Source organism: Streptomyces sp. NPDC093085 (assembly GCF_040683935.1).
In the GTDB taxonomy this organism is placed as follows: domain Bacteria; phylum Actinomycetota; class Actinomycetes; order Streptomycetales; family Streptomycetaceae; genus Streptomyces.
Genome location: NZ_JBFBFB010000014.1, coordinates 1 through 57,671 on the forward strand (window position 1 = coordinate 1; position 57,671 = coordinate 57,671).

Consider the following 57,671-nt stretch of genomic DNA (forward strand, 5'->3'; position numbering starts at 1 on the left):
GGCGGGGGGCTCTGGGGGGGGGGGCGCCCCACCCCGGTGGGGTTCCGGGCCCACCGCCCCGTTCAGGTTCCGGGCCCACCGCCCCTCTCGGGTTCCGGGCCCACCGCCCCGCTCAGGTCGCCTTCTTGGGCGGCAGCGGGAAGAAACCACTCGTACGGGCGGTGTATTCGGCGAAGCCTGGACGGTCCGCCATATGGCGTTCCAGCAGCCGCTTCCCGCTCCCGAAGATAAGCAGCAGACTCATCACCAGCGGGCTGACCACGGTCGCCGCGGCGACCACCGGGGCGTCGCAGACGATGAGGAAGAGCCCCCACCAGACGCAGAAGTCACCGAAGTAGTTGGGGTGGCGGGTCCAGCTCCACAGCCCCCGGTCCATGACCCGGCCGCGGTGGGCCGGATCCGCCCGGAACCGGGCGAGCTGGAAGTCCCCCACCGCCTCGAAGACCAGCCCGACCAGCCACACCGCGCACCCCGCGTACGCGACCGGCCCGAGCGGGCCCGGCAGATAGGACGCGGCCTGTACGGGGAGCGAGATCACCACCACCAGTACGCCCTGGAGCAGGTACACCATCCGCAGGGCGTACAGGTTCCGGTCACCGGGCGCCCTGGCCAGCATCGCCTCGTACCGCGCGTCCTCGCCGTGCCCCCACCCGCGCAGCGCGATATGGCCGGCCAGACGCACCCCCCACACCACGGTCAGCACGGTGATCAGCAGCCGCCGCGTGTCGTCCCCGTGCCCGGCCGACACGGCGTACGAGACGACCGCGACGGCGGCGAAGGCGAGCCCCCAGGCGATGTCGACCACCCGGTGCACGCCCTTGACGAGGGCGACCGCGAAGGTGACCAGCATGACGCCGAGCGCCGCCGCCGCCGCGGCCGGAATCCCCTGGCCGAACGCCGCCCACGGAAAACCGTTCGCCGTCATCACCGGGGGGTCTCCTTGGTCAGCGTCATCTGCCGCACGTCCAGGTAGCCGGAGCGGAACCCGGCCTCCGAATAGGCGAGGTAGAAGGTCCACAGGCGGCGGAAGACCGCGTCGAAGCCGAGCGCGTCGGCCTCCTCGGCCCGCTCGGTGAAACGCTCGCGCCAGAGCCGCAGCGTCTCCGCGTAGTGCGGCCCGAAACCGTCGCTCTCCACGACACGGAGGGCGGTGCGGGCGGCCGTGATCTCCTCGATCGCCTCGACCGAGGGGAGGAAGCCGCCGGGGAAGATGTACTTCTGGATCCAGGTGAAGGTGTGCCGGGTGGCGAGCATCCGGTCGTGCGGCATCGTGATGGCCTGGAGGGCGATCCGGCCGCCGGGGACGAGGAGCCGGTCCAGCGTCGTGAAGTACGCGGGCCAGAACTCCGCGCCGACCGCCTCGATCATCTCGACGCTGACGATCGCGTCGAAGACGCCCTCCACCCGCCGGTAGTCGAGGAGTTCGACGGAGACCCGGTCCTCGTACCCGGCGGCACGGATCCGCTCGACGGCCAGTTCGAGCTGTTCCCGCGAGAGGGTGACGGTCCGTACGGTGGCGCCCCGGGCGGCGGCGCGCAGGGCGAGTTCGCCCCACCCGGTGCCGATCTCCAGCAGCCGGGTGCCGGGACCCACCCCGGCCTGGTCCAGCAGCCGGTCGATCTTGCGGTGCTGGGCGGCGGCGAGCAGCGAGCGGTCGGCGGGGAAGCCGCGGAAGAGGGCCGAGGAGTACGAGAGCGTCTCGTCGAGGAAGAGCGCGAAGAGGTCGTTGGAGAGGTCGTAGTGGCGGCTGATGTTGTCCTGCGAGCCCTCGGGGGTGTTGCGCTGGGCCGCGGGCTGCCGGGGCGCCCAGAGCGGGCGGAGCCGCTGGAGCGGCCGGGGCACCAGGTCGGCGAGGCGTTCGGCCAGGACGGTCAGCACCCCGACCAGATCGCGGGCCTCCCACTCACCGGCCATGTAGGACTCGCCGAAGCCGATGAGGCCGCCGGCGCCGATCCGGCGGTGGAAGGCCGCGGTGTCGTGGATCTCCATCAGCGGGCCGCCGAGGCCGATGGTCTCGCCGCCCTCGAACCGCACCCGCAGCGGAAGCCGGCCGAAGGCGTGCCGGACCAGCCGGCGGGTGATGGCCGTACGGAGCCAGGAGGCGTCCGGCAGCCGGACGATATCGGGCCAGCGCTCCGGATCGGGGGCCCCGGACGCCGGGGAGACCGGGTAGCCGGAGGGCGTGGGGGACGCGGAGGGCGTGGGGGACTTGGGGGACACGGAGACACTCACTGAAGACCCTCCTGGGGCTCATGACGGGGACGGGGCTGGACGGGCAGTCCGCGCAGGTAGAGGCGGATCCCGTGGAGCCGGATGCCGGCCGATACGACGGCGGTGGACCAGGGGTGGCGCAGCGCGGTGCGCAGCACCGTCCCCGGGGTGGCGGGGCGGCGGCGGCCCCGGACCGTGGCGGTGAACGGGCTGCCCCCGGGGCGTTCGAGCCGGACCGTCAGGGAGAGCCGCTCGCCGGGCTCGGGCAGCCGCATGGTGTAGCCGCCGTCGACGGGGAAGAACGGCGAGACGTAGAAGTCCTTGGCGACGGTGGCCCGGCCGGTCTCGTCGGGGTGGAGCAGATAGCAGTGCCGCTCCCCGTAGGTGTTGTGGACCTCGGCGACCACGCAGAGCGGGGTGCCGTCCGGGCGGTGGCACCAGAAGAGGCTGAGCGGGTTGAAGACATGGCCGAGGACGCGCGCGTGGGCGAGCATGGTCACCCGGCCGTCGGCCAGGTCGATGCCCTCGGCGGCCAGGAAGGCGGTGAGCCCGGCGCGGATGGTGGGCCGGGTACCGCCGAAGTGGTCGCGGGCGTCGAAGCGGGCGAGGGGCCGCAGCGGCCGGGGCAGCCGCGGTGGCCGGTCCGGGTCGATCAGCCACAGGTAGGTGCGCAGGCCCACGGTGTGCCGGAGCGGCGCGGTCCGGACATGGCGGACGTCGCAGACGTAGAGGGCGGGCACGGCCGTGGCGTCCGGGGCGCCGTCGGCCGGGGCGCCGTCGGTCGTACCGGCTCCGGGTGCGGTCACCAGCGCACCCCCAGTGCCTGGGCCGCCGCCACCCCGGAGCGGCAGCCGTCCTCGTGGAACCCCCACCCGTGGTAGGCACCGGCGTACGCGGTGACGGGCCCGCTGAGCGCGGGGAGTTCCCGCTGCGCCGCGACCGACTCCGGGGTGTAGACGGGGTGTTCGTAGACCATCCGGGCGAGCACCCGCCCGGGGTCGACACGGTCGGCCCCGTTCAGCGTGACCACGTAGGACTCGGGGGCGTCGAGCCCCTGGAGGCGGTTCATGTCGTAACTGACCCGCACGGCGCCGGCGCCCGCGTCGCAGGCGGGCAGCGAGAAGTTCCAGGAGGCACGGGCCCCGGCGGCACGCGGCAGCACCCGGGCGTCGGTGTGCAGCCATGTCTCGTTGCGGGAGTACGGGATCGCGCCGAGCACCCGGCGCTCCGCTTCGGTGGGGTCGGCGAGCAGCCGCAGCGCCTGGTCCGGGTGGACGGCGAGGACCACCGCGTCGTACCGGCGTACGGTGCCGTCGGCGGCGGTGATCTCCACGCCGTCCGGGTCGCGGCGCACCGAGCGGACCGGGGTGCCGGTGTACACGGTGTCGAGCTGCTTGCCGATGAGGTCGACATAGGAGCGCGACCCGCCGGTGACCGTCCGCCAGACCGGCGAGCCCTTGATCGTGAGCATGCCGTGGTGCGCCATGAACCGGAACAGGTAGCGGGCCGGGTAGCGCAGCGCGGTCCGGGTGTCGCAGGACCAGACGCAGGCCACCAGCGGGCTCATGAAGTGGGAGCGGAAGTACGGCGAGAAGCGCCCCGCGTCGAGGAACTCGCCCAGGGTCCGTTCGTCCCGCCCGTCGCACCGCCCGTCCGGCGCCCCCTCCCCGTCGGCCAGCAGCCGGCGCGCCGCCCGGTGGAAGCGGGGGACGTCGGCGAGGAGCCGCAGATAGCGCGGGCTGAGCGCGTTGCCCGGCCGGGCGAAGAGCCCGGCGGCGCCGCGCGCCCCCGCGTACTCCAGTCCGCACCCGTCGCACCGCACGGACATGCTCATCTCGGATTCCCGTGTCTCCACGCCCAGTTCGGCGAAGAGCCTGAGCAGGTAGGGGTAGGTGCGCTCGTTGTGGACGATGAAGCCGGAGTCCACCTGGCGGATCCGCCCGTCGGCCGACATCAGCTCATGGGTGTGGGCATGACCGCCGAGCCGGTCGTCCGCCTCGTACAGCGACACGTCGTGCGCGCGCCGTAGTACATACGCGGCCGTCAGCCCCGCCACTCCGCCGCCCACCACGGCGGTCCGCGGACGTTCCCCGCTCATGCTGCTCCCTCACTTCTGTACCGTCCTCCGTCACCTGTGGTTCGGGGCGGAACCGCGGACGGATTGGTGGGCGCTCCACAAGACTTCTTTTCGCCCATTCGAGTGAGTGACCCATCCGCTCGGGCCACGGCTCCGAATGGCCGGTGTGAGCACAGACCGGAGAGTCCCGACACCACTGCCCCCTCGGCACGAGGGCCCGACGGCGCGCCTGGAGCGCCGTGGCCTCGCCGCGCTGAGCGGGCTGGTCGCGGGTTTCTCGGCGCTCGCCGTCGCCGAACTCGCGGCGGTCCCGGTACGGCCCGAGGCGAGCCCGGTGACGGCGGTGGGCAGCGCGTTCATCGACCGCACTCCCCCGTGGCTCAAGGAGTTCGCGGTACGGAACTTCGGCACCGACGACAAGCTGGTGCTGCGGCTCGGCATCCTGGCCGTCCTGGCGCTCTTCGCCCTGGCGGTCGGGGTGGCGGCCCTGCGTCACCGGCGCGCCGGGTCGGCCGCCGTGCTGGTCTTCGGTGCGGTCGGGGCGGTGGCGGCGGTGAGCCGTCCCGGCGCCGGTCCCCTCGACGCCCTCCCCTCCCTGGTGGGGGCCGTGGCCGCCGGAGCGGTGCTCCATGTGCTCTCCGGCCGGCTCGCGCTCCGTCCGCCCCCCGCGGCTGGGGGGACGGACGGGGCCGGGCACCCGGACGGGGCCGGGTTCGACCGGCGCGGCTTCGTGATCGCCGCGACGGCCGCCGTGGCGGCCTCGGCCGGAGCGGGTCTCCTCGGGCGCCGGCTCAACGCGTCAGGGGCGGCCGGCGCCGAAGCCTCCCGCCGCGCTCTCGTCCTGCCCTCCCCCGCCTCCCCGGCCCGGCCCGTACCCGCCGGGGCGGAGCTGGGGATCCGCGGGCTCAGCTCCTTCATCACCCCGGTCAAGGAGTTCTACCGGGTGGACACCGCGCTGACGGTGCCCCGTATCGACGCCTCCCGGTGGCGGCTGCGGATCCACGGTGAGGGCGTCACCCGCCCGCTCACCCTGGGCTTCGACGACCTGCTCCGGCGCGAGCTGATCGAACGGGACATCACCCTCACCTGTGTCTCCAACGAGGTGGGCGGCCCGTATGTCGGCAACGCGCGCTGGATCGGGGTACGCCTGGCGGAGCTGCTGCGGGAGGCCGGTGTCGAGCCGCCCTCGCGGGGCGGACCCGCCGACCAGCTCGTCGCCCGCTCGGTGGACGGCATGACCATCGGTTCCCCGGTCGAGACCGTCATGGACGGCCGGGACGCGCTGCTGGCCGTGGGGATGAACGGGGCTCCGCTCCCCTTCGACCACGGCTTCCCGGTGCGGATGGTGGTGCCGGGGCTCTACGGCTACGTATCGGCCTGCAAATGGATCCAGGAGCTGGAGCTGACCACCTTCGACACGTACGACGCCTACTGGGTGAAGCGGAGCTGGTCCCGGAAGGCGCCCATCAAGACCGAGTCCCGGATCGACACCCCCCGTCCGTTCGCCACTCCGAAGCCCGGCACGGTGCCGGTGGCCGGGGTCGCCTGGGCCCAGCACCGGGGCATCGCCCGGGTGGAGGTACGGGTGGACGGCGGCCCCTGGCAGACGGCGCGGCTGGCCGCCGAGGACACCCGTGACACCTGGCGCCAGTGGGTCTGGGAGTGGCCCGCCACCACCGGCAACCACACGCTGGAGGTCCGCGCCACCGACCGGGACGGCTACACCCAGACCGGCGACCGGGTCGGCACCGTCCCGGACGGGGCGACCGGCTGGCACTCGGTGGTGGTCTCGGTGACCTGACCGTCGCCACCGCGCCGCACCGCGCCGGACCCGGAACCTCCCGGACCCGCCGGGCACGAAAACGCCCCGCGCGTCCACCCATTCGACCTTTCCCTACCCCCCTGTGCCCGCATTCGGGCGGGCACACCTTTCCCAAGGAGATTCACCATGAACACCACCCGTTTCCACCGTGCCGCCGTCGCCCTCGCCGCTGCCGCCGTACTGCCGCTCGCGCTGACCGCCTGCTCCGGCGAGAGCAAGGACGCGAAGGACACCTCGTCCTCCGCCGCCGGGGCCCCGGAGACGACCGCGTCGACCGAGGCCCCCGCCGGTATGGGCGACCAGCCCTTCGGCCCGGCCTGTGCCTCGGTGCCGAAGACGGGTGCCGGGTCCTTCGACGGCATGTCGAAGGACCCGGTGGCGACCGCCGCCTCGAACAACCCGGACCTCTCCACCCTGGTCACCGCGGTGCAGAAGGCCGGTCTGGTCGACACGCTGAACAACGCGAAGGACATCACCGTCTTCGCCCCGACCAACGAGGCGTTCGCCAAGATCCCCCAGGCCGACCTGGACAAGGTCCTGGCCGACAAGGACACCCTGACCAAGATCCTCACGTACCACGTCGTGGGCGAGAAGCTGACCCCGAAGTCCCTGGAGAAGGGCACCTTCCCGACCCTGGAGAAGTCGGAGATCACCACGGCGGGCTCGGGCGAGGAGTACAAGGTCAACGACGCGGCGAAGGTCGTCTGCGGCAATGTCCCGACCGCCAACGCCACCGTCTACATCATCGACACGGTCCTGATGCCGAAGATGTGACGCCCCGGCAGGACGCGCCACTCTTTTTCGGGGCCCGGTTCGCCTCCGGGCGCTCCATGCCGGTGTGGTGAGGGCGGCCGTGCTCGGCCTCACCACACCGGCGCGCCCTTCTGCTCACTCGCCGGCCCCGACCGGGGGCACCCCGAAAGGGCCGGCGAGCCACCCCGAAGTCGGCGGTGCGGCTCGGGCGGTCTCAGCCGACCGAGCTGTACGCCACCACGCCGCGCCGGACCGCGTCGACCGCCTTGCGGGCGTTCTTGGCGACCGTGCTGTTCTCCCGGGGGGCCGCCGCCGCGATCTGCCCCAGCACATCGATGACCTGCTTGCACCAGCGCACGAAGTCGCCGGCCGGCATCTCCGCCTCGCGCAGCACCTCGTCGAGCCCCTTGCCGGAGGCCCACATATGGACCGGCCAGGCGAAGCCCAGGTCCGGCTCGCGCTGGCCCACGCCCTCGGTCTGGCTGATCTTCAGCTCCTCCTCCAGGGCGTCGAGCCGCCCCCAGATCCGGACCATCGCGCCCAGCGCGGTCTTCGCCGCGCCCGCCGGGAGCTTGGGCGCCACCGCGTCATCGGCCTGCCGGGCCTCGTAGACCAGCGCCGAGACACAGGCCGCCAGCTCCGCCGGGGAGAGCCCCTCCCAGACCCCGTCCCGCAGACACTCGCTGGCCAGCAGGTCCAGCTCGCCGTAGAGCCGGGCCAGCCGCTTGCCGTGCTCGGTGACCTCGTCGCCGCGCAGGTAGTCCAGCTCGGTCAGGAGCGCCACGATCCGGTCGAAGGTGCGGGCGATGGTGTTGGTCCGGCCCTCGATCCTGCGCTCCAACTGGCGGGTGTCCCGCTGAAGCCGCTGGTAGCGCTCCGCCCAGCGGGCGTGGTCCTCGCGCTCGTCGCAGCCGTGGCAGGGGTGGGCGCGCAGCGCGGTACGGAGCCGGGCGATCTCCCGGTCGTCGGCGGCCGCCGCCCGCCCCTTGCGGTGCCGCTCGGGCACGATGTGCCCGGCCTTGGTGCGGAGCGCGGAGGCCAGGTCGCGGCGCGACTGCGGGGAGCGCGCGTTGAACGACTTGGGGATCCGCATCCGCTCCAGCGCCTCCACCGGCACCGGGAAGTCCATCGCGGCCAGCCGCTTGACCTGGCGCTCCGCGGTGAGGACGAGCGGACGCGGGCCCTCCTGGTAGTCGAAGCCCCGGTGCCCGTTGGCCCGGCCGGCCGGCAGCCCCGGCTCCAGGACGAGGGCGAGCCCGGCGAACTTCCCGGTCGGTACGTGGATGACGTCGCCCGGCTTCAGCCGCTCCAGCGAGGAGGCGGCGGCGGCCCTCCGCTGGGCCGCGCCCTGCTTGGCCAGCTCCGTCTCGCGGTCCTTGAGGTCGCGGCGGAGCCGCGCGTACTCCTCGAAGTCCCCGAGGTGGCAGGTCATGCCCGAGCGGTACCCCGCCAGCCCCTCCTCGTTCCGCTGGACCTGCCGGGAGATCCCGACGACCGAGCGGTCGGCCTGGAACTGGGCGAAGGAGGTCTCCAGCAGCTCACGCGAACGGTGCCGCCCGAACTGGTGGACGAGGTTGACGGCCATGTTGTACGAGGGTTTGAAGCTGGACCGGAGGGGATACGTACGCGTCCCGGCGAGCCCGGCGAGCGCCCCCGGGTCCATGCCGCGCTGCCAGAGCACCACGGCGTGCCCCTCGACATCGATGCCCCGCCGCCCGGCCCGCCCGGTGAGCTGCGTGTACTCGCCGGGGGTGATGTCGGCGTGCTGCTCGCCGTTCCACTTGACGAGCTTCTCCAGCACCACCGACCTGGCGGGCATGTTGATGCCGAGGGCGAGCGTCTCGGTGGCGAAGACCGCCTTCACCAGGCCCCGGACGAAGAGTTCCTCCACGATCTCCTTGAAGGTGGGCAGCATGCCCGCGTGGTGCGCGGCGATGCCCCGCTCCAGGCCCTCCAGGAACTCGTAGTAGCCGAGCACGTGCAGGTCCTCGCGGGGGATCGCGGCCGTACGCTCCTCGACGAGCTCCCGGACCCGCAGCCGCGCCGCGTCGTTGTTGAGCCGCAGCCCCGCGTAGAGGCACTGCTGGACGGCGGCCTCGCAGCCGGCCCTGCTGAAGATGAAGGTGATCGCCGGAAGGAGCCCCTCCGCGTCCAGCCGCTCGATGACCTCGGGGCGCCCCGGGGTCCAGATCCGGCTCCGCTGACGGCGCTCGCGCTCCCGGTCGGCCTCGCGGACCATCTTGCCCCGGCGCCGCTCGCGCGGGTTGTACGTGCGCTGGTTCTCCATCCGGGCCAGCCGGACGAGGTCCGGGCTGACCTCGCGTTTGGCGACGCCCCGGCCGCCGTGGTCGCTCTCCTCCTCGAAGAGGTCGTACATCCGGCGGCCCGCCATCACGTGCTGCCAGAGTGGCACGGGCCGCTGCTCGGAGACGATCACCTCCGTGTCGCCCCGGACGGTGTCCAGCCAGTCGCCGAACTCCTCGGCGTTGGAGACGGTCGCCGAGAGCGAGACCAGGGTGACCGAGGCGGGCAGGTGGATGATCACCTCTTCCCAGACGGCGCCCCGGAAGCGGTCGGAGAGGTAGTGGACCTCGTCCATCACGACATGGCCGAGGCCGACGAGGGCCTGGGAGTTCGCGTAGAGCATGTTCCGCAGGACCTCGGTGGTCATGACGACCACCGGCGCGTCCGCGTTCACACTGTTGTCGCCGGTGAGCAGGCCGACCTTGTCGGCCCCGTACCGTCTGGCGAGGTCGGCGTACTTCTGGTTGGAGAGGGCCTTGATCGGGGTCGTGTAGAAGCACTTGCGGCCCTGGGCGAGGGCGAGGTGGACGGCGAACTCGCCGACGATGGTCTTGCCCGATCCGGTCGGGGCCGCGACGAGTACGCCCTTGCCCGCCTCCAGGGCCTGGCAGGCCTCGATCTGGAAGGGGTCCAGACCGAATTCGTACATCTCGCGGAAGGGCGCGAGCGCCGTCGCCCGGTCGGCGGCGCGGGTCCGGGCAGCGGCGTAGCGCTCGGCGGGTGAGAGGTCCTCTGTCATCTTGCGTTCGAGCCTACCCGGGACCTCTGACAGTCAGCCCGATCTTTAATCGCCTTTGGAGACCGGCGGGGGAACCGCTCCGGCCGTGGTGGCGCCCGCGCCGGCGGGGCGGGCGCCACCACGGTCAGGTGATGTCGTCGTACCCGTTCACCCGGTTGTTCCGGTTCCCGTCCGCCTGCTCGGGCAGGGCGCGCCGGCTCGCCGTGGGCTCGATCTCGCCGATGTCGCTGGGGGTCAGATCCAGCTCGGAGGCCTCGTCGTCGCCCAGCCCGTCGGCCCGGCGGAGCGCCTTGCGGCGGTCGTTGATCAGGGAGATCCCCGCGGCGGCGAAGTAGAGCACCCAGATCGGCACGGCCAGGGCGAGCATGGAGAGCGGGTCGGTGCTGGGGGTGGCGAAGGCGGCGAAGATCGTGATGCCCATGATCATCCCGCGCCACCAGCCGAGCATCCGCTTGCCGCTGAGGATCCCGACGAGGTTGAGCATGACGAGGAGGAGCGGCAGCTCGAAGGCGAGCCCGAAGACCACGACCATGCGTGTGATCAGGTCGAGGAGGTCGTCGAGCGGGAGCTGGTTGTCCAGGTCGGCCGGGGAGAATTCGAGCAGCACCCGCGCCATGGTGGGGAGCGTCTTGTACGCGAAGAAGCCGCCGGCGAGGAAGAGCGGGACGCCCGCGGCGACGAAGCCGAGGGAGTACTTCTTCTCGTTCTTGTGGAGCCCGGGGGCGACGAACGCCCAGAGCTGGTAGAGCCAGACCGGCGAGGCGAGCACGACGCCGGCCATCAGGGAGACCTTCAGGGCGAGCGTGAAGGGGGTCAGCAGACCGTTGAGGACGATCCGGGCGCAGGTGCCGTCCCGCTGCTGGGAGAGCTCGACGAAGCTCGACGCGCAGCCAACCGACTTCAGCACCGGATCGGTGAAGAACTCGATGATCCCCTTGTAGTAGAACGCCGCGCCAATGGTGACGACGACGATCCCCAGGACCGCTTTGGCGAGCCGGTTGCGCAGTTCGCGCAGGTGCTCGACCAGGGGCATCCGCCCCTCGGGGTCCGTCTCCTTCTTGCGGGCGGACTTAAGCAACCCACGTCCTCATCTCGTGCGGCGGGCGCCGCCCGTGGCGACGCCCGCTCCGGCCCAGGTGGTGATCAGCGCTTGGTGGAGTCCGTCGTCGCCGTCGGCTCGCTCACCGGGCGCGCGCTCGTCACGTCGCCGGGGGAAGCCTGGATGGTGCGGGCGGCGGCCTGGTCCTGGGGGGCGTCGTTCGGCGGGTCGGCGGGGGCGGTCTGCTGCCCCTCGGACTTCATCGCCTTGGCCTCGCTCTTGAGGATGCGGGCCGACTTGCCGAGCGAACGCGCCATGTCGGGAAGCTTCTTCGAGCCGAAGAGGAGCACGACCACGACAAGGATGAGAATCATCTCGGGGGCACCGATTTTTCCGAACAGCATAAGTCTCTACCTTCTCACCGAGGCGGCACGGAACGGGCCTGCGTGGATAGGGCCGGACTGCTGTCCGACAGGTTGCCCGGCGATCGTAACGCGAGGGGGTGAACGCGGAGCAATCCCCGTGCGTACTTCCGGGCACCGCCCGCGTATCACCGGACGGCCCACGGGAGCCAGCGTACCTGCCCGTAACCTCGCTGAGCAGGGGGCGTACGAGGCCACCGGTGCGGTGCCGTAAGGACAGCGGGCGTCCACCGGCCCCCGGCCTCCGGCACCGGGTCACCGCAGGGCGTCCCCCGTGGCGGCCAGCCGGGTCGCGGCGCGCTCCAGCTCCTCGGCGGCGGCGTTGACCCGCTCCGTGGTGGCGGCGACCTGGCGGCCGAGCCGCTCGGCCGCCACGAAGACCCGGATGGCGAGGACGCCGAGCACGGCGATCCCGAGGAACCCCAGGGCGATGGCGATCATGGGCCAGAGCATGGGCTACACCGTTCCCGGCAGGTCCTGGAGGGTGGAGTGCAGCCGCATCGTCCGCACCCCGCCGCCCGTGAGGAGTTCCACGATGCGCTCCCCGGCCGGCTTGCGGACGGTGGCCTCGCACTCGGGGCAGACGAAGGAGTAGAAGGTGGTGCGCCGGCTGGCCCCGATCGCCAGCCGCAGGGCGCCCGCCGAGAGTTCGAAGGCGGCCCGGCACTCGGGGCAGGCCGCCCGGAAGAGGACCGGGGCCACCGTCGGGACACCCGACGGACCGGACAGCGGCCCAGACATTGCCGACATATTCCCGTTCTCCTTGCCCTCAGCCGTTGGCTCTCGCCCGTTCGGTCACCACACGGCGGCACGCCCGGCCCGTACGGGGCGGGAGCGCGCCGCCCGCGGGTCAGTCGTCGTGGACCTCGTACGCCGCCAGCGCCTCGGCCGCGGCCCGCCGCGCGCTCTCGGCGAGCTCCCGGGGGGCGACGATCCGGCCGTCCCCGCCGAGCCGCAGCGCGAGCCGCCGCAGCGAGGCCGGCACCGGGGTACGCAGGGTGACCCGGAGTCCGCCGTCGGGGAGCTCCACCGCGCTGTCGTGCGGGTAGTACTCGGCGACCCACCGGCCGCCGGGCCCCACCTCGACGATCACCTCGGGGTCCTCGGCCGACGGCTGCACCAGCCCCTCCGACAGATCGCGCAGCTCCAGCTCCGGGGGCGCGGCCGGGGCGTCCAGCAGCCGGATCTCGGCGACCCGGTCGAGCCGGAAGGTGCGCCGCGCCTCGGAGAGCCGGCACCAGGCCTCCATATAGGTGTGGCCGACGGCGAAGAGCCGGATCGGGTCCACCTCGCGCTCGGTGAGCTCGTCACGGGCCGGGGAGTAGTAGCGCAGCCAGAGCCGGCGCCGCTCGGAGATGGCCCGGTCGACCTCGGCGAAGACCCCGCCCTCGGACTCGAAGGTCACCGAGAGCCGGGAGCTGGCCCCGGCCGCCTCCCCGGCCGCCGCCTCCAGCTTGGCGGTGGCGCGGAGCAGCGCCTGCCGGTCGCCCTCGCGCAGCCCCGGCAGGGTGGCGACGGCGCGAGCCGCGACGAGCAGCGCGGTGGCCTCGTCGGCGGCGAGCCGCAGCGGCTCGGCGACATCGTCCGGGTTGTGCCACCAGATGCGGTCGCCGTCGGTGTCGATGTCCAGCAGGTCGCCGCCGCGGAAGCTGGTCCCGCACATGGGCAGCACATCGAGGTCGGAGATCAGCTCGTCCTCGCTGATCCCGAACGCGCGGGCCACGTCGCCGACATGGGCGCCGGGGCGCTCGCGCAGATAGGTCACCAGCGAGAGCATCCGCCGGGTCTGGTCGATCGCGTTGGCCGCCATGGTCTCCCCCGCCCCTCAGCCCTTGGCCACGGCGCGCAGCCGGTCCAGGACATCGGCCCGCAGGTCCGCGGGCTCCCGTACCACCACGTCCGGGCCGAACTCCACCAGCCAGGCGTCCAGACCGTGCCCGTACGGGATCTCCAGCTCGTCCCAGCCGTCGCCGAGCGCCAGGGTGGTGAGCGCGCGGGCGCGCAGCGGGTAGCCGCAGCCGGAGCGGAGTCTGATCAGCGCGGTGCGGGTGGCGGTCTCCCCCGCCCAGGTCTCCACGGTCTCGCGTACGGTCACCGCGTCGGGCACGGGCGCGCGGAACGCGCCGGCGCGGGAGCGGACCCGGCCGGAGATCCGGGAGAGCCGGAAGACCCGCTCGGCCTCCCGGTCGCGGTCCCAGCCGGCCAGGTACCAGTGGCCGCGCCAGCACTCCAGGGTCCAGGGCTCGACCTGGCGGGGTTCGGCGCGGGCGGCGTTGGCCTTGCGGTAGTCGAAGGAGACGGGGCGCCGGTCGCGGCAGGCGAGCATCAGCGGCTCGAAGGCGGCCTCGTGGACGGGGATACGGGGTTCGAGCGCCCCGTGGTGCGCCTCGTCGGGCTCCTCCGCCTCGGGCATGCCGGCGGCGCGCAGCTTCTGGAGGGCGCCGCTCGCCGCGCCGGCGAGCCGGGCCTGCTGCCAGACCTTGGCGGCGAGTCCGAGGGCGGCGGCCTCCTCGGCGTCGAGGGTGATGGGGGGCAGCCGGTTGCTGTCGCGCCGGGCCAGATAGCCGGTGTCGCCGTCGAGGTTCTCCACCGTCTCGATGACCAGGCCGAGTTCGCGGAGGTCGTCCTTGTCCCGCTCGAACATCCGGTTGAAGGACTCGTCGTTGCCGGCTTCCAGGTACGCCTCGATGGAGCCGCGCAGTTCGCGCTTGCTGAGCGGCCGGCGGGTGCCGAGCAGGCACAGCGCCAGATTCATCAGCCGCTCGGCCTTGGCAATGGCCATCGACGCCTCGCACCCCTCAATCGCTCGTGCCGCTCCGCCCGCTGACCGTACCGCCCCGGGCTCCCGGGGCAAAAGCGAGGGCCCGTGCCGTACGGCACGGGCCCTCGGCCCTGTCGGACCTGGTGCCGCTGATTCCGGATCAGCCGGGACCAGGTCGCGGTGTCAGACGGAGACGAGGTCGCAGACGAAGATCAGCGTCTCGCCCGGGCCGATGGCCCGGCCCGCGCCGCGGTCGCCGTAGGCGAGGTGCGGCGGGATGATGAGCTGACGGCGTCCGCCCACCTTCATGCCCTCCACGCCCCGGTCCCAGCCAGCGATGACCTGGCCGGCGCCGAGGGTGAACGGGAGCGGCGCGCCGCGGTTCCAGGAGGCGTCGAACTCCTCGCCGGTGGAGAAGGCCACACCCACGTAGTGGACCTGGACATTGGCGCCCTTCGTGGCGACCGGTCCGTCACCCTCCCAGATGTCCTTGATCTCCAGGTCGGCCGGCGGCTCGCCACCCGGGAAGTCGATCTCGGGCTTGTCGATGCTCACGTGGAACTACTCCTCAAAATGATGAACGGCACAACCGGGACAGTCTTACACCTTCGCGAGGATGTCCACGGCGAAGACCAGGGTGGAGTTCTTCGGGATGCCCTGCTGCTCCTGCTCGCCGAAGGCCTGGTCCGGCGGGATCACGATGAGGACCCGGCTGCCGACCTTCTTGCCGACGAGGCCCGTCTTGAGGCCCTTCAGCGTGAGCTGCGGCAGCGGGAAGGTGGTGGTGCGGCCGTTCTTGTACGTGGAGTCGAACTGCTTGGCGTCCTTCCAGAGGTACGCCGCGTAGTTGAGCACGACCGTGTCGCTCTCCTTGACGGTCTCGCCCTTGTCGTTCTCCAGGATGTAGTTGGAGACGAGCTTCTTCGGCGGGTCGGTCCCCTTGGGGATGGTGACCTTCGGCTCCTTGCCGTCGTCGTTCGTGCCCACCTCGGGCAGCGCCTTGTCGTCCTGCGGGACGGCGGTGCCCTGGGCGGAGGAGGGGATCTTGGTGGCCTTCAGCACGTCGACGACGAAGACCAGCGTGGAGTTGGGCTTGATGTCGCCCTGGGCCTGGTCGCCGTAGCCCAGGTCCGGCGGGATGGCCAGCTCGACGCGGCTGCCGACCTTCTGGCCTTCGAGCCCCTGGTCCCAGCCCTTGATGACCATGCCGGCGCCGAGCGTCAGGTCGAAGGGCTGCTTGCGGTCGAAGCTGTTGTCGAAGGGCTTGTCGGAGTCCCAGCTCTGGCCCAGGTAGTTGACCTGGACCGCGTCGCCCTTCTCGACCTTCGCGCCGTCCCCCTTGCTGAGGACGTCGACCGTCAGCTTCTTCGGCGGGTCCCCCTCCCCCTTGTCGAGGGTCGGCTTCTTCCCGAATTCGGCGCCCTTGCTGATGGCGGGGAGCCCGTTCTTGGACGAGGTGGAGTCGGAGCCTCCGTCGCCTCCGCAGGCCGCTGTGGACACCAGCAGCAGGGGGACGACGATCAGGCCGGCAAGTCGGCGCACGTGTTCCTCAGATCTCAGACGGCACGGTAGCTGCCCACTGTAGGGCGTGCCGGGGGCCCCGTACGCGATACGTACGGGGCCCCTGGCGCAATCCACCACCGGGTGTCAACCAGCGGTTGACTTGCTGTCTGTCGTCCAGGTCAGAGGCTCACATACCGGCGATGAGCTTTTCCACCCGTTCGTCCACCGAGCGGAACGGGTCCTTGCAGAGCACGGTGCGCTGCGCCTGGTCGTTGAGCTTGAGGTGCACCCAGTCGACCGTGAAATCCCTGCGCTGTTCCTGGGCGCGGCGGATGAAATCGCCGCGCAGCCGGGCCCGGGTGGTCTGCGGGGGCACCGACTTGCCCTCGAAGATCTTCATGTCGTTGCAGATCCGGGTGGCCTGGCCCTTCTTCTCCAGCAGGTAGTAGAGCCCGCGCCGACGGTGGATGTCGTGGTAGGCGAGGTCTATCTGCGCGACCCGGGGGTGCGACATGGTCATGTTGTGCTTGGCCCGGTACCTCTCGATGAGCTGGTATTTCATGACCCAGTCGATCTCGGTGCCGATCCGGTCGAGGTCCTCGGACTCGATCGCGTCGAGGGTGCGCCCCCAGAGTTCGAGGACGCGCTCGACGGTGCCGGTGCGGATGCCGCGGCGGTCCACGAAGTCCACGGCCTTCTCGTAGTACTCGCGCTGGACCTCCAGGGCGGAGGCCTCCCGGCCGCTCGCCAGCCGTACCTTGCGCCGTCCGGTGAGGTCGTGGCTGACCTCGCGGATGGCCCGGATCGGGTTCTCCAGGGTGAGGTCGCGCATCACGGTGCCCGCCTCGATCATGCGCAGGACGAGATCGGTGGCGCCGACCTTGAGCAGCATGGTCGTCTCGGACATGTTCGAGTCGCCGACGATGACATGGAGTCTGCGGTAGCGCTCCGCGTCGGCGTGCGGTTCGTCCCGGGTGTTGATGATGGGACGGGAGCGGGTCGTCGCCGAGCTGACGCCCTCCCAGATGTGCTCGGCGCGCTGGCTGACGCAGTAGACGGCGCCCCGCGGGGTCTGGAGCACCTTGCCCGCGCCGCAGAGGAGCTGACGGGTGACGAGGAAGGGGATGAGAATGTCCGCGAGCCGGGAGAACTCCCCGTGGCGGGCGACGAGGTAATTCTCGTGGCAGCCGTAGGAGTTTCCCGCCGAGTCGGTGTTGTTCTTGAAAAGATAGACGTCGCCCGCGATTCCCTCCTCGTGCAGGCGGCGTTCGGCATCGACGAGCAGGCCTTCAAGAATGCGCTCGCCGGCCTTGTCGTGGGTGACCAGTTCGGTCACGTTGTCGCATTCGGGTGTCGCGTATTCCGGATGCGATCCCACATCGAGGTAGAGGCGGGCGCCGTTCCGCAGGAAGACATTGCTGCTGCGGCCCCATGACACAACACGGCGGAAGAGGTAGCGCGCCACTTCGTCAGGTGACAGTCGGCGCTGTCCCCTGAACGTGCACGTGACGCCGTACTCGTTCTCCAGCCCGAAAATGCGGCGGTCCATGTCTGAACATTACGCCTGATGACCAGAGCTGAAACCGGGTTCGGCCGCACCGCTTCGATCATTTTCCGTCCGGACGGACTCCGCGGGAGCGGTGCCGGGAAGGGCGAGGGCCCGCCGGGTGGCGAGCTGGACCAGCAGCGCGGCGGCGCCCGCGAGCCCGGCCACCGCGAACCCCACGGCCGTGCCGCCGCGCTCGACGGCCGGGCCCGCCGCCGCCGTGCCGAGCGCCGCGCCGACGCCGAAGGTGGTCACGAGCCAGGAGAACGCCTCGGTGACGGTGCCGCGCGGCGCGTGCCGGTCCACCACGACGAAGGCGCAGGCGATCGCGGGAGCGAGGAAGACCCCGGCGAGGGCGGCCAGCCCGGTCATCGCGAGGACGCCGGGGGTGAGCGTCAGCGGCAGGTAGCAGAGGGCCAGCAGGGCGGTGATCGCCAGCAGTCGCCGCTCGGGGGTGCCGGCCCACCGCCGGGCCCCGTACACCACCCCGCCCACGAGCGCGCCGAGCCCCAGGGCGGCCATCAGCCAGCCGTACACGGACTCACGGCCCTGGTCGTCGGCGTACGCGATCCCGGCGACCGTGATGGAGCCGAGGGCCATCCCGATGAAGAGGAAGGCGCCCAGCAGGGCGAGCAGCCCCGGTGAGCGCAGGGCGCCCAGCCAGTGCGCCTCGCGGGGTGCGGAGCGCCAGGCGCGGGAGGGCGGGGAGACGACGACGGAGAGCGCGCCGAGGACGCCTATCGCGTTGACGACGAGGAGCGCGGTGGCCGGGGACCAGAGCGCGACCAGCAGAGTGATCAGCAGTGGTCCTACGGTGAACATGACCTCCTGGGCGACCGCGTCCAGCGCGTACGCCCGGTGCACCCGCTCCTCGCCGCCGAGCACGCCGGGCCAGAGCGCCCGCAGCCCGCCCTCCAGCGGCGGGGTGAAGAACCCGGCGACGGCCGCCGCGCCGTAAGCGGCCACCGGGGCGCCGGGTCCAGCGACGACGAGCAGGACGGCGCCCAGCGCGGAGACCAGGGCGGCGGGGAGCTGGATCCGGGGCTGGCCGTGCAGGTCGACGGCGCGGCCGAGGAGCGGCTGCCCCACGGCGTTGGCGATCCCGTAGACCGCGGCGAGGGCGCCGGCCAGGGTGTAGCCGCCTCCGCCCGCCCGGACCAGCAGCACGATGGCGATGGGGGCGGTGGCGTTCGGCAGCCGCCCCACCAGGGTGCCCGCGAGCAGCCGCGCGGCGTGCGGCGCCCTGATGATGTCCGCGTACCCTGTGGTCCCGCTGATCCCGCTGGCCCCGCTGGTCCCGGTGGCCTCCCCGCTCCCCCTGCTCTCCCCGGCCTCTTTGGCCTCCCTGGCCTCTCCGGCCTCTCCGGCCTCCCCGATCCGCCCGGCCATGGTGGTCCCTCCCGCTCTCTCCGTGTGTCCCGCGCCCGGTTCCGCACGCCCCGGCGTGCGAGGCGGTCCATGGCGCCCCGGCACTCTGAGTTTTACGTATAACTCCTTGGCCCATACGTACCATGTGCCCCGTGCGCGGGTCCACCGCGTTTCCCGCCCGCGTCGGAGAACAGCAGTCATGACAGAGCACTCGGCCAGGCCCACCAGCAGGGACGTGGCACGGGCCGCGGGGGTCTCCCAGGCCACCGTCTCCCTGGTCCTCGGGGACAAGTGGCGCGGCAGGGTCTCGGAGCGGACCGCCGGGCTGGTCCGGGACGCCTCCCGCACCCTCGGCTACCGGCCCAACCTCGCCGCCCGCAATCTGCGCCTGGGCACCACCAGGACGGCCCTGCTGGTGGTGCCCGCGCTCACCAACGAGTTCTTCGCGCGGGTCTACACCGGCGCGGCCGAGGTCGCCGCCGAGCACGGCTTCGGCGTGCTCCTCTACCCCTCGCCCGAGGGGACGGGCCCGGCCAGGGACCCGTTCGCCTCGGCGCGGGCCGCGCTGGACGGGGTGATCGCCTCCTCGATGGCGACCGCCGCCCTCGACGCGCTCAGCGGCACGGACGGCGCGCATCTGCCGCTGGTGATGCTGGACAGCGACCCGGCGGCGCCGGGGGCCGCCGCGCGGGTGAACGTCGACATCGCCGACGGGATGCGGCGGGTGACGGAGCATCTGCTCGGCCTCGGCCACCGCGAGCTGCTCCATGTCGCGGCCGACGTCGACTCCTGGACCTTCCGGGTGCGGGCCGAGGCGGTCGCCGACGCGGTGCGGAACGTACCGGGCGCCGCGCTCCGTACGGTCCGCGCCGACCTGGAGGTCGAGGCGGGCCGGGCCGCCGCCGAGCAGGCCCTCACCACACCCGGCCCCCGCCCCACGGCGCTGGTCTGCGACGGCGACATGCTGGCGGCCGGCGCCTGCAAGGCGGCCCGGCGGCTGGGCCTGCGCGTCCCCGAGGACCTCTCGGTCTCCGGCTTCGACGACCTGGCCCTCGCGACCGCCGTGGAGCCGGAGCTGACGACGGTACGGCTCCCCGCCGAGCAGGTGGGGCGGCGCGGCATGGACGCGCTGCTGCGGGTCCTGGAGGGGCGCCGTCCGGAGGGCGGCGATCTGCCGGTCTCCCTGGTGGTACGGGGCTCCACGGCACCGCCGCCGGCACGGACGGGGTGATCGGCCCCCGGGGTCCGGCCGGAGGCGCCGACGCCCGTGTCCGATCGGACACCCCGGGATATCCGACCGGACACGAGCGGAAGCGCACCGGGTCCGCCCGGATCTGCCCGGAAGTGCCCGAAATAAAACGGAGCTCAACCTTCCGGACCCTTCCTCGTTCTTCCCCCGCGTGAGCACTGAGAATGATGTACGCGGACATGTCACGACTCCCCTGCTCCCGCTCTCCGCGCGTCTGCGCCGCCACGCGGCGGAGCGGGGCGGGAAGACGGCCTACAGCGACGGCGTCCGCACCGTGACGTACGGCGAGCTGTACGAGCGGACCGGCCGGCTGGCGGGGCAGTTCGCCGCCCTGGGGCTCGCCCCCGGCGACCGCGCAGCGCTGGTCCTCGGCAACCGGGTGGAGGCCGTCGAGGGGCTGCTCGCCATCGCGAGGGCCGCCGCCGTCGGCGTGCCGCTGGACCCCAGGTCCGCCGATCGGGAACTGGCCCACATGCTGGACGACAGCGGCGCGCGGCTGCTCCTCACCGACCGCGCCCATCTCGCGCAGTTACGGCGGCTACGGCCCGGCCGCGAACATCTGACGGTGGTCCTGGTGGACGACCCCGCCGGGGTCGGAGGGCCGCCCGCCCGGGAACCGGGCACCGTCGGCTACCACGAGCTGACCACCCGCTCCCCCGAGGCCCCCGCCCGCGACACCCTGGGCCTCGACGACACCGCCTGGATCCTCTACACCTCCGGGACCACCGGCCTGCCCAAGGGGGTGCTCTCCACCCAGCGCGCCCGGCTCTGGTCGGTCGGGGCCGCGTTCGTCTCCGCCCTCGGCCTCTCCGCCGAGGACCGGCTGCTGTGGCCGCTCCCGCTCCACCACGCCATGAGCCAGCTCACCTGCTTCCTCGCGGTGACCACGGTGGGGGCGAGCGCGCGCATCCTGCCGCACTTCTCGGCCGAGGAGGTGGTGCGCGAGCTGCGCCGCGAGGACGACCCGTGCACCCTGCTCGGGGGCGTGCCCGCGCTCTTCCGCCGACTGCTGGACGCCGTCGGCACGGAGGGGCTGCGCGCCCCCGCGCTCCGGGCCTGTCTCAGCGGCGGCGCGGTCACCACGGCCGCGCTCCGGGACGCCTTCGAGGAGGCGTTCGGCACCCCGTACATCGACCACTACGGCTCGACCGAGCTCGGTCCCGTGACCATGAACCGGCCGGACGGCGAGCGCCCTGCGGGCTCCTGCGGGCCCCCGGTGCCAGGTCTGCGCGTACGACTGGTGGCCCCCGGCTCCGAGGAGACGGCCGACTCCGAGGAGGCGGCCGGAGAGCACCCGCACGGGGAGCCCCCGCACGGAGCGGACCCGGCCGAGGGCGAGCTGTGGGTCAGCGGTCCCGGCACCATGTCCGGCTACCTCGGCCGGGACCGGGAGACCGCGGCGGCGCTGCGGAACGGCTGGTTCCGTACCGGCGACCTGGCCCGGCGGGACGCGGCGGGCCGGCTCACCATCACCGGGCGGCTCGGCGAACTGATCGTCCGGGGCGGGGAGAACGTCCACCCCGCGGAGATCGAGAGCGTCCTGCTCCGCCTCCCCGGCGTCGCGGACGCGGCGGTGACCGGGGTGCCCGACGCGGCGCTGGGCGAGGTACCGGCCGCGTATCTGGTGGCCCGCGAGGCCGGGGCGCTGGACCGGGGCCGGATCCTGGCGGCGTGCCGGGCCGAGCTGACGGCGTACAAGGTGCCCGCGTATCTGTACGAGGTCGCGGAGATCCCCCGGACCGCCTCGGGAAAGGTCACCCGCCACGCACTCGCTCCCGCCCTCGCGCGCCCGCTGGCCGCCCCGCCCGCGCCGAAGGCCCCCGCCGCCCTTCCCCCGGAAGGGGAACGCAGGGAGCCGGGACCGGTGCGGACGGAACTGGAGCCGGTACGGACGGAACTGGAGCCGGTACGGACGGAGCTGGAGCTGGTACGGACGGAGCTGGCCCGGATCCTGGAGTGCGCCCCCGAGGCCGTGGCGGACGACCGCCCCTTCCGGGAGCTGGGGCTCGACTCCCTCACCTCCGTCACCCTCAGGGACCGGCTGGCCGCAGCGACCGGCCTGACGCTGCCGGTCGCCGTGGTCTTCGACTCCCCCACCCCCGCGGCGCTGGCCGCCCGGCTCGGCGCCGGCCTCGCCGCCGCGCACACCGGCGGCACCCCCGCCCCCGTCCCGGGGCCCTCGTCCGCCCCGTACGCCCGTCCCGACGACGACCCGGTGGTCATCGTCGGGACGGGGTGCCGCTACCCGGGCGGGGTGGAGTCCCCCGAGGAGCTGTGGCGGCTGCTCGCCGAGGGCACCGACGCCATCGGCCCCTTCCCCGCCGACCGGGGGTGGGACCTCGGGGCGCTCTACGATCCGGACCCGGCGCACCCCGGCACCACGTACACCCGCGAGGGCGGCTTCCTCCGTGACGTGGACCGCTTCGACCCGGGGTTCTTCGCCATCTCCCCCCGCGAGGCGCGGGCGATGGATCCGCAGCAGCGGCTGCTCCTGGAGACGGCCTGGGAGGCGATCGAGCGGGCGCGCATCGCCCCGCACACCCTGCGCGGTACCCGGACCGGGGTCTACGCCGGGATGATGTACAGCGACTACGCGGGGCGCCTCTCGGCCACCCCCGAGCAGGTCGAGGGGTATCTCGCGATCGGCAACGCGGGCAGCGTCGCCTCGGGCCGGATCTCCTACACCCTGGGCCTCGAAGGCCCCGCCCTCACCCTCGACACCGCCTGTTCCTCCTCACTGGTCGCACTCCACCTGGCGGCCCAGGCGCTCCGGCGGGACGAGTGCGTGCTCGCGCTGGCGGGCGGTGTCACGGTGATGTCCTCGCCGGGCTCCTTCATCGAGTTCGCCCGGCAGCGGGCGCTCTCCCCGGACGGCCGGTGCAAGGCGTTCGGCGCGGACGCCGACGGTACGGGGTGGGCCGAGGGCGCCGGGATGCTGCTGCTGACCCGGCTCTCCGAGGCCCGCCGCCGGGGCTGCCCGGTGCTGGCCGTGGTGCGCGGCTCCGCGGTCAACCAGGACGGCGCGAGCAACGGCCTGACCGCCCCGCACGGCCCCGCCCAGCAGCGGGTGATCCGGCAGGCGCTGGCCGACGCCGGGCTGACCCCGGACCGTATCGACGCGGCCGAGGCCCACGGCACCGGTACCCGCCTCGGCGATGTGATCGAGGCGGACGCCTTCCTCGCCGTCCACGCCGAACGCCCGCCGGAGCGCCCGCTGCTGCTCGGCTCGGTGAAATCCAACCTGGGCCACACCCAGGCGGCGGCGGGCGTGGCGAGCGTCATCAAGATGGTGGAGGCGATGGCGCACGGCGTGCTCCCGAAAACCCTCCACGCCGACGAGCCGACCCCCCGCGTGGACTGGTCCGCGGGCCACGTACGCCTGCTGACCGCCCCCACCCCCTGGCCCACGACCGGCGCACCCCGCCGCGCCGGGATCTCCGCCTTCGGCATCAGCGGCACCAACGCCCACGTCATCCTGGAGGAGCCACCACACACGGCGCCGAAGCCCGGGGAGGCCGACTCGCCGACGAGAGGCTCGTCGCCGGCCGGCTCGCCGACCTCGGGCACTCCGGCGGCCGGCTCGCCGACGGCCAACGGCCCGGCGGCCCCCGCCGTACCGGGTGAGCCGAGCGGCTCCCCGGCCGCCGGCCGCGGGCCCGACGGCGCACCGCCCGCCCCGCCCGCCCCGGGCATCCCCGCCGCGCCGCCTCCCCTCCTCCCCGTCCCCCTGCCCCTCTCCGCCAGCACCGCGCGCGCCCTGCGGGAGCAGGCAGGGCGGCTGGCCGCGCGGCTCGACGCCGCGTCCGGAGACCGGCTGCTCGACATCGGGCTCTCCCTCGCGGCGACCCGCTCGCCCTTCGCCCACCGGGCCGTGGTCCTGGCGCGCGACCCCGGGCAGGTGCTCACCGCCCTGGCCGCGCTCGCCGAGGGGCGGCCGGGGCCCGATGTCGTGGCCGGGGAGGCGGCGGCGCGGGCGGCCGCGCCGCGTACGGCGTTCCTCTTCACCGGACAGGGCAGCCAGCGGGCCCGGATGGGCGCCGGGCTGTACGACGCGCACCCGGTCTTCGCCCGCGCCTTCGATGCCTGCTCGGCGGAGCTGGACCCGGGCCTGCCCCGGCGGCTGCGGGAGGTCGTGTTCGCCGCCGAGGGCTCCGAGGCGGCGCGTCTGCTGCATACGACGGAGTACGCGCAGCCCGCGCTCTTCGCGCTGGAGGTGGCGCTGTACCGGCTGCTGGAGGCGTACGGCGTACGCCCCGACGCCGTCCTGGGGCACTCCGTCGGCGAGATCGCGGCGGCCCATGTCGCCGGGGTGCTCTCCCTCGCCGACGCCTGCGCCCTGGTGACGGCGCGCGGCCGGCTGATGGCCGCGCTGCCCGCCGGCGGCGCCATGGTCGCGGTCGCGGCCGGGGAGCACGAGGTGCGGGCCGCGCTCGCCGCACCGGGCGGTGCGGAGAGCGCGGGGGTGGACACCGCCGCGTCGGGCGGTTCCGGCGTGGACATCGCCGCGCTGAACGGCCCGCGCGCCACCGTCCTCTCCGGTGACCGCGACGCCGTGGCGGAGGCGGCCGCCTGGTGGGAGGGGCAGGGCCGCCGGGTCACCCGGCTCAAGGTGAGCCACGCCTTCCACTCCCACCTGATGGAGCCGATGCTGGCCGAATTCGCCGAGGTGACGGCGGGCCTCGTCTACGGGGAGGCCCGGATCCCCGTCGTCTCCAACGTCACCGGGCGGATCGCGGGCCCCGAGCTCTCCACGCCCGGCTACTGGGTGCGCCAGGTACGGGCGGCCGTACGGTTCGAGGGGTCGATCCGGTGGCTGCGCGACGAGGGGTTCACCCACTTCCTGGAAGTCGGCCCGGACGCCACGCTCAGCGCCCTCGCCCAGGAGTGCCTGGACGCCCCGGAGGGGGCGGAGGGAGCGGCGAGGGCGAGCGGTACGGGCGCGGCCGTCGTGCTGCGCACGCTGGACCGGCGGACGCCCGAGCCGGAGACGCTCGTACGGGCGCTCGCCGCGCTCCACACCCTGGGTCTGCCGGTCGACTGGGCGGCGCTCTTCGCGGGCCGTGGGGCGGAGCTGACCGCCCTGCCGACGTACCCCTTCCAGCGGGAGCGGTACTGGCTCGACGCCGATCCCGTACCGCCCGCCACCGCACCGCCCGCCACCGCCGCACCGCCCGGCCCCCGGCATCCGCTGCTGGGCGCGGAACTCCGGCCGGCCGGGGAGGGCGGGGCGCTCCTCGCATCCGTACTCTCCACGGCGGCGCACCCCTGGCTCGCCGACCACCGGATCGGCGGCACGCTCCTTCTGCCGGGCACCGCGTTCCTCGACATGGCGCTGTACGCGGGCCGCCTCCTCGGGCACGACCTGGTGGGGGAACTCGTCCTGCACACCCCGCTGACGCTGCCGGAGCCCGGCGCGGTCACGGTGCGCGTCACGGTGTCGGGCCCCGGCTCCTCCGCCGGGCAGCGGACGGTACGGATCGAATCCCGGCCCGGGGACGGGCGTACCCACGCAGAGGACACCTGGGCCTGCCATGCCACCGGCACCCTGGGCTCGGCTCCCCGTCAAGGCGGCGAGGACGGCGGGGACGGACATACGGCCACGCCCCGCGCACCGTGGCCGCCGCCGGGCGCGGTGCCACTCCCCGTCGACCGCTCCCCCGCGCCCGAGGGGTTCTACGCCCGGCTCGCCGAGGGCGGCCTCGGGTACGGTCCGGCCTTCCGCGGGCTGCGGACCGCGTGGCGGACACCGGACGGGGAACTCCTCGCCGAGGTCGCCCTCCCCGGGACCCCGGTGAACGCCCCGGCGAACGCGCGGGAGGACGCCACGTCGTACGCCCTCCACCCGGCGCTCCTGGACGCCGCGCTGCACACCGTGCTGCTGCCGGGGGCGCTGCCCCACGCGGGCCCGGACGGCGAGCGGGGCGGCGAGGAGAACGGCAAGCGGGACGGCGAGGAGAGCGGCGAGCAGGCCGGGGCGGCGGGGCCGCTCCGGGTGCCCTTCGCGTGGAGCGGCGTACGGCTGTCGGGGCCCGGCGCCTCCGCCCTGCGGGTGCGGCTCACCCCCGACGGGCCGGACCGTATGGCGCTCACCGCGACCGACCCGTCCGGCGCCCCGGTGCTCTCGGCCGCGTCGGTGGTCCTGCGCCCGCTCACCGGGCCCGCACGCCCCGTCACCCGGGCCGGGGACGAGGACGCGCTCTTCCGCCTCGCGTGGGCCCGTCCGGCTCAGCAGGCGCCGGACGTTGGGCCGGAGCGTACGCCGGAGCGCGCGCCCCGGCTCGTCGTGGTGGGCGCGTGCCCGCCGGAGCGCACGGCCACCCTGCGCGGCTCCGGCGCGGAACCGGAGCCGTACCCCGATCTCGCGGCGCTCGCCAGGAGCCTCGCCGCCACCGGCGCCGCTCCCCCGGACACCGCCCTCGCCTGCTGCCCGCCCGGCTCCGGCGACCTCGTGGCGGACGCCCACGCGGCGGGCCGCTGGGCGCTGGAGCTGGTACGGGGCTGGCTCGCCGAGGAACGGTACGCCGGCGCCCGGCTGGCCCTGGTGACCCGCGACGCCGTCGCCGTGGACGGCCGGGAGACGGTGCCCGGCCTCGCCCAGGCCACGGCCTGGGGTCTGGTCCGCTCGGCCCAGGAGGAGCACCCCGGACGGTTCCTCCTGCTCGACCTGGCCGAAGGGGAGGCGGCGGGGCGGCGGCTGCCGGAGGCGCTGGCGAGCGGGGAGCCCCAGCTCGCCCTGCGCGCGGACGGCGCGTACACGCCCCGGCTGGTCCCCGCGGCCCCCGCCTCTCCCGCCGCCCCCGGCACCGCCCCCGGCGGCGAAGGCACCCCCCGTCCTCTCGACCCCGAGGGCACCGCGCTGGTCACCGGCGGGGGCTTCCTCGGCCGGCTCGTCGCCCGCCATCTGGTCACCGGGCACGGGGCGCGCCATCTGCTGCTGGCAAGCCGGCGCGGGACGGACGCCCCGGGCACCGAGGCCCTGCGGACGGAGCTGACCGCGCTGGGGGCGAGCGTCCAGGTGGCCGCCTGCGACGTGGGCGACCGGGAGGCGCTGGCCGAACTGCTGGCGGGGGTCGACGAGGACCATCCGCTCACCGCCGTCGTGCACACCGCCGGAGTCCTCGACGACGGGGTCGTCTCCGCGCTCACCCCGGACCGGCTGACCGGGGTGTTCCGGCCGAAGGTGGACGCGGCGGTCCATCTCCACGACCTCACCGCCGGCAGGGACCTCGCACTCTTCGTCCTGTTCTCGTCGGTCGCGGGGGTGCTCGGCCCGGCAGGACAGGCCAACTACGCGGCCGCGAACGCCTTCCTCGACGCCCTGGCCACCCACCGCCGCCGGGCCCACGGCCGCCCCGCGCTCTCGCTGGCCTGGGGCCCCTGGCAGGAGGAAGGCGGGATGACCGCCCGGCTGACGGAGGTGAGCCGGCGCCGTATCGGACGCTCCGGGCTGGTCCCGCTCGCCCCGGACGAGGGGCTCGCGCTCCTCGACCGCGCGTGCGCCACGGAGGGATCCGCGCTGGTCACCGCGCGGCTGGACCCCGAATGGTGGGGCCCGTCGGGCGGCGGAGCCACCGAGCCCCCTCCCCCGCTGCTGCGCGGCCTCGTCCAAGGCGCACAGGGGGCCCAGGAGATCCGGGGGACCCGGCTACGGCCGTACGGGGACGGTACGGAGCCCCGCCCCGCCGCCGGTGCGCCCGGCGGCCGTACGGCGGAGGAACGGGCACGGCACCTGGGGGACCCGCTGGACCTGGTCCGCACGGAGGCGGCCTTCGTCCTCGGCCACGCCGCCGGGGCGGGCGCGGTCGCCCCGGACCAGGAGCTGGCGGAACTCGGCCTCGACTCGCTGACCGCCGTGGAGCTGCGGAACCGGCTCGCTGCCGCGACCGGACTGCCCCTCCCGGCGACCCTGCTCTTCGACCACACCACCCCGGCCGCCCTCGCCGCGTACCTGCGGGAACGCCTGCCCGCCGAACCCGCGCCCCCGGGCGGACCCCAGGAACAGGACGGCGCTCGGCACCCGGACAACGACCGGAACCACGTCCCGAACCACGTCCCGAACCAGGACCAGCACCAGCACCAGGGACGAGACCAGGAGGCGGAGACGGACAGCGTCGCCGCGCTCTTCCGGCGCGCCTGCCGGGCGGGCGACGCCTACCGGGGGATGGCGCTGCTGACCGTCGCGGCCCGGCTGCGCCCCACCTTCGGCGCCGAGGGACCGTCAGGGCGCGCGCCACGCCCCGTACGGCTCGCGTCGGCGGGCCCGGCGGGCCAGGGCCCCGGGAACCCCGGGATCATCTGTTTCCCCGCGTTCAGCGCGCTGTCGGGGCCGCATGAGTACGCCCGGTTCGCGGCGGCGCTCCAGGGCGTACGGACGGTGACCGCGCTGCCCAACCCCGGGTTCGTCGCCGGGGAGCCGCTGCCGGAGTCGGTGGCGGCGCTGGTGGAGCTCCAGACCGCCGCCACCCTGGAGGCGGCGGCGGGCGGCCCCGTGGTCCTGCTCGGCCGCTCCGCCGGGGGGTGGCTCGCCCACGAGGTGGCGGGGCGGCTGGAGCGCCAGGGGGCCGGCCCGGTGGCCGTCGTCCTCCTCGACACCTACTCCAGCGGGAGCAGCGGCGACGCGGGTACGGCGCTGGGCGCGGCGCTCATCGCCCCGCTGGCCCGGGACGGGGGGCCGGCGGCCGGGGCGAGCCGGCTCACCGCGATGGGCGGCTACCAGGACCTCTTCGCGGAGTGGTCCCCCGCGCCGGTCGCCGCGCCGGTCCTCTTCGTCGGCGCTGCGGAGCCGCTGGCCCCGGTGGCGGGCGGTGAGGTGCCCGCGCGGGCGTCCTGGGAGCTTCCGCACACCGCGCTGACCACCCCGGGCGACCACTTCTCGCTGCTGGAGGCCCACGCGGAGGCGACCGCGCACGCCGTACAGGGCTGGCTGGCGGGGCTGCCGGACCGTGCCCCCGGTACCGGCCGCTGACAGGCCGTCCACACACCGGTGCCCCGGCCCTCCGCGACACGGCGGAGGACCGGGGCACCGGCGGATACCCGCCGCTCCGGACTACTCGTCCGTCGAGCCGCCCGTACCGCTCGTACCGTCCGTGTCGCCCGGCCCCGTGGAGTCCGGCGCACCCGACGCCGATGTGCCGGACGTACCGGAGGCGCCGGACGCCTGGTCGGCGTCCTCGGTGTCCTCGGTGTCCGAGGGCGCGTCCGTCGGGGTGGAAGCCGCCCCGTCGGCCTCCAGCAGCCGGGCGAGCTGGCGGCCGACGATCCGCTTGAACTTGCGCTGCTGCGGTCTGGTCCGGTCGAGGACCGCCACCTCCAGCCGCTCTGCGGGGATCTCCCGCTCGCCGCCGTTGGTGTCCCGGGAGAGCGCCTGGACGGCCAGCTTCAGCGCCTCGGCGAGCGACATGCCGTCGCGGTGGCGCTGGTCGAGGAAGGTGCTGATCTGCTCGGAGCTGCCGCCGACCGCGACCGAGCCGTGCTCGTCGACGATCGAACCGTCGTGCGGCAGCCGGTAGATCTGGTCGCCGTCCGGCGTGGCGCCGACCTCGGCGACCACCAGCTCGACCTCGTAGGGCTTCTCGGCGGAGCTGGAGAAGATCGTGCCGAGCGTCTGGGCGTAGACATTGGCGAGACCACGGGCCGTCACATCGTCACGGTCGTAGGTGTATCCACGGAGATCCGCGTACCGGACGCCGCCGATCCGCAGGTTCTCGTACTCGTTGTACTTGCCGGCGGCGGCGAAGCCGATCCGGTCGTAGATCTCGCTGAACTTGTGGAGCGCGCGGGACGGGTTCTCACCGACGAAGACGATGCCGTCGGCGTACTGGAGCACGACCAGGCTGCGGCCGCGGGCGATGCCCTTACGGGCGTACTCTGCCCGGTCGGCCATGGCCTGCTGGGGTGAGACATAGAACGGCGTCGACACCGGCTATCCGTCCCTTTCTGTCAGTGGCATATGAGGTTCCGGAGGAAGGCGGCGTCAGAGCAGCGCGGCACGCGGGCCGTCGGGCTGTTCGAGCCTGCGGTCCAGGATCGAGCGGGCGATCTCGGCGGACTCGTCGTCGCTCAGCTTCCGGAAGCCCTCTTCGGTGATGACGGTGACGATCGGATAGATCCGGCGGCCGACGTCCGGGCCGCCGGTCGCCGAGTCGTCGTCCGCCGCGTCGTACAGCGCCTGGACGACCAGGGTGCACGCCTGCCGCTCCGTCAGCTCCTCGTGGTAGAGCTTCTTCATCGCGCCCCGGGCGAAGATCGAGCCGGACCCGGTGGTCGCGTACCCCTGCTCCTCGGAACGGCCACCGGTCACGTCGTACGAGAAGATGCGGCCCTTGCCCCGGTCCACGTCCCACCCGGCGAAGAGCGGGACGACGGCGAGGCCCTGCATGGCCATCCCGAGGTTGCCCCGGATCATCGTGGAGAGCCGGTTGGCCTTGCCCTCCAGCGAGAGCTGCGCCCCTTCGACCTTCTCGAAGTGCTCCAGTTCGAGCTGGAAGAGCTTGACCATCTCCACGGCGAGCCCGGCGGTGCCCGCGATGCCCACGGCCGAGTACTCGTCGGCCGGGAAGACCTTCTCGATGTCGCGCTGGGCGATCATATTGCCCATGGTGGCCCGCCGGTCACCGGCGAGAACCACCCCGCCGGGGAAGCTCACGGCGACGATCGTCGTGCCGTGCGGGGCCTCGACGGCGCCCTGGACGGGCGGCAGGACCCGCTTGCCGGGCAGCAGCTCCGGCGAGTGGTCGGAGAGGAAATCCATGAACGAGGACGAGCCGGGCGTCAGGAAGGCAGCTGGTAGACGCCCGGTGCTACGAATGTTGGCTTCCACGCGTTTCCCTCCAAGTATGCGATGGCCCGACACAAGGTGTCGGGATCATCACCCAACTTGCCGATGGCCGAATTGCAGTTGAAGCACAGTACGCCACGGACCCTACCCGTCTCATGGCAGTGATCCACATGTACCGCAGAAGCAGTCAAACAGATCGAGCAGGTGCCCATCTGCGACGAGATCAACTCGTCACGCTCGGCCTCGGTGATGCCGTACTTGCGCTTGAAGTAGTTCGCACGGTTGCGCTGCGCCCGGCAGGTACGGCAGTAGCTCGACCAACCGTCCGATGAGGACTTGTTGGGTTCCCACTCGGAGTGCGCCTTGATCTCACCGCACTGCGGACAACGCTTGTGGCCGCGCGGCACGGGAATCCTCACCCGCACCACGCGCCCTTTCGCCTCCTGGCGCTGCTTGTAGTACGCAGCAGCACACTCCCTGCAATAGGACTGGAGCCCGTCACTCATCGACCTATTGCCGGCGAACGCCTCACGGCTCAAAGTCCGCTTGCAGCGAGAACACCTCTTCCCACCGCCCAATCCGGACATTCCCGCCTATTCTCCGCCTTTCTGAACAAATGACCTCACGAAGTCCTCAGCATTCTCTTCTAGGACATCGTCGATCTCGTCGAGCACGGAGTCCACGTCGTCCGACAATTTCTCCTGGCGCTCCTTGAGGTCCTCGGATGCCTGCGCTTCCTGCGCCTGCTCCTCGGTGCCCTCCGTGGAACGCGTGGCCTTCTGCTGTCCGCCGCCGGTGTCCTTGGTCGCCATAACCCTCACCCCGCTCGGTTCGCCCCGCTGGATGTGACCTTCAAGATCCGACCCTACAAGGAGGGCCGGACATCGGCCCCGTACTTTCCACAACGTCCGGGGACCACCCTGATCATTCCCCCACCGGGGCCGTTTCAGCCTCCGGAGAGCACCCGGACCAGCTCCTCGGCCGTGCGGCAGCGGTCCAGCAGCTCCTTGACGTGGTTACGGGTGCCCCGCAGCGGCTCCAGGGTGGGCACCCGCTGGAGCGAGTCCCTTCCCGGCAGGTCGAAGATGACCGAGTCCCAGGAGGCCGCGGCCACGTCGTCGGCGTACTGCTCCAGGCAGCGGCCCCGGAAGTACGCCCTGGTGTCCTCGGGAGGGCTCGTCCTGGCCCGCTCGACGTCCTGGTCGTCCAGCAGCCGCCGCATCCTGCCCCGGGCCGCCAGACGGTTGTACAGGCCCTTCTCGGGGCGTACGTCGGCGTACTGGAGGTCGACGAGATGGAGCCGGGCCGCGTCCCAGTCCAGGCCGTCCCGGCGCCGGTACCCCTCCAGGACCTCCCGCTTGGTGACCCAGTCCAGTTCGCCGGAGAGGCTCATCGGATCGTTCTCCAGCCGGTTGAGCGTGTCCTCCCAGCGGCCCAGGACGTCCTTGGTCTGCTCGTCGGCGTCGACGCCGTACCGCTCCTCGACATACTTTCTGGCCAGCTCGTAGTACTCCATCTGGAGCTGGACCGCGGTGAGTGTCCGCCCGCTGCGGAGCGTGACCAGCCGGGCGAGCGTCGGGTCGTGCGAGACCTGGTGGAGGGTACGGACCGGCTGGTCCACTGCGAGATCGACGTTGATGAAGCCGTCCTCGATCATGGAGAGGACCAGCGAGGTGGTGCCGAGCTTGAGATAGGTGGAGATCTCCGACAGGTTCGCGTCGCCGATGATCACATGGAGTCTGCGGTACTTCTCCGCGTCCGAGTGCGGCTCGTCCCGGGTGTTGATGATGGGGCGCTTGAGGGTGGTCTCCAGACCCACCTCGACCTCGAAGTAGTCCGCGCGCTGGCTGATCTGGAAGCCGTGCTCGTGGCCGTCCTGGCCGATCCCGACCCGGCCGGCGCCCGTGACGACCTGCCGGGAGACGAAGAACGGCGTCAGGTGGCGCACGATGTCCGAGAACGGGGTCTCCCGCTTCATCAGGTAGTTCTCGTGCGTGCCGTAGGACGCGCCCTTGTTGTCGGTGTTGTTCTTGTACAGGTGGATCGGCTGGGCGCCGGGCAGCAGCGCCGCCCGCTCGGCGGCCTCCGCCATGATCCGCTCGCCCGCCTTGTCCCACAGGACGGCGTCGCGCGGATTGGTGACCTCCGGCGAGCTGTACTCCGGATGGGCGTGGTCCACGTAGAGCCGTGCGCCGTTCGTGAGGATCACATTGGCCAGGCCGATGTCCTCGTCGGTGAGCTGGCTGGAGTCCGCCGTCTCGCGGGCGAGATCGAAGCCGCGCGCGTCCCGGAGCGGATTCTCCTCCTCGAAGTCCCAGCGGGCGCGGCGCGCCCGGTGCATCGCCGCGGCGTACGCGTTGACGATCTGGGACGAGGTGAGCATGGCATTGGCGTTCGGATGGCCCGGAACGGAGATGCCGTACTCCGTCTCGATGCCCATTACTCGCCGTACGGTCATGCGGCCCTCCTTGCCCGGCGGCGCTCCCCTCCGGGAGCTGCGCTCAAAAGCCTAGAACGCCGTCACGCCGTCGGGGAGATCATTTTCTCGATTGGCCTGGTGTGGTGGTTGGCCCGGGGTGCGGGTGTGGTCGCAGGTACGGGAAAGCAGCCGGCTGCGGATGCCCTTTTCCGGGCATCCGCAGCCGGTCCGCGCTCTACAGGTACTGACCGGTGTTGGCCACCGTGTCGATGGAGCGCCCGGTGTCCGCGCCCTGCTTTCCGGTCACCAGGGTGCGGATGAAGACGATCCGCTCGCCCTTCTTGCCGGAGATACGGGCCCAGTCGTCCGGGTTGGTGGTGTTCGGCAGGTCCTCGTTCTCCTTGAACTCGTCCACGCACGCCTGGAGGAGATGGGAGACCCGGAGGCCCTTCTGGTTGTGGTCGAGGAAGGCCTTGATCGCCATCTTCTTGGCCCGGTCGACGATGTTCTGGATCATCGCGCCGGAGTTGAAGTCCTTGAAATAGAGGACTTCCTTGTCACCATTGGCGTAGGTGACCTCCAGGAAGCGGTTCTCCTCGGACTCCGCGTACATCTGCTCCACGACGGACTGGATCATCCCGTGGGCCGCGGCCTCCTTCGAGCCGTTGTGCTCGGAGATGTCGTCCACGTGCAGCGGAAGGCTCGCCGTCAGGTACTTCGCGAAGATGTCCTTGGCGGCCTCCGCGTCCGGACGCTCGATCTTGATCTTCACATCGAGCCGGCCGGGGCGCAGGATCGCGGGGTCGATCATGTCCTCGCGGTTGGAGGCGCCGATGACGATGACGTTCTCCAGCCCCTCCACGCCGTCGATCTCGGCGAGGAGCTGCGGGACGATGGTGTTCTCCACGTCCGAGCTGACGCCGGAGCCACGGGTGCGGAAGAGGGACTCCATCTCGTCGAAGAAGACGATGACGGGGGTGCCCTCACTGGCCTTCTCCCGGGCCCGCTGGAAGACCAGGCGGATATGGCGCTCGGTCTCCCCGACGTACTTGTTGAGCAGCTCGGGGCCCTTGATGTTGAGGAAGTAGCTCTTCCCCGCCGGGCGCCCGGTCACCTCGGCGACCTTCTTCGCCAGGGAATTGGCCACCGCCTTGGCGATCAGCGTCTTGCCGCAGCCGGGCGGGCCGTAGAGCAGGATGCCCTTCGGCGGCCTCAGCTCGTGTTCCTTGAAGAGGTCCGGGTGGAGGTACGGAAGCTCCACGGCGTCCCGGATCATCTCGATCTGGCCGCCGAGACCGCCGATCTTGTCGTAGTCGACGTCCGGTACCTCTTCGAGGACCAGCTCCTCGACCTCGCTCTTGGGGACCACTTCATAGACATAGCCGGAGCGCGGTTCGAGCAGCAGGGCGTCGCCGGGGCGGATGGTGGTGTCCAGCAGGGGCTCGGCGAGCCGCACCACCCGTTCCTCGTCGGTGTGCCCGATCACCAGGGCGCGCTCGCCGTCCTCAAGGACTTCCTTGAGGGTGACGATGTCCCCGGCCCGCTCGAATTCCATGGCCTCGACCACATTGAGCGCCTCATTGAGCATGACTTCCTGGCCACGGCGCAGGTCTTCCAGCTCGATGCCGGGACTGACATTCACCCGGAGCTTGCGGCCCCCGGTGAAGATATCGGCCGTGCCGTCCTCATTGCTCTGCAGAAAGACGCCGAAACCGGCCGGCGGCTGTGCGAGCCGGTCGACCTCTTCCTTGAGGGCCACGATCTGGTCGCGGGCCTCACGGAGCGTATTGGCGAGCCGCTCGTTCTGCGCGGACACGCCCGCCAGGTTCGTCTGCAACTCGACGATCCGCTCTTCGAGAATTCTCGTGTGCCGCGGAGAGTCGGCGAGCTTGCGTCGCAGGACGGCGATTTCCTGCTCAAGATAGGCAACCTGGCCGGCTGGGTCTTCGGACCCCCGCCCGGGCCGGATGCCGCGGTTCATGTCGTCGTCGTGGGCTGCCACGGTCCTCACCTCCTCCAAGGGGAGCTGGACGCTTCCTGACCCTACCTGGGTGGGTGATGATTGAAACCCCTAGATCACAAAGACTGTCGGGGTGTGACCGATCTTCACCCTTGCGCCCTCCCTCACGCCAGGGGAATACCCACCCGGGGGCATCGGAAAGCAGCCGGTTGTATCGTCGGGAGGGTTCAACACCCGTCAGGGCTGGCGTGACTTACCCGTTCCACGCCGCCCGGCGCAGAAAACGGCAGGAGAGATGAGCGTGCAGCAGGAGGCTCCCACCGAAGGCGGCACAGGGACCGGCGAGCCGCTGGAGGTCTGGATCGACCAGGACCTCTGTACCGGCGACGGGATCTGCGCCCAGTACGCGCCGGAGGTCTTCGAGCTGGACATCGACGGCCTGGCCTATGTGAAGAGCCCGGACGACGAACTGCTCCAGTCGCCCGGGGCCACCACCCGCGTCCCGCTGCCGCTCCTCGCCGACGTGGTGGATTCGGCCAAGGAGTGCCCCGGTGACTGCATTCACGTACGCCGGGTGACCGACCAGGTGGAGGTCTACGGGCCCGACGCGGCCTGATCAGGCGCCGGTACCGGGGCGGGGCCGGGCCCCGCCCCGCCCGGCTAGCTTCCGCTCGTACCGGTTCCGGCTGCCCCGGGGAGGTCGGTGCGGAGGAACGCGCCGTTCTTCCACTGCCACACCACGTCGCTCTCCTCGTCGGGGCAGCAGCTCGGCACGGAGGGCGACGAGTAGCCGAAGAGGGTCGCTCTGATCATCCGGTCCTGGACGGCGAGACCAGGTGCCACGGTCAGTTTGTCCCGGGGGTCCACCAGGGTGGCCACCACCCGGGGCTCGCCTTTCTCCGTACGGGTCAGCACGTACACCCCGCTCGGCGGGGTCCCCGAGCCGGCGTCGCAGCGGACCACCGCGACGGTCTCCGGGTTGCCGTCACCGTCGAGGTCGCCCTGGGCGTGCTGGGTGACGACCGTGCCGATCGGGCCGCACTCCAGCGGGAACGCCGCCGCGGCCGGGTCGGGGGCGGGCAGCGGGGCGCCGCCGGTGCCCCCTGACGCCTCTCTCAGGGGCTTCGGGCCGGTCTGGGAGGCGGTGGCGGCCCCGGGCTGGAGCAGCCCGGCCAGCGCCACCACGCCGGCCATCGCGGTAGCCGTCGCGACCCAGTGCACCGGGCGGGGCCGGGTGTGCGCGAGGTCAGGAACGTCGGAGATCAGCACGCGGAGTGTCTCCTGTGAAGGCGGTGCCGGTGAGTAACCAACGGTGTGGGAGGGAGTCAGCATCGTGCCACACGTCACAGGGCTACGGAACAGCGGGGTGCGTAAGCCCAACGTAAAGGCGCCGTCGCCCCGTTCCCCCCTGACGGACGGGAACGGAGCGACGGCGGCGGCGTGTTGTCGGCCCGGCGGCCTGTCGGTCCGCCGGGCGGTCCGGCCGGCGGGCGCCGGTCAGCGGGCGGCTCCTCCGCTCGCGCTGCCGGGGCCGCTGTAGTCCTCCCCGTACGCGCCCTTGGCGGGGCGACGGCGGCGGAGCGGGGGCTCCACGCCGTCCGCGAGGCGGCGCGCGGTCACCAGGAACCCGGTGTGTCCGATCATCCGGTGATCGGGGCGGACCGCGAGACCTTCGACGTGCCAGTTCCGGATCATCGACTCCCAGGCGGCCGGCTCGTTGAACGTGCCGAACTCCCGGATGGTCTCCACGGTGCGGGCGAGCTGGGTCGTCGTCGCCACATAGGCGCAGAGGATGCCGCCGGGCACCAGCGCCTTCGAGACTGCCTCCACACACTCCCAGGGGGCGAGCATGTCCAGGATGACGCGGTCGACGTCCGTGTCCGACAGGTTGTCCTGGAGGTCACCGACCGTCAGCGTCCAGGCGGGGTGCGGCTCGCCGAAGTAGCGCTCCACGTTCTGCTTCGCGATCTCCGCGAAGTCCTCACGCCGCTCGTACGAGTGGAGCATGCCCTGGTCGCCGATGACGCGGAGCAGGAAGCTGCTCAACGACCCGGAGCCCACCCCCGCCTCCACCACCCGGGCACCCGGGAAGATGTCGGCGAAGGCCAGGATCTGGCCTGCGTCCTTCGGATAGACCACGGCGGCGCCGCGGGGCATGGACAGGACATAGTCGGGGAGCAGGGGGCGCAGCGCGAGATAGGCGACGTTCCCCGTGGTACGGACAACACTGCCCTCGGGAGCACCGATCAGCTCGTCGTGCGGGAAGGAACCCTTGTGGGTGTGGAAGTTCTTCCCGGCTTCGAGCGTGAAGGTGTAGTGGCGTCCCTTGGGGTCGGTGAGCTGAACCTGGTCCCCGACCTTGAAGGGGCCGCGACGTCGGGCGGCACCGGTCGGTTCGGACATGCGTGGAAGTTTAACCGCTGGGTGCGGGGCCCGGTCCGGCGGCGGACCGGGCCCCACGCCCGTCCTCGTGGCAAGGGCCCTACTGCGGCCGGGCCATGGCGCTGACGAAGGCGCGTTCCACGTCCGCGGTGGAGAGGACGCCGTAGATCTCGCCGGTCTCCTCCAGGACCAGGTACTCCGTCGCGGGGCTGGCCCTGAGGCGTTCCAGGAGGGCTTCGCCGGCCAGGTCGGCGGGGACCTTCATGCCGTCGGTCAGGTCCTGGGCGAGGCCGCTCACCGCGACCCAGGGGCGGCGGTGCTGGGGGACGCCGACGATGGCGGACTCGCGTACCAGGGCCGTGGGGTCGCCGTGGCCGTCCACGACGACCAGGGCGCGGGCGCCCGCCTCGTTGGCGCGGCGGAGGGCCTCGGAGAGGGGTGTGGCGGACTCCACAGGGACCGCGCGCCGGGTGAGGGCGCGGGCCTGGAGTTCGGGGAGGTGTTCGCGGAGCCTGGCCATCCGCAGGCTGTTGCCCGCGCCGGTCCAGATGATCGCGGCGAGGATCGCGGCGAGCAGCGCGTCCGTGACGGTCTCCATGCCGCTGACATTCACCGCGGACGTGCCGAGTGCACCCGTACGGGTGAGGAGCGGGAGGCCGATGAGGACGGCGACGGCGAGCGCGCGGCCGACCCAGGCCGCGGCGACGGTGCCGCTCATGGGCTTGCCGGTGATCTTCCAGACGACCGCGCGGAGCATCCGGCCGCCGTCCAGCGGGAGGCCGGGGAGCAGGTTGAAGACCGCGACGATCAGGTTGGAGATCATCAGTCCGGCGAGCAGCACGCCGGGGACCGTACGGGGCTCCACGGCGAGCAGGCCGAGGTAGAAGAGGCCGGCGAGGACCAGGGAGAGGAGGGGTCCGACGAAGGCGAGGACGAATTCGCGTCCTGGCGACTCGGACTCCTTCTCGATCTCGGAGACCCCGCCGAAGAACTGGAGCTGGATCCGGCGGACCGGCAGCTTGAAGCGGAGCGCCGCGACCGTGTGGGCCAGTTCGTGGACGAGGACGGAGGCGTAGAACGCGACCGCGAAGAAGAGGGAGACCAGATAGCGCAGGTTCCCCAGCTCGGGCAGGACACGTTCGAGCTGGCCGCCGAAGATCCAGGTGATGAGCGCGGCCACCAGGAACCAGCTCGGGGCGACGTAGACGGGCACGCCGAAGGGGCGGCCCATGAGGATGCCACCGCCGGGGTCTTCACGCCGCGACGGCTTGCCGCCGGGGCCCGTGTCCCCCTTGCCGGGCCGCGGCAGCTTGCCCGTGCCGCTCTCGTCGTCCTCTTTCACGGGTTCCCTTCGTCTCGGCGGGGCCGGCTCGCGCGATGGATGTCGCGAGTGGCTCCGTAGTCGATGGTATTCGGCTCGCTGTCAGTGGCGGGCCGTAGGGTCTCCGTCATGAGTACGAGCAAGCCGCCCCGTTCGCTGTCGCCGTCGCGGGCGAACGACTTCATGCAGTGCCCGCTCCTGTACCGGTTCCGGGTGATCGACAAGCTCCCCGAGAAGCCCAGTGAGGCGGCGACGCGGGGCACGCTGGTCCACGCGGTGCTGGAGCGGCTCTTCGACGCGCCGGCGGTGGAGCGTACGGCGCCCCGGGCGAAGGCGCTGGTGCCGGGTCAGTGGGACCGGCTGCTTTCCGCCAGACCCGAGCTGGCGGAGCTCTTCGCCGAGGACGCGGGGGGCGAGCGGCTCGCGGCGTGGCTGGGGCAGGCGGAGACGCTGGTGGAGCGGTGGTTCTCGCTGGAGGACCCGACGCGTCTGGAGCCGGCCGAGCGCGAGCTGCTGGTGGAGACGGAGCTGGCGTCGGGGCTGCGGCTGCGCGGGGTGATCGACCGGGTGGACGTGGCGCCCACCGGCGAGGTGCGGATCGTGGACTACAAGACGGGCAAGGCGCCGCGTCCCGAGTACGCGGAGGGCGCGCGGTTCCAGATGATCTTCTACGCGCTGGTGGTGCGGCGGCTGAAGGGGGTGCTGCCGCGCCGGCTCCAGCTCGTCTATCTGGGCAGCGGCGAGGTGGTGACGTACGACCCGGTGGAGGCGGATCTGGAGCGGGTGGAGCGGAAGCTGCTGGCGCTCTGGCAGGCGATCGAGCTGGCCACCGAGACGGGCGACTGGCGGCCCCGGCCGACGAAGCTCTGCGGCTGGTGCGACCACCAGGCGCGGTGTCCGGAATTCGGGGGTACGCCGCCGGTCTATCCGCTCGCCGTACGGACGGCGGAGGGGGCGGTGGCGGCACCGGCGGAGGCGACGGTGGACGCGGGCGTGCCCGGCTGATCCCGGGCACGGGCACGCAGGGCAGAATGGGGCCGTCTACCGAAGGAGTTGCCCCGTGACTGTCCGCGTACTGCTGGTGGACGACCAGCCACTGCTGCGTACCGGTTTCCGGATGATCCTGGAGGCCGAGCCGGACATCGCGGTCGTCGGGGAGGCCGGTGACGGTCTCCAGGCCATCGACCAGGTCCGGGCGCTCCAGCCCGATGTGGTGCTGATGGACATCCGGATGCCCCGGATGGACGGGGTGGAGGCGACCCGGCAGATCACCGGGCCCGGCCGGGACGGTCCGGCGAAGGTGCTCGTGCTGACCACCTTCGACCTGGACGAGTACGTGGTGGAGGCGCTGCGCGCGGGGGCCAGCGGCTTCCTGCTGAAGGACGCGCCCGCGGTGGAGCTGGTGCAGGCCATCCGGGTGGTCGCGGCGGGCGAGGCGATGCTGGCGCCGAGCGTCACGCGCCGGCTGCTCGACAAGTACGCGGACCACCTCCCCTCGGGCGAGGAGCCGGTTCCGGACACGCTGCACACCCTGACCGAGCGGGAGGTCGAGGTGCTGAAGCTGGTGGCGCGGGGGCTCTCCAACGCGGAGATCGCGGCGGACCTCTTCGTCAGCGAGACCACGGTCAAGACGCACGTGGGCCACGTCCTGACCAAGCTGAGCCTGCGCGACCGGGTGCAGGCGGCGGTCTACGCGTACGAGAGCGGCCTGGTGCGCCCCGGGGCGCAGTAATTTTTTGAGGCTCGGTTCGCCTCCGGGCGGGGGTACCCCGAAGCCCCCGGCAAGGGCGCCCTGGTCGACTCGGTGACAGGGCGGCCCTCTGCCGTGGCAGGCCGGCTCTAGCTACCGGTGCCCAGTTCCCAGAGGTTGAGTTCGGCGGAGGAGTTGACCGCCCATTCGACACCGGTGATCTGGGTGCGGGAGGCGACGTACTGCTTGCCCTGCCAGAGGGGGAGCACCGGGACCTCGTCGGCGACCAGGTTCTGGATCTGGCCGAAGGTCTTCGTCGCCGCGGAGCGGTCGGCTTCCTTGCGGGACTCCGGGAGCAGCTGCGTACGTATCTTCAGGTTGTCGTACGGGCTGTTCAGGAAGTTCGGCTTGTCGAAGAAGGGGCCGACGTAGGTGTCCGGGTCCGGGAAGTCCGGGAACCAGCCCATGCCGTAGACGGCGTAGTCGCCCTTCTGGCCGTTGGGCCGGAAGTCCTTCCACTCGGTGCCCTTGATGTCGACGTCGAAGAGCTTGCTCGCGTTGAGCTGGTCCCGGAGGGTCTCGAACTCCTTCTGGGTGGCCGAACCGTAGTGGTCGGTGGTGTAGTTCAGCGTCAGCTTCACCGGGGTGGTGATGCCGACGCCGCGCAGCAGCGACTCCGCCTTGGCCACGTCACCGTCGCCGTACTTGTTGAAGAACGGGTTGGTGTGGGTGGCCACCGTCGACGGGACCAGCGAGTAGAGCGGCTCCGCCTGCGCGCCGTACGCCTTGGTGACGATCTGGCCGCGGTCGATCGTGTACGCCATGGCCTGGCGCACCGCCTTCTCCTTCACCATCGGCGCGTTGGTGTCGAAGGCGAGGTAGCGGATCTCCAGCCCCGGCATCTCGGTGAGCTGGATGTCGTCCCGGGGCTTCTCGATGAAGTCCTGGATCTGGTCGGGCGACATGGAGCGGGTCATCATGTCGATGTCCCCCGCGTCGAGCGCCTTGCCCATCTCCTCGGGCGTCTTGAAGGGACGCAGCTCGACCTTGTCGTTCTGGACCGTGACGTTGCCCTGGTAATCCGGGTTCTTGGTGAAGACGGCCCGGGTGATGTGGTCGCCGTCGGTGTCGGCCTTCAGGGTGTACGGGCCGGAGCCGGAGACCTCGAAGCCGTCGCGGAGCTTCTTCGGCTCGTAGTCCTTGGAGCTGATGATGCCGGCGACCGGCGTGGTCAGCTTGTACGGGAAGGTCGCGTCGGGCGACTTGAGGTGGAAGACGATCTTGCGGTCGCCGTCCGACTCCATCGTGTCGATGTTGCCCAGCAGCGCGGCGACCCCGCCCGGGTCGTCGATGTCGAGGGCGCGCTGGAAGGAGAACTTGACGTCGTCCGCGGTGACCGGGGCACCGCCGGCGAACTTCAGCCCCTCGCGCAGGGTGCACCGGTAGCTCTCGTTGGCGCGGTCCGTGAAGCCGCACTCCGACGCCGCGTCAGGGATCGGCTTGCCGCCGCCGCGCGGGATGGAGACGAGCGTCTGGAGGACCTGGCGCAGCACGTTCCACGTACCCGTGTCATACGCGAAGGCCGGGTCCAGAGGGGCGGGACCGGCCTTGGTGGCGATGTACTGGTCCGTGGTGCCCACGACAATGGCCTTACCGTCCCCGGACCCCCCGTCCGAGCCGCCGCAACCGGCGAGGACGACGGGCGCAAGCAGGCCGAACGCGGCCGACAGAGCCAAAGTCTTGCGGTTCATCCTGGACGTACTCCCTCATCCGGCACTGAGCTACAGCGGTGTTGACGAGACTCCGCCGCGCCCACCCGGTCGGGGCAGCGCGATCGGGCCGGGATACAGGGCGATCGGTCCTGTGTACGTGGCGACTTGGTGGGCCGTCCGGGACACGTCGTTGATACGGCGAAGTGCTCGCGACGAGATTAGTCGGGCGCGCCGGTATTGCCGGAACCGGGCTGTTGGAAATCGCAATCACACGGTGATCGGAATAAGGTGCGAACTGTTGCCCGGACGCGCTCCCCTTTGGCGCGGGCCACCCCAAAGCCGGACACATGCGCACAGGCGGCCCCACCCGTGACACCCGTGGATCAGCCCCGCGCGCCGCTGTCGACGTGCGCACAGGTGATAAAGGTCACTCCCCGGTACTTTTGCGGGGATCATGAATGCGCCAGGTGAAGTGACGGAAAATATCCACCCCAATGCCGAGAGTTCCCGTCATTTATTTCCGGCGACGCTCAGTGCACGGTCCGGTTCCCTTGGGTCATCAGCGCGCGCAGGAATACCAGGTCCACCTCTTCCAGCGAGCCCACGACGACCCGCCCGGCCGCCGGGGCGATCGGCGCCACGGAGGGTACGGCGACGACCCGGCACCCGGCGGCCTCGGCGGAGGCGACCCCGGTGGCGGTGTCCTCGATGACCGCGCACCGCGCCGGGTCGGCGCCCAGGCCGCGCGCGGCGAGCAGATACGGGTCGGGGTGCGGCTTGGTGCGGTCCACTTCGTCGCCCGCGACGGTGAGCGCGAAGAACTCCGGTCCGAGTGAGGTGAGTATGCGGTCGATGATGCGCCGGTGCGAGGCGGAGACCAGGGCGGTGGGGATGTCGTGCGCGGCGAGTTCGGTGAGCAGCCGGCGGGCGCCCGGCATCAGCGGGACACCGCGGCCGATCAGGTCCTCGAAGGCGTCGTTGAGCCGGACGGTCAGTTCGGCGAGGGTGATGTCGGCACCGGTGGCCTCGATGAGGAAGCCCGCGCTGCGGCTCATGGGGCCGCCGACCACCACATCGCGCCAGGCCTCGTCGAGGACATGGCCGAGGTCCTTGAAGGCCTGGACCTCGGCGTCCCACCAGAAGCCTTCGGTGTCGACGAGGGTGCCGTCCATGTCGAGCAGGACGGCCTGAAGGGCGGAGCCTTCGGCCGTTCGGGTCAAGGACGCGGGGACCGTGCGGGTCATCCGGCACACCTCCATGAGGGACGAGAAGGCCGGTCGCCTTCCCACGGGGGTTCCCCCGCCGGACAGGCGACCGGCCTGCGCTGGACCGACCAGTGTACGTCTCGCCCGGGACGCGCGCCGCCCGGTATCCGCTGGTGGGCCACCGGGCGGCCACGGGGCGGCCGGCGGGTGGCACCGGCGGGCGGGCCGGGCGGCGCGCGTCCGGGGTCAGCGGGCGTTGAAGTACTTCGCCTCGGGGTGGTGGATGACGATGGCGTCCGTGGACTGCTCGGGGTGGAGCTGGAACTCCTCCGACAGCTCCACGCCGATCCGCTCCGGCTCCAGCAGTTCCGCGATCTTCGCCCGGTCCTCCAGGTCCGGGCAGGCGCCGTAGCCGAGCGAGAAGCGCGCGCCCCGGTACTTCAGGGCGAACATGTCGGCGACATCGGCGGGGTCCTCCCCGGCGAAGCCCAGCTCGGAGCGGACCCGGGCGTGCCAGTACTCGGCGAGCGCCTCGGCGAGCTGGACGGAGAGCCCGTGGAGTTCGAGGTAGTCGCGGTACGCGTTGGCCTCGAAGAGCTCCGCGGTGGCGGCGCCGATCCTGGAGCCGACGGTGACGACCTGGAGGCCGACCACATCCGTCTCGCCGGAGTCCTCCGGGCGGAAGAAGTCCGCCAGGCAGAGCCGCCGGCCGCGGCGCTGGCGCGGGAAGGTGAAGCGGGTGCGCTCGGCGCCGTCCTCGCCGAGCAGGATGAGGTCGTCGCCCTTGGAGACACAGGGGAAGTAGCCGTAGACGACGGCGGCTTCCAGCAGGTTGCCGGTCTGGAGCCGGTCCAGCCAGCCGCGCAGATGGGGCCGGCCCTCGCTCTCGACCAGTTCCTCGTAGCTGGGGCCGCCCTTGCGGGCCTCCTTCAGTCCCCACTGGCCCTTGAAGAGGGCGCCCTCGTCGAGCCAGGAGGCGTACTCCTTGAGCTGGATGCCCTTGACGACGCGGGTCCCCCAGAACGGCGGGGTGGGCACGGGGTTGTCGACGGAGACGTCCGAGCGGACCGTGCCCTCCTCGGGTCGCTCCTCGGCCACGGCGGTCGCGGTCGCCTTGACGCGGCGCTGCTTCAGCTCGGGGAGGGTGGCGCCGGGGACCCCGCGCTTGACCGCGATGAGCGCGTCCATCAGCCGCAGCCCCTCGAAGGCGTCGCGGGCGTAGCGGACCTCGCCCTCGTAGATCTCGTGGAGGTCCTGCTCGACATAGGCCCGGGTGAGCGCGGCGCCGCCGAGGATGACCGGGTAGTCGGCGGCCATCCGGCGCTGGTTCAGCTCCTCCAGGTTCTCCTTCATGATGACGGTCGACTTGACGAGGAGTCCGGACATGCCGATGACGTCGGCGCGGTGCTCCTCGGCGGCGTCGAGGATCGCGGCGACGGGCTGCTTGATGCCCAGGTTGACCACGTTGTAGCCGTTGTTGGAGAGGATGATGTCGACGAGGTTCTTGCCGATGTCGTGGACATCGCCGCGTACCGTGGCGAGGACGATGGTGCCCTTGCCCTCGGCGTCCGACTTCTCCATGTGCGGTTCCAGATAGGCCACCGCCGACTTCATGACCTCGGCGGACTGGAGGACGAAGGGGAGCTGCATCTGGCCGGAGCCGAAGAGCTCACCGACCACCTTCATGCCTTCCAGCAGCGTGTCGTTGACGATGTCGAGCGCCGGCCGGGTCTCCAGCGCCTCGTCGAGGTCGCTCTCCAGGCCGTTCTTCTCGCCGTCGATGATGCGACGCTGAAGGCGCTCCTCCAGCGGCAGCGCGAGGAGTTCCTCGGCGCGGCCGTCCTTGAGCGACTTGGTGTTGACGCCCTCGAACAGCTCCATGAGCTTCTGGAGCGGGTCGTACCCCTCGGCGCGCCGGTCGTAGATGAGGTCGTACGCGGCCTTGACCTGCTCCTCCTCCAGCCGGGCGATCGGCAGGATCTTGGAGGCGTGGACGATCGCGGAGTCGAGTCCGGCCTTGACGCACTCGTCCAGGAAGACGGAGTTGAGGACGATACGGGCGGCCGGGTTGAGGCCGAAGGAGATGTTGGAGAGGCCGAGGGTGGTCTGGACGTCGGGGTGGCGGCGCTTGAGTTCGCGGATGGCCTCGATGGTGGCGATGCCGTCGCCACGGGACTCCTCCTGCCCGGTGCAGATGGTGAAGGTGAGGCAGTCGATGAGGATGTCCGACTCGTGGATTCCCCAGTTGGTGGTGAGGTCGGTGATCAGCCGCTCGGCGATGGCGACCTTGTGCTCGACGGTGCGGGCCTGGCCCTCCTCGTCGATGGTGAGGGCGATGAGCGCGGCGCCGTGCTCGACGGCGAGTTCGGTGACCTTGGTGAAGCGCGACTCGGGGCCGTCGCCGTCCTCGTAGTTGACGGAGTTGATGACGGCGCGCCCGCCGAGCTTCTCCAGGCCGGCCCGGAGGACCGGGAGTTCGGTGGAGTCGAGCACGATGGGCAGGGTGGAGGCGGTGGCGAAGCGGCCGGCCAGCTCGGCCATGTCGGCGACGCCGTCCCGGCCGACGTAGTCGACGCAGAGGTCGAGCAGGTGGGCGCCCTCGCGGATCTGGTCGCGGGCCATCTCCACGCAGTCGTCCCAGCGTCCTTCGAGCATGGCCTCGCGGAACTTCTTGGAGCCGTTGGCGTTGGTCCGCTCGCCGATGGCGAGGTACGAGGTGTCCTGGCGGAACGGCACCGTCTGGTAGAGGGAGGCGGCGCCGGGCTCGGGGTGGGGGGTGCGGGGGGTGAGGGCGGCGCCCCGTACCCGCTCGACCACCTGGCGCAGGTGCTCCGGTGTGGTCCCGCAGCAGCCGCCGACCAGGGCCATCCCGTACTCCTGGACGAAGGTCTCCTGGGCGTCGGCCAGCTCGGCCGGGGAGAGCGGGTAGTGCGCGCCGTCCTTGCCGAGGACGGGGAGTCCCGCGTTGGGCATGCAGGAGAGCGGGATCCGGGAGTGCCGGGCGAGGTAGCGGAGGTGCTCGCTCATCTCGGCGGGTCCGGTGGCGCAGTTCAGGCCGATCATGTCGATGCCGAGCGGTTCCAGCGCGGTGAGCGCGGCGCCGATCTCGGAGCCGAGCAGCATGGTGCCGGTGGTCTCGACGGTGACGGAGCAGATGACCGGCAGATCGGTGCCGGTGAGCTTCAGGGCGCGGCGGGCGCCGAGGACGGCGGCCTTGGTCTGGAGCAGGTCCTGGGTGGTCTCCACCAGGAGGGCGTCGGCGCCGCCGGCGATCAGGCCCTCGGCGTTCCGCTGGTAGGCGTCGCGGAGGGTGGTGTACGGGGCGTGGCCGAGGGTGGGGAGCTTGGTGCCGGGGCCCATGGAGCCGAGGACCCAGCGCTGCTGTCCGGTGGTGGCGGTGAACTCGTCGGCCACCTCGCGGGCGATCGCTGCGCCCTTCTCGGAGAGCTCGTCAACGCGCTCGGGGATGTCGTACTCGGCGAGGGCGGCGAAGTTCGCCCCGAAGGTGTTGGTCTCGACGCAGTCGACGCCGACCGCGAAGTACTCCTCGTGCACGGAGCGGACGATGTCCGGGCGGGTGACGTTGAGGATCTCGTTGCAGCCTTCGAGGTCCTGGAAGTCCTCCATGGTCGGGTCCTGGGCCTGGAGCATGGTGCCCATGGCTCCGTCGGCCACCACCACACGGGTGGCGAGCGCCTCGCGGAGGGCGTCGGTACGGGTCCGGCTGGCGGTGGCGGGGGTCGGCAACGAGGCCATGTGAATGCTCCCAGGGCTGCGACGGCTGTCGGCTTCTGCGTGTGCTGATGGCAGGCACACGCCGCCAGCGTAGCCGGGACCGCCCGGTCACGGTGCGTCGTTCCAGCGGGCGGACGGCATTCTGTCCTCTGCGGTATCCGGCGGTGCGGGACTCTTGACACATCCTCTCCACAGCGAGAGAAGGTCGGCATCGGCCGATAGTGTTCAGCATTGCCGAACGTCATGGAGGACGGGGATCCGATGGCCAAGAACATCCAGTCACTGGAGCGCGCTGCGGCGATGCTCCGGCTGCTCGCCGGGGGCGAGCGGCGGCTCGGCCTCTCCGACATCGCCTCCTCGGTGGGGCTGGCCAAGGGGACGGCGCACGGCATCCTGCGCACGCTCCAGGCCGAGGGGTTCGTGGAGCAGGACGCCGCGTCGGGGCGGTACCAGCTCGGCGCGGAGCTGCTGCGCCTGGGCAACAGCTATCTCGACGTGCACGAGCTGCGGGCCCGCGCCCTGGTCTGGACGGACGACCTGGCGCGCTCCAGCGGCGAGAGCGTCCACCTGGGCGTCATGCACCAGCAGGGCGTCCTCATCGTCCACCATGTCTTCCGCCCCGACGACAGCCGGCAGGTCCTGGAGGTGGGGGCCATGCAGCCGATGCACTCGACCGCGCTGGGCAAGGTGATCTCGGCGTACGACCCGGTGGCGCACGCCGAGGCGGTGGAGAGCGAGCGGACCGCCTTCACCCCGAGGACGATCACCGGTCTGGCGGATTTCGAGGCGGTCCTCGATCTGACCAGGGCGCGCGGCTGGGCCGCCGACGTGGAGGAGACCTGGGAGGGCGTCGCCGCGGTGGCCGCGCCCATCCACGACCGGCGGAAGATGCCGGTGGGGGCGATCGCGATCACCGGCGCGGTGGAACGGATCTGCCCGGCCGGGGAGGTGCGGTCGGAGCTGGTGGCGGCGGTACGCGAGTGCGCCAGGGCGGTCTCCCGGGACATCGGCGCCGGGCGGTTCTGAGCGCGATGCCCGATCATCGGGCGTAGGACGTTTCGGTTGGGGTGCCGGCCGAAGTTTCGACCACACCACCCTTGACGACATACCAGAAGAAGGGCAAAACTGCCGGTCAACGGTCGGCATTGTCGAACACCTACCGGTAATACGATTTAGTGTGTGACAACGCCACCGCGGGTAACGCCTCATCCGAAGGCGCGGACCACTGGTGCTCACCGGAGGTTTGCCTCCCCCCTGGACGAAGGAGTCTCGGGTGTCCAACTTCGACATCTTCATAGGCGAGGTCACAGGTACCGCCCTGTTGATCCTGCTCGGTGGCGGCGTGGTCGCCGCGGTCGTTCTCAAGCGCTCCAAGGCCCAGAACGCGGGCTGGGTCGCCATCAGCTTCGGCTGGGGCTTCGCGGTCATGGTCGGCGCGTATCTCGCCGCACCCATCTCCGGCGCCCTGCTCAACCCGGCCGTCACCCTCGGTCTGGCGATCAAGGGCGGTGTCGCCTGGGGCGACGTACCGCTCTACATCGGCTCGCAGATGCTGGGGGCGATGATCGGCGCGTTCCTCGTCTGGGTGGCGTACCTCGGCCAGTTCAAGGCCCACCTCACCGACCCGGAGACGCTCGCGGCACAGCCGGCCGAGGAGGGGCTCGTCGACCAGAAGGCCGCGCCCCAGGCCGGTCCCGTGCTCGGGATCTTCTCCACGGGCCCCGAGGTCCGCAATGTCGCGCAGAACATGCTGACGGAGATCATCGCCACGTTCGTCCTGGTCATCGCGATCCTCACGCAGGGCCTCAACGACTCGGGCAAGGGGCTCGGCACCCTCGGCGTGCTGATCACCTCGTTCGCCGTGGTCGGCATCGGCCTCTCGCTGGGCGGTCCCACGGGGTACGCCATCAACCCGGCCCGTGACCTCGGCCCCCGTATCGTGCACGCGCTCCTTCCCCTGCCGAACAAGGGCGGCTCGGACTGGAGCTACGCCTGGATACCGGTCGTGGCCCCGATGATCGGCGCCGCGCTGGCCGGCGGGTTCTACAACCTGGCCCTGGCCTGAGCGCCCCTCCCCGAACCTTTCTCCGAACCGAGCAGGAGCAGACACCGTGAGCGACACCACCACCACCCACTCGCACGGCACGGGCCCCTTCATCGCCGCCATCGACCAGGGCACCACGTCCAGCCGGTGCATCGTCTTCGACCGCGACGGCAGGATCGTCGCCGTCGACCAGAAGGAACACGAGCAGATCTTCCCGAAGCCGAGCTGGGTGGAGCACAACGCCACCGAGATCTGGACCAATGTCCAGGAGGTCGTGGACCGCGCCGTCGAGAAGGCCGGGATCACCTCGGCGGACGTCAAGGCCATCGGCATCACCAACCAGCGCGAGACCACCCTGCTGTGGGACAGGAACACCGGTGAGCCCGTCCACAACGCCATCGTCTGGCAGGACACCCGCACCGACGCGCTCTGCCGCGAACTGGGCCGCAACGTCGGCCAGGACCGCTTCCGCCGCGAGACCGGGCTGCCGCTGGCCAGCTACTTCGCCGGGCCGAAGGCGCGGTGGCTGCTGGACAACGTCGAGGGGCTGCGCGAGCGGGCCGAGCGCGGCGACATCCTCTTCGGGACGATGGACTCCTGGGTCATCTGGAACCTGACCGGCGGCCCCGACGGCGGCGTCCATGTCACCGACGTCACCAACGCCTCGCGCACCATGCTGATGAACCTGCACACCCTCCAGTGGGACCAGAAGATCCTGGACTCCATGGGGGTCCCCGCCGCGATCCTGCCGGAGATCCGCTCCTCCGCCGAGGTGTACGGGTACGCCAAGGGCGGCGCCCTGGACGGCATCCCGGTCGCCTCCGCGCTCGGCGACCAGCAGGCGGCGCTCTTCGGGCAGACCTGTTTCTCCGAGGGCGAGGCCAAGTCGACGTACGGCACCGGCACGTTCATGCTGATGAACACCGCGGGCAAGCCCGTCAACTCGTACAACGGACTGCTGACCACGGTCGGCTACCGCATCGGGGACGAACCCGCGGTCTACGCCCTGGAGGGCTCCATCGCGGTCACCGGGTCGCTGGTGCAGTGGATGCGCGACCAGATGGGCCTGATCAACTCGGCCGCCGAGATCGAGACCCTGGCCTCCTCGGTCGAGGACAACGGCGGCGCCTACTTCGTGCCCGCCTTCTCCGGCCTCTTCGCCCCGCACTGGCGCCCCGACGCGCGCGGCGTCATCGCCGGGCTGACCGGCTATGTCACCAAGGCGCACATCGCCCGCGCGGTGCTGGAGGCCACCGCGTGGCAGACCCGCGAGATCAGCGACGCCATGACCAAGGACTCGGGGGTCGAGCTGACCGCGCTGAAGGTCGACGGCGGCATGACCTCCAACAACCTGCTGATGCAGACGCTCTCCGACGTCCTGGACGCACCCGTGGTGCGCCCCATGGTCGCCGAGACCACCTGCCTCGGCGCCGCCTACGCCGCCGGACTGGCCGTGGGCTTCTGGCCGGACACCGACGCGCTGCGCGCCAACTGGCGCCGGGCCGCCGAGTGGACGCCCCGGATGGAAGCGGCCACCCGTGACCGCGAGTACAAGAACTGGCTCAAGGCCGTCGAGCGGACCAAGGGCTGGCTCGACGTCGACGCCACCAGCTAGAGCCGCCGAACGGCCCACCGAGACAGCACGACCGGCGCGGCCGCGCCGGTCCGAGCTGAAGAGGAGTTACGCATGAGCACCCCGCACCGCGTCCCCGCCCTGGGGACGCACCCGGCCGGCGGCACCCTGCCGAGCCGCGCCGAGACCCGGGACCAACTGTCCGGCGCGACCTACGACCTCCTGGTGATAGGCGGCGGCATCCTGGGCATCTCCACCGCCTGGCATGCCTCCCAGTCGGGACTGCGGGTGGCCCTGGTGGACGGCGGCGACTTCGCCGGCGCCACCTCGTCCGCCTCCTCCAAGCTCCTCCACGGCGGGCTGCGCTACCTCCAGACCGGCGCGGTCAAGCTGGTCGCCGAGAACCACTTCGAGCGGCGGGCCGTCTCCCGGCAGGTGGCGCCGCACCTGGCCAACCCGCTCACCTTCTACCTCCCCGTCTACCGGGGCGGCCCGCACAGCGCGGCCAAGCTCGGCGCGGGCGTCTTCGCCTACTCCGCGCTCTCCGCGTTCGGCGACGGCGTCGGCCATGTGATCTCCCCGGCCAGGGCCCGCCAGGCCGTGCCCGAGCTCCGTACGGACAACCTCCAGGCCGTGGCCGTCTACGGCGACGACCAGATGAACGACGCGCGGATGGCGCTGATGACGGTGCGCGCCGCGGTCGACTCCGGCGCCACCGTCCTCAACCACGCCACGGTCACCGGGCTGCGCTTCACCGGTGGCCGGGTCACCGGCGCCGAGCTGCGCGACCGTATCGACGGTACGGAGTTCGGCGTCGACGCCCGGCTGGTGCTCAACGCGACCGGCCCCTGGGTCGACCACCTGCGCCGGATGGAGAACCCGAACGCGGGCCCCTCCATCCGGCTCTCCAAGGGCGCGCACCTGGTGCTCAGGCGCACCGCCCCCTGGAAGGCCGCCCTGGCCACCCCCATCGACAAGTACCGCATCACCTTCGCCCTCCCCTGGGAGGACATGCTGCTGCTCGGCACCACCGACGAGGAGTACGAGGGCCCGCCCGAGGATGTCGCGGTCACCGAGAAGGACATCGCCCAGATCCTCGACGAGGCCGCCTTCTCCGTCCGTGACCAGCAGCTCTCGCGCGACCTCATGACGTACTCCTTCGCCGGGCTGCGGGTGCTGCCCGGCGGCCCCGGCGACACCTCCAAGGCCAAGCGCGAGACGGTGGTCACCGAGGGCCGGGGCGGCATGCTCTCGGTCGCGGGCGGCAAGTGGACGACCTTCCGCCACATCGGCCGCACCGTCATGCACAAGCTGGCCACCCTGCCGGGCCATCCGCTCGGCGAGGGCATGGAGCCGATGGCGCGGCTGCCCAAGAAGCTCCCGCTGCCCGGGATCGCCAGCCCCAACGCGGTGGCGCACCGGCTGCTGATCGACGGCGGTGGTACGGGGCCCTCGATGGCCGTGGACACCGCGCGCCACCTGGCCACCCACTACGGTTCGCTCGCCTTCGACATCGTGCGGCTGGCCAACGAGTTCCCCGAGCTGGCCGAGCGGATCCACCCGGAGGCGCCGGAGATCTGGGCGCAGGTCGTCTACGCCCGGGACCACGAATGGGCCCAGACCGTCGACGACGTGCTGCGCCGCCGGACCACCCTGACCATCCGGGGTCTTGCCACGGACGGGATCCGGGCCCGGGTGGAGGACCTGCTGGGCAAGCGCGACTGAGCCGTACCGCCTCCGTCGCCGCCGCCCCCGTCGGGAGGCCCCGGGAAGAGCACATCCGTACGAGACGGGGACGGAAGAGGGACGCGTGGTCCGGAACGCGTCCCTCTCCGTGCGTCCCGGGCCCCTCGCGGGACGCATAATGGGTGCCGATACATCGGATGTATGGAGGGGTTGCCCATGGCTGTCACCGACGAGGCCATCGAGCGGATCAAGGGGATGATCGTCTCCGGCGCGCTGCGTCCCGGCGACCGCCTGCCCAAGGAGAGCGAACTCGCCGCGGAGCTGGGGCTCTCCCGGAACTCGCTGCGCGAGGCGGTGCGCGCCCTCTCGCTGATCCGCATTCTCGACGTGCGCCAGGGCGACGGTACGTATGTGACCAGCCTCGCCCCGCAGCTCCTGCTGGAGGCGCTGAGCTTCGTGGTGGACTTCCACCGCGACGACACCGTGCTGGAGTTCCTCGCCGTACGCCGGATACTCGAACCGGCCGCCACCGCGATGGCCAGCGCCCGGATCACCGAGGAGGAGCTGGACGCCCTCGACGCCCAGCTCGACGCGCTCGGCCCGGAGCCCTCGGTGGAGGAGCTGGTCGCCGCCGACCTGAAGTTCCACCACGGGATCGTGCGCCAGTCCGGGAACGCGGTGCTCTGCTCGCTCCTCGACGGGCTCTCCGGGCCCACCACCCGGGCGCGGATCTGGCGCGGGCTGACCCAGGAGGACGCCGTCAGCCGGACGCTCCACGAGCACCGGGCGATCCTCTCGGCGCTCCGCGACCGGGACGCCGAGGCGGCCAGGTCCTGGGCCACGGTGCATATCGCGAGCGTGGAGATGTGGCTCAGATCGACGCTGTGACGGGGGTACGGGTGGATCCGTACCCCCGCGTGCGCCGCCCGGCCCGGCGCCCGGTCCCGACGCCCGGTCCCCCGGTCCCGGCGCTCAGTCCTGGCGCTCGCCGCTGGCGAACCGGGAGATGACCAGCGCGACGATGATGATGGCGCCGTTGAGGAACTGGTTCCAGAGCGCGGGGACGCCCGCGAGCGTCATCACGTTCACCACGAGCTGGAGGGTGAGGACACCCGTCAGCGCGCCGAAGAGCGTGCCGCGCCCGCCGCGCAGGCTGATCCCGCCGATCACCGCCGCCGCGAAGACCTGGAAGATCCACCCGTTGCCCTGGGTGGCCGCGACCGAGCCGTAGTGGCCGGTGTAGAGGATGCCGGCGAACGCCGCCAGCAGCCCGCCGAGCGCCAGGACCACCCAGGTGACCCGGTCCACCCGGATCCCGGCGGCGCGGGCCGCCTCCGGGTTGCCGCCGATCGCGTACAGCGACCGCCCGTGGCGGAGCCGGGCCAGCGCCGCGCCGCCCAGCGCGAAGAGCGCCAGGCAGATCCAGACGGCGGCCGGGACGCCCAGCCAGTCGGTCTTGCCGAGGTACCGGAAGGACTCCGGGACATCGGTGATCGACTTGCCTTCGGTGATGCCGATGTGGAGACCGCGCAGCATGGTGAGCATGCCGAGGGTGGCGATGAAGCCGTTGACGCGGAGCTTCAGCATGAGAAAGCCGTTGATCCCGCCGATGGCCGCGCCGGCCAGCAGACAGACGGGGACCGCCGTCCAGACGGGCAGCGCCCCGAGCCCTGCGAACCGGCCGCCTTCGGCGGGGAGCACCAGCCACATGGCGAGGACCGGCGCGATGCCGATGGTCGACTCCAGGGAGAGGTCCATCCGGCCGCAGATCAGGATGAGCGCCTGACCGAGCACGAGAAGGCTCAGTTCGGAGGATTGCTGGACGACGCTGATCAGGTTGCCGGAGGTGAGGAAGACCGGCGAGACGATGAAGCCGATCACCATCAGCACCAGGATCACCGGGACGAGCGAGAAGTCGCTCCAGCGGACCGGCCCGAGCCGGTGGAGCGGTCCCGGCGCCCCGGCCCCGGCCGTCGCCTCCGCCTGTACGGTGCCGGTCATCCCCGCGCCTCCTCGTCGTTGTCGTCGTCCTCGCCGGTCACCGCGGTGTTGTCCGCGGTGTTGTCCGCGGTGTCCCGGCTGCCCTGGCCGTCCTGGCTGTCCTGACCGTCCTGGCCGTCCTGGCCGCCGACGCCTTCCATCGCCGCGACCAGTTCCCCGTCGCTCCACGCGTCGCCGAACGCGGCCACCACCCGCCCGTGGAAGAGCGCGAGCACCCGGTCGCAGATCCGCAGGTCGTCCACCTCGTCGGAGATGATCACCGCGGCCCGGCCCTCGTCGGCCACCTTCCGCACCACGCCGAGCAGCGCTTCCTTGGAGCGGACGTCGACGCCCGCCGTGGGCCGTACGGCGATCAGCGCGGCGGGTCCGCGTGCCAGGGCGCGGGCGACGACGACCTTCTGCTGGTTGCCGCCGGAGAGCCCGGAGACCGGCTGGGCGGGGCCGCGCGTCCTGATGTCCAGGGAGTCGATCATCGACTGGGCGAACTCCCGTACCCGGGCGGGCCGTACGGTCCCCCACGGTCCGAGGCTCCCGGCCACGGTGAGGGTGACGTTCTCCGCGATGCTCCGCTCCGGGATGAGCCCCTGGCTGTGCCGGTCCTCGGGGATGTAGCCGATGCCCGCGTCCAGCGCGTCCGGGACGCTGCCGGGCCGTACCGTACGGCCGTGCACGGCGATCCGCCCGGCGGACGCCGCGCGCATCCCGGCCAGGGTCTCGCCGAGCGCGGTGGTGCCGCCGGCCGCCGCGCCCGCCACGCCGAGCACTTCACCGGGGTGTACGGCGAGGTCGAGCGGGCCGAACTCGCCGGTGCGGGTGAGCCCGTGGACCTCCAGTACGGGCCGGGGCGGCGCCGCCGGGGCCGGGGCGGCGGGGCGGGCGGCGCTCCTGGCGGCGGCCGTCCCCCCGGTGTCCCCGGTCATCGCGGCGACCAGGTCGGCCCGGCCGAGGGAGGCCACGGGGGCGGTCAGCACCCGGCGCGCGTCGCGGAAGACGGTGACGGTGGTGCAGAGCTCGTACACCTCCTGGAGGTGGTGCGAGATGAAGAGGAACGCCACCCCCTTCGCGCGGAGTTCGCGGAGTTTGACGAAGAGCCGGCGGATGCCGGCGGCGTCGAGCTGGGCGGTGGGCTCGTCCAGGATGATCAGGCGGGCGCCGAAGGAGAGCGCCCGGGCGATCTCGACGAACTGCCGCTGCTCGACCGGGAGATCCTTGGCGCGGGCGTCCGGGTCGGCCTCGACGCCGTACTCCGCGAGAAGTTCGCGGGCACTGCGGCGCACCCCCCGCCAGTCGATGAGGCGGCGGGCGGCGGGGCGGGATCCGGAGCGCGATCCGGGGACCGTGGGGCCGTAGTGGTTGAGGAAGAGGTTCTCGGCGACGGTCAGTTCGGGGACGATCATCGGTTTCTGGTGGACGCAGGCGACCCGGGTCCGCCAGGCCGCGGTGTCCCCGGCGGCGGGCGCGGGCTCCCCGCCGAACCGGACCGTCCCCGCGTCCGGCCGGTGCAGCCCGGTCAGGACCCCGACCAGGGTGGACTTGCCCGCGCCGTTGCGGCCGACGAGGGCGTGCGACTCGCCGGGGCCCACGGTGATGCCGGCGCCGTCGAGCGCGACGGTGGGCCCGAAGCGCTTGACGATGGATGCGGCCTCCACGGCGGCGGGCGCGGCCGGGTGCGGAGCCGGAGCGGCGGGCGCGGCGGCGTCGGGGTCCCGGGCCATGGCTAGCGCCCCTGGTCGAGCTGGTTGGCCCAGAGGTTCGGGTCGTCCACGTTCTCCTTGGTGACCAGGGGCGCGGGGAGCTGGTCCTCGAAGCCGCCCGGGATCTCGACGACGGTGGAGCCGTGGTCGGTGGTCCCGGTCTTCGGTGTCTCGCCGGCCAGCGCCCGCTTCGCCCAGCGGAGCGCGTACGTGGCGTAGAGGTCGGCGGGCTGGGAGACGGTGGCGTCGATCTTCCCGGCCCGGATGGCGTCGAGTTCCTCGGGGATGCCGTCGTTGGAGATGATCGCGATATGCCCGGCCCGGTCCGGCGCTTTGAGGAGCTTCTTCTGCTCCAGCAGCGCGAGGGTGGGCTGGAGGAAGACGCCGCCCGCCTGCATGTAGATGCCGCCGAGGTCGGGGTGGGCGGCGAGGGTGGACTGGAGCTTGGCGGAGGCGACGTCGCCCTTCCACTCGGTGGCCAGCTCGAAGACCTGGATCCCGGGGAACTCACGGGTCATACAGCTCTTGAACGCCTCCGAGCGGTCCCGCCCGTTGATCGAGGCGAGGTCGCCCTGGAACTCGGCGACCTTGCCCTTGCCCTTCAGCCGCTCGCCGAGGAAGCGGCAGGCCTGCTCGCCGTAGGCGCGGTTGTCGGCCCGTACCACCATGTAGACCTGGCCCTGGTCGGGCCGGGTGTCGACGCTGACGACGGGGATCTTCTTCTCCTGGAGCGTCTTCAGCGTCTCGGCGATCGCGCCGGTGTCCTGCGGGGCCATGACGATGGCCTTGGCGCCCTGGTCGGTGAGGGCCTGGACATTGGAGACGAGCTTGCCGATGTCGTTCTGCGAGTTGGTGAGCGGGAGGGCGCGGACCTCACCGGCCTTGACGCCCTGCTCGATGTACTGCTGGTAGGAGTTCCAGAAGTCGCTGTCGTTACGGGGCAGATCGATGCCGACCGCGCCGGCGCCGCCCCCCTTTCCGCCCTCCTCGCCCCGGTTGCACCCGGTCAGGGCGGCGACGGCGACCAGTAATAAGGCACAGGCCGAGGTGGTGGCCGTACGCGGTCTGCGCAGGGGGGAGCGTCCCCCGGTCGGTCGCGGCATGGGTCCCGTCCTTGTCACTTGGAGGCGGTGCGTGCGGGATGCGCTGTTCTCCGGGGACGTACGGGGGCTTGTGCGGTGGTACGAGGGTCAGGTGGCGGGGCGCAGGCGGAGGCCCTGCATGCCGCCGTCGACGGCGAGCGCCGTACCGGTGACGGCCGCGGCGGCCGGGGAGGCGAGGTAGCCGACGGCTGCGGCGACCTCGTCGGCGGAGACCAGCCGTCCGGTGGGCTGGCGCGCTTCGAGGGCGGCCCGTTCGGCCGCCGGGTCCCGCGCCTGGTCGAGGAGGCGTCCCACCCAGGGGGTGTCGGCGGTACCGGGGTTGACGCAGTTGACGCGGATGCCCTCCCGTACGTGGTCGGCGGCCATGGCCATGGTCAGCGAGAGTACGGCGCCCTTGCTCGCGGAGTACAGGGCGCGCTGCGGCAGCCCGGCGGTGGCGGCGATGGAGCAGGTGTGGGTGATGGAGACGGCGCCGGGGCGGTCGGCGGCGGCCCGGCGCAGATGGGGCAGGGCGTGCCGGGCCACCCGCACCATGCCGAGGACGTTGATGTCGAGGACGCGCTGCCACTCGTCGT

43 protein-coding genes (1 of these 43 running past the window's edge) are annotated in these 57,671 nt (G+C 72.1%); 12 read left to right on the forward strand and 31 right to left on the reverse strand.

Annotated features, from left to right (window positions below; genetic code table 11):
* Positions 1 to 112: 112 nt before the first annotated feature.
* The 4 genes from AB0O07_RS29210 to AB0O07_RS29225 all read right to left on the reverse strand — a co-directional run bounded on the left by AB0O07_RS29210 (position 113) and on the right by AB0O07_RS29225 (position 4,309).
* The gene (locus AB0O07_RS29210; protein WP_365638765.1) at positions 113 to 925 is read right to left on the reverse strand and encodes a DUF1295 domain-containing protein; all 813 of its coding nucleotides are present in this window, start codon (positions 923 to 925) and stop codon (positions 113 to 115) included.
* Positions 925 to 2,121, reverse strand: coding sequence for a cyclopropane-fatty-acyl-phospholipid synthase family protein (locus AB0O07_RS29215; protein ID WP_365639180.1), 1,197 nt, complete (start codon positions 2,119 to 2,121; stop codon positions 925 to 927). Before AB0O07_RS29215 ends, AB0O07_RS29210 begins: the two co-directional genes overlap by 1 nt.
* 107 nt (positions 2,122 to 2,228) lie before the next feature.
* The gene (locus AB0O07_RS29220) at positions 2,229 to 2,951 is read right to left on the reverse strand and encodes a DUF1365 domain-containing protein (RefSeq protein ID WP_365639182.1); all 723 of its coding nucleotides are present in this window, start codon (positions 2,949 to 2,951) and stop codon (positions 2,229 to 2,231) included.
* 62 nt (positions 2,952 to 3,013) lie between these two features.
* Entirely contained in the window at positions 3,014 to 4,309 is a 1,296-nt protein-coding gene (locus tag AB0O07_RS29225; protein ID WP_365638767.1) for an FAD-dependent oxidoreductase, read from the reverse strand.
* Between the two features lie 136 nt (positions 4,310 to 4,445).
* Between AB0O07_RS29225 and AB0O07_RS29230 the strand changes: the two genes are divergently transcribed.
* Positions 4,446 to 6,089 (forward strand): molybdopterin-dependent oxidoreductase, encoded by a 1,644-nt coding sequence (locus tag AB0O07_RS29230; RefSeq protein ID WP_365638769.1) that lies wholly within the window; start codon positions 4,446 to 4,448, stop codon positions 6,087 to 6,089.
* Between the two features lie 147 nt (positions 6,090 to 6,236).
* Entirely contained in the window at positions 6,237 to 6,884 is a 648-nt protein-coding gene (locus AB0O07_RS29235; RefSeq protein WP_365638771.1) for a fasciclin domain-containing protein, read from the forward strand.
* Between the two features lie 193 nt (positions 6,885 to 7,077).
* Here AB0O07_RS29235 and AB0O07_RS29240 read toward each other — a convergent pair whose 3' ends face one another.
* The 11 genes from AB0O07_RS29240 to AB0O07_RS29290 all read right to left on the reverse strand — a co-directional run bounded on the left by AB0O07_RS29240 (position 7,078) and on the right by AB0O07_RS29290 (position 18,566).
* Positions 7,078 to 9,906: a DEAD/DEAH box helicase gene (locus AB0O07_RS29240; protein WP_365638773.1), complete on the reverse strand. Its 2,829-nt coding sequence runs from the start codon at positions 9,904 to 9,906 to the stop codon at positions 7,078 to 7,080.
* 124 nt (positions 9,907 to 10,030) lie between these two features.
* Positions 10,031 to 10,984 carry a twin-arginine translocase subunit TatC gene (gene tatC / locus AB0O07_RS29245; RefSeq protein WP_365638775.1) on the reverse strand — a complete coding sequence of 318 codons (954 nt, stop codon included), beginning with the start codon at positions 10,982 to 10,984 and terminating at the stop codon, positions 10,031 to 10,033.
* Positions 10,985 to 11,049: 65 nt separating this feature from the next.
* The gene (gene tatA, locus AB0O07_RS29250; protein WP_365639184.1) at positions 11,050 to 11,346 is read right to left on the reverse strand and encodes a Sec-independent protein translocase subunit TatA; all 297 of its coding nucleotides are present in this window, start codon (positions 11,344 to 11,346) and stop codon (positions 11,050 to 11,052) included.
* A gap of 276 nt (positions 11,347 to 11,622) precedes the next feature.
* Positions 11,623 to 11,820: a hypothetical protein gene (locus AB0O07_RS29255; RefSeq protein ID WP_365638777.1), complete on the reverse strand. Its 198-nt coding sequence runs from the start codon at positions 11,818 to 11,820 to the stop codon at positions 11,623 to 11,625.
* A 3-nt stretch (positions 11,821 to 11,823) separates the two neighbouring features.
* Entirely contained in the window at positions 11,824 to 12,117 is a 294-nt protein-coding gene (locus AB0O07_RS29260) for a hypothetical protein (RefSeq protein WP_365638779.1), read from the reverse strand.
* A 100-nt stretch (positions 12,118 to 12,217) separates the two neighbouring features.
* On the reverse strand, positions 12,218 to 13,177 hold the full coding sequence (locus AB0O07_RS29265) for a WYL domain-containing protein (RefSeq protein ID WP_365638781.1): 960 nt from the start codon (positions 13,175 to 13,177) through the stop codon (positions 12,218 to 12,220).
* Between the two features lie 15 nt (positions 13,178 to 13,192).
* The gene (locus tag AB0O07_RS29270; RefSeq protein ID WP_365638783.1) at positions 13,193 to 14,149 is read right to left on the reverse strand and encodes a WYL domain-containing protein; all 957 of its coding nucleotides are present in this window, start codon (positions 14,147 to 14,149) and stop codon (positions 13,193 to 13,195) included.
* Between the two features lie 162 nt (positions 14,150 to 14,311).
* A complete protein-coding gene (locus AB0O07_RS29275) occupies positions 14,312 to 14,683 on the reverse strand; it encodes an FKBP-type peptidyl-prolyl cis-trans isomerase (RefSeq protein WP_365638786.1) in 372 nt (123 codons plus the stop codon).
* Positions 14,684 to 14,728: 45 nt separating this feature from the next.
* Entirely contained in the window at positions 14,729 to 15,670 is a 942-nt protein-coding gene (locus AB0O07_RS29280) for an FKBP-type peptidyl-prolyl cis-trans isomerase (RefSeq protein ID WP_365638788.1), read from the reverse strand.
* 148 nt (positions 15,671 to 15,818) lie between these two features.
* Positions 15,819 to 17,180: a Pup--protein ligase gene (gene pafA, locus AB0O07_RS29285; RefSeq protein WP_365638791.1), complete on the reverse strand. Its 1,362-nt coding sequence runs from the start codon at positions 17,178 to 17,180 to the stop codon at positions 15,819 to 15,821.
* Positions 17,181 to 17,189: 9 nt separating this feature from the next.
* Complete coding sequence (locus AB0O07_RS29290; protein ID WP_365638793.1) at positions 17,190 to 18,566, reverse strand: MFS transporter; 1,377 nt, start codon at positions 18,564 to 18,566, stop codon at positions 17,190 to 17,192.
* Positions 18,567 to 18,744: 178 nt separating this feature from the next.
* Between AB0O07_RS29290 and AB0O07_RS29295 the strand changes: the two genes are divergently transcribed.
* Together AB0O07_RS29295 and AB0O07_RS29300 are read left to right on the forward strand one after the other, a co-directional pair.
* Positions 18,745 to 19,776: a LacI family DNA-binding transcriptional regulator gene (locus AB0O07_RS29295; RefSeq protein ID WP_365638796.1), complete on the forward strand. Its 1,032-nt coding sequence runs from the start codon at positions 18,745 to 18,747 to the stop codon at positions 19,774 to 19,776.
* 169 nt (positions 19,777 to 19,945) lie between these two features.
* Complete coding sequence (locus AB0O07_RS29300) at positions 19,946 to 28,759, forward strand: SDR family NAD(P)-dependent oxidoreductase (RefSeq protein ID WP_365638799.1); 8,814 nt, start codon at positions 19,946 to 19,948, stop codon at positions 28,757 to 28,759.
* An 81-nt stretch (positions 28,760 to 28,840) separates the two neighbouring features.
* Here AB0O07_RS29300 and prcA read toward each other — a convergent pair whose 3' ends face one another.
* From prcA to arc, 6 genes are all read right to left on the reverse strand, one after another.
* A complete protein-coding gene (gene prcA / locus AB0O07_RS29305; protein WP_365638801.1) occupies positions 28,841 to 29,713 on the reverse strand; it encodes a proteasome subunit alpha in 873 nt (290 codons plus the stop codon).
* A gap of 54 nt (positions 29,714 to 29,767) precedes the next feature.
* Positions 29,768 to 30,613 (reverse strand): proteasome subunit beta, encoded by an 846-nt coding sequence (gene prcB / locus AB0O07_RS29310; protein WP_365638803.1) that lies wholly within the window; start codon positions 30,611 to 30,613, stop codon positions 29,768 to 29,770.
* Positions 30,565 to 31,077, reverse strand: coding sequence for an endonuclease VII domain-containing protein (locus AB0O07_RS29315; RefSeq protein WP_365638805.1), 513 nt, complete (start codon positions 31,075 to 31,077; stop codon positions 30,565 to 30,567). Before AB0O07_RS29315 ends, prcB begins: the two co-directional genes overlap by 49 nt.
* An 87-nt stretch (positions 31,078 to 31,164) precedes the next feature.
* Positions 31,165 to 31,383, reverse strand: a complete 219-nt coding sequence (locus tag AB0O07_RS29320; protein WP_365638807.1) for a ubiquitin-like protein Pup — start codon at positions 31,381 to 31,383, stop codon at positions 31,165 to 31,167.
* A gap of 134 nt (positions 31,384 to 31,517) precedes the next feature.
* Positions 31,518 to 33,029 (reverse strand): depupylase/deamidase Dop, encoded by a 1,512-nt coding sequence (gene dop, locus AB0O07_RS29325; protein WP_365638809.1) that lies wholly within the window; start codon positions 33,027 to 33,029, stop codon positions 31,518 to 31,520.
* Positions 33,030 to 33,225: 196 nt separating this feature from the next.
* On the reverse strand, positions 33,226 to 34,992 hold the full coding sequence (arc, locus tag AB0O07_RS29330) for a proteasome ATPase (protein WP_365638812.1): 1,767 nt from the start codon (positions 34,990 to 34,992) through the stop codon (positions 33,226 to 33,228).
* Positions 34,993 to 35,245: 253 nt separating this feature from the next.
* Here arc and AB0O07_RS29335 point away from each other — a divergent pair, with 253 nt between their 5' ends.
* Entirely contained in the window at positions 35,246 to 35,566 is a 321-nt protein-coding gene (locus AB0O07_RS29335) for a ferredoxin (protein WP_365638814.1), read from the forward strand.
* Between the two features lie 44 nt (positions 35,567 to 35,610).
* Here AB0O07_RS29335 and AB0O07_RS29340 read toward each other — a convergent pair whose 3' ends face one another.
* The 3 genes from AB0O07_RS29340 to AB0O07_RS29350 all read right to left on the reverse strand — a co-directional run bounded on the left by AB0O07_RS29340 (position 35,611) and on the right by AB0O07_RS29350 (position 38,674).
* Positions 35,611 to 36,219, reverse strand: coding sequence for a hypothetical protein (locus AB0O07_RS29340; protein WP_365638817.1), 609 nt, complete (start codon positions 36,217 to 36,219; stop codon positions 35,611 to 35,613).
* Positions 36,220 to 36,447: 228 nt separating this feature from the next.
* Positions 36,448 to 37,353, reverse strand: a complete 906-nt coding sequence (locus tag AB0O07_RS29345; protein ID WP_365638820.1) for a tRNA (adenine-N1)-methyltransferase — start codon at positions 37,351 to 37,353, stop codon at positions 36,448 to 36,450.
* Between the two features lie 79 nt (positions 37,354 to 37,432).
* A complete protein-coding gene (locus AB0O07_RS29350; RefSeq protein WP_365638823.1) occupies positions 37,433 to 38,674 on the reverse strand; it encodes a site-2 protease family protein in 1,242 nt (413 codons plus the stop codon).
* A 108-nt stretch (positions 38,675 to 38,782) separates the two neighbouring features.
* Between AB0O07_RS29350 and AB0O07_RS29355 the strand changes: the two genes are divergently transcribed.
* Positions 38,783 to 39,658, forward strand: a complete 876-nt coding sequence (locus AB0O07_RS29355; RefSeq protein WP_365638825.1) for a PD-(D/E)XK nuclease family protein — start codon at positions 38,783 to 38,785, stop codon at positions 39,656 to 39,658.
* A 55-nt stretch (positions 39,659 to 39,713) separates the two neighbouring features.
* A complete protein-coding gene (locus tag AB0O07_RS29360; RefSeq protein ID WP_365638828.1) occupies positions 39,714 to 40,385 on the forward strand; it encodes a response regulator transcription factor in 672 nt (223 codons plus the stop codon).
* A 107-nt stretch (positions 40,386 to 40,492) separates the two neighbouring features.
* Here the strand turns inward: AB0O07_RS29360 and AB0O07_RS29365 are convergent, their stop codons facing one another.
* The 3 genes from AB0O07_RS29365 to metH all read right to left on the reverse strand — a co-directional run bounded on the left by AB0O07_RS29365 (position 40,493) and on the right by metH (position 47,016).
* Positions 40,493 to 42,094 (reverse strand): ABC transporter substrate-binding protein, encoded by a 1,602-nt coding sequence (locus tag AB0O07_RS29365; protein ID WP_365638831.1) that lies wholly within the window; start codon positions 42,092 to 42,094, stop codon positions 40,493 to 40,495.
* A gap of 491 nt (positions 42,095 to 42,585) precedes the next feature.
* Entirely contained in the window at positions 42,586 to 43,299 is a 714-nt protein-coding gene (locus tag AB0O07_RS29370; RefSeq protein ID WP_365638833.1) for an HAD family phosphatase, read from the reverse strand.
* A gap of 207 nt (positions 43,300 to 43,506) precedes the next feature.
* Complete coding sequence (gene metH / locus AB0O07_RS29375) at positions 43,507 to 47,016, reverse strand: methionine synthase (RefSeq protein ID WP_365638836.1); 3,510 nt, start codon at positions 47,014 to 47,016, stop codon at positions 43,507 to 43,509.
* 222 nt (positions 47,017 to 47,238) lie between these two features.
* Between metH and AB0O07_RS29380 the strand changes: the two genes are divergently transcribed.
* From AB0O07_RS29380 to AB0O07_RS29400, 5 genes are all read left to right on the forward strand, one after another.
* Complete coding sequence (locus AB0O07_RS29380) at positions 47,239 to 48,021, forward strand: IclR family transcriptional regulator (protein ID WP_365639186.1); 783 nt, start codon at positions 47,239 to 47,241, stop codon at positions 48,019 to 48,021.
* A gap of 247 nt (positions 48,022 to 48,268) precedes the next feature.
* Complete coding sequence (locus AB0O07_RS29385) at positions 48,269 to 49,060, forward strand: MIP/aquaporin family protein (RefSeq protein WP_365638839.1); 792 nt, start codon at positions 48,269 to 48,271, stop codon at positions 49,058 to 49,060.
* A 46-nt stretch (positions 49,061 to 49,106) separates the two neighbouring features.
* Entirely contained in the window at positions 49,107 to 50,654 is a 1,548-nt protein-coding gene (gene glpK, locus AB0O07_RS29390; RefSeq protein WP_365638842.1) for a glycerol kinase GlpK, read from the forward strand.
* Between the two features lie 72 nt (positions 50,655 to 50,726).
* Positions 50,727 to 52,337: a glycerol-3-phosphate dehydrogenase/oxidase gene (locus AB0O07_RS29395; RefSeq protein ID WP_365638844.1), complete on the forward strand. Its 1,611-nt coding sequence runs from the start codon at positions 50,727 to 50,729 to the stop codon at positions 52,335 to 52,337.
* A gap of 177 nt (positions 52,338 to 52,514) precedes the next feature.
* Positions 52,515 to 53,186 carry a FadR/GntR family transcriptional regulator gene (locus tag AB0O07_RS29400; protein WP_365638847.1) on the forward strand — a complete coding sequence of 224 codons (672 nt, stop codon included), beginning with the start codon at positions 52,515 to 52,517 and terminating at the stop codon, positions 53,184 to 53,186.
* 84 nt (positions 53,187 to 53,270) lie between these two features.
* Here the strand turns inward: AB0O07_RS29400 and AB0O07_RS29405 are convergent, their stop codons facing one another.
* The 4 genes from AB0O07_RS29405 to AB0O07_RS29420 form a co-directional block, all read right to left on the reverse strand.
* Positions 53,271 to 54,299 (reverse strand): ABC transporter permease, encoded by a 1,029-nt coding sequence (locus tag AB0O07_RS29405; RefSeq protein ID WP_365638850.1) that lies wholly within the window; start codon positions 54,297 to 54,299, stop codon positions 53,271 to 53,273.
* The gene (locus tag AB0O07_RS29410; RefSeq protein ID WP_365638853.1) at positions 54,296 to 56,014 is read right to left on the reverse strand and encodes a sugar ABC transporter ATP-binding protein; all 1,719 of its coding nucleotides are present in this window, start codon (positions 56,012 to 56,014) and stop codon (positions 54,296 to 54,298) included. The genes AB0O07_RS29405 and AB0O07_RS29410 overlap by 4 nt, the downstream gene beginning before the upstream one ends.
* A 2-nt stretch (positions 56,015 to 56,016) precedes the next feature.
* Complete coding sequence (locus tag AB0O07_RS29415) at positions 56,017 to 57,096, reverse strand: sugar ABC transporter substrate-binding protein (protein WP_365638855.1); 1,080 nt, start codon at positions 57,094 to 57,096, stop codon at positions 56,017 to 56,019.
* A gap of 87 nt (positions 57,097 to 57,183) precedes the next feature.
* On the reverse strand, positions 57,184 to 57,671 hold the 3' portion of the coding sequence (locus AB0O07_RS29420) for an SDR family oxidoreductase (RefSeq protein ID WP_365638858.1). 289 nt of this gene lie beyond the right edge of the window; 488 of the gene's 777 nt are visible here — the last part of the coding sequence; its start codon lies beyond the right edge, outside the window — the gene reads right to left on this strand; the stop codon is at positions 57,184 to 57,186.

Bases quoted from the DNA above. Each gene is read 5' to 3' on its own strand.
- pafA (WP_365638791.1), bottom strand. From the start codon at position 17,180: ATGGACCGCCGCATTTTCGGGCTGGAGAACGAGTACGGCGTCACGTGC.
- AB0O07_RS29265 (WP_365638781.1), bottom strand. From the start codon at position 13,177: ATGGCGGCCAACGCGATCGACCAGACCCGGCGGATGCTCTCGCTGGTG.
- AB0O07_RS29320 (WP_365638807.1), bottom strand. From the start codon at position 31,383: ATGGCGACCAAGGACACCGGCGGCGGACAGCAGAAGGCCACGCGTTCC.
- AB0O07_RS29370 (WP_365638833.1), bottom strand. From the start codon at position 43,299: ATGACCCGCACGGTCCCCGCGTCCTTGACCCGAACGGCCGAAGGCTCC.
- AB0O07_RS29290 (WP_365638793.1), bottom strand. From the start codon at position 18,566: ATGGCCGGGCGGATCGGGGAGGCCGGAGAGGCCGGAGAGGCCAGGGAG.
- AB0O07_RS29405 (WP_365638850.1), bottom strand. From the start codon at position 54,299: ATGACCGGCACCGTACAGGCGGAGGCGACGGCCGGGGCCGGGGCGCCG.
- AB0O07_RS29225 (WP_365638767.1), bottom strand. From the start codon at position 4,309: ATGAGCGGGGAACGTCCGCGGACCGCCGTGGTGGGCGGCGGAGTGGCG.
- AB0O07_RS29380 (WP_365639186.1), top strand. From the start codon at position 47,239: ATGGAGGACGGGGATCCGATGGCCAAGAACATCCAGTCACTGGAGCGC.
- dop (WP_365638809.1), bottom strand. From the start codon at position 33,029: ATGACCGTACGGCGAGTAATGGGCATCGAGACGGAGTACGGCATCTCC.
- AB0O07_RS29315 (WP_365638805.1), bottom strand. From the start codon at position 31,077: ATGAGTGACGGGCTCCAGTCCTATTGCAGGGAGTGTGCTGCTGCGTAC.
- AB0O07_RS29260 (WP_365638779.1), bottom strand. From the start codon at position 12,117: ATGTCGGCAATGTCTGGGCCGCTGTCCGGTCCGTCGGGTGTCCCGACG.
- AB0O07_RS29400 (WP_365638847.1), top strand. From the start codon at position 52,515: ATGGCTGTCACCGACGAGGCCATCGAGCGGATCAAGGGGATGATCGTC.
- metH (WP_365638836.1), bottom strand. From the start codon at position 47,016: ATGGCCTCGTTGCCGACCCCCGCCACCGCCAGCCGGACCCGTACCGAC.
- AB0O07_RS29270 (WP_365638783.1), bottom strand. From the start codon at position 14,149: ATGGCCATTGCCAAGGCCGAGCGGCTGATGAATCTGGCGCTGTGCCTG.
- AB0O07_RS29230 (WP_365638769.1), top strand. From the start codon at position 4,446: ATGGCCGGTGTGAGCACAGACCGGAGAGTCCCGACACCACTGCCCCCT.
- AB0O07_RS29335 (WP_365638814.1), top strand. From the start codon at position 35,246: ATGAGCGTGCAGCAGGAGGCTCCCACCGAAGGCGGCACAGGGACCGGC.
- AB0O07_RS29240 (WP_365638773.1), bottom strand. From the start codon at position 9,906: ATGACAGAGGACCTCTCACCCGCCGAGCGCTACGCCGCTGCCCGGACC.
- AB0O07_RS29410 (WP_365638853.1), bottom strand. From the start codon at position 56,014: ATGGCCCGGGACCCCGACGCCGCCGCGCCCGCCGCTCCGGCTCCGCAC.
- AB0O07_RS29235 (WP_365638771.1), top strand. From the start codon at position 6,237: ATGAACACCACCCGTTTCCACCGTGCCGCCGTCGCCCTCGCCGCTGCC.
- AB0O07_RS29345 (WP_365638820.1), bottom strand. From the start codon at position 37,353: ATGTCCGAACCGACCGGTGCCGCCCGACGTCGCGGCCCCTTCAAGGTC.
- AB0O07_RS29210 (WP_365638765.1), bottom strand. From the start codon at position 925: ATGACGGCGAACGGTTTTCCGTGGGCGGCGTTCGGCCAGGGGATTCCG.
- AB0O07_RS29255 (WP_365638777.1), bottom strand. From the start codon at position 11,820: ATGCTCTGGCCCATGATCGCCATCGCCCTGGGGTTCCTCGGGATCGCC.
- AB0O07_RS29355 (WP_365638825.1), top strand. From the start codon at position 38,783: ATGAGTACGAGCAAGCCGCCCCGTTCGCTGTCGCCGTCGCGGGCGAAC.
- AB0O07_RS29415 (WP_365638855.1), bottom strand. From the start codon at position 57,096: ATGCCGCGACCGACCGGGGGACGCTCCCCCCTGCGCAGACCGCGTACG.
- AB0O07_RS29295 (WP_365638796.1), top strand. From the start codon at position 18,745: ATGACAGAGCACTCGGCCAGGCCCACCAGCAGGGACGTGGCACGGGCC.
- AB0O07_RS29395 (WP_365638844.1), top strand. From the start codon at position 50,727: ATGAGCACCCCGCACCGCGTCCCCGCCCTGGGGACGCACCCGGCCGGC.
- AB0O07_RS29365 (WP_365638831.1), bottom strand. From the start codon at position 42,094: ATGAACCGCAAGACTTTGGCTCTGTCGGCCGCGTTCGGCCTGCTTGCG.